General features: G+C 66.7%; 60 protein-coding genes and 1 tRNA gene (1 of these 61 only partly in view). 38 read left to right on the top strand and 23 right to left on the bottom strand.

What is annotated here, in order from left to right; all coding sequences use genetic code 11:
* The first annotated feature begins 67 nt into the window (after window positions 1–67).
* Window positions 68–844, top strand: a complete 777-nt coding sequence (locus TEP_RS02110; RefSeq protein ID WP_132824013.1) for an SDR family oxidoreductase — start codon at window positions 68–70, stop codon at window positions 842–844.
* Window positions 845–891: 47 nt separating this feature from the next.
* Here the strand turns inward: TEP_RS02110 and TEP_RS02115 are convergent, their stop codons facing one another.
* The 9 genes from TEP_RS02115 to TEP_RS02155 all read right to left on the bottom strand — a co-directional run bounded on the left by TEP_RS02115 (window position 892) and on the right by TEP_RS02155 (window position 10,653).
* Window positions 892–1,608 carry a hypothetical protein gene (locus TEP_RS02115; RefSeq protein WP_132824014.1) on the bottom strand — a complete coding sequence of 239 codons (717 nt, stop codon included), beginning with the start codon at window positions 1,606–1,608 and terminating at the stop codon, window positions 892–894.
* 267 nt (window positions 1,609–1,875) lie between these two features.
* The gene (locus TEP_RS02120; RefSeq protein ID WP_132824015.1) at window positions 1,876–2,583 is read right to left on the bottom strand and encodes a DUF4124 domain-containing protein; all 708 of its coding nucleotides are present in this window, start codon (window positions 2,581–2,583) and stop codon (window positions 1,876–1,878) included.
* 43 nt (window positions 2,584–2,626) lie between these two features.
* Window positions 2,627–3,187: a Sua5/YciO/YrdC/YwlC family protein gene (locus TEP_RS02125; protein WP_132824017.1), complete on the bottom strand. Its 561-nt coding sequence runs from the start codon at window positions 3,185–3,187 to the stop codon at window positions 2,627–2,629.
* A 121-nt stretch (window positions 3,188–3,308) separates the two neighbouring features.
* Complete coding sequence (locus TEP_RS02130; RefSeq protein WP_132824018.1) at window positions 3,309–5,777, bottom strand: DNA topoisomerase I; 2,469 nt, start codon at window positions 5,775–5,777, stop codon at window positions 3,309–3,311.
* Between the two features lie 222 nt (window positions 5,778–5,999).
* Window positions 6,000–6,929, bottom strand: coding sequence for an RDD family protein (locus tag TEP_RS02135; protein WP_132824020.1), 930 nt, complete (start codon window positions 6,927–6,929; stop codon window positions 6,000–6,002).
* Window positions 6,930–6,977: 48 nt separating this feature from the next.
* The gene (locus tag TEP_RS02140) at window positions 6,978–7,709 is read right to left on the bottom strand and encodes a GYF domain-containing protein (protein ID WP_132824021.1); all 732 of its coding nucleotides are present in this window, start codon (window positions 7,707–7,709) and stop codon (window positions 6,978–6,980) included.
* A 39-nt stretch (window positions 7,710–7,748) separates the two neighbouring features.
* Window positions 7,749–8,222 carry a DUF494 family protein gene (locus TEP_RS02145; RefSeq protein WP_025879062.1) on the bottom strand — a complete coding sequence of 158 codons (474 nt, stop codon included), beginning with the start codon at window positions 8,220–8,222 and terminating at the stop codon, window positions 7,749–7,751.
* Window positions 8,223–8,265: 43 nt separating this feature from the next.
* On the bottom strand, window positions 8,266–9,393 hold the full coding sequence (dprA, locus tag TEP_RS02150) for a DNA-processing protein DprA (RefSeq protein WP_132824023.1): 1,128 nt from the start codon (window positions 9,391–9,393) through the stop codon (window positions 8,266–8,268).
* Between the two features lie 132 nt (window positions 9,394–9,525).
* On the bottom strand, window positions 9,526–10,653 hold the full coding sequence (locus TEP_RS02155; protein ID WP_132824024.1) for a LysM peptidoglycan-binding domain-containing protein: 1,128 nt from the start codon (window positions 10,651–10,653) through the stop codon (window positions 9,526–9,528).
* A gap of 128 nt (window positions 10,654–10,781) precedes the next feature.
* On the opposite strand from TEP_RS02155, the gene def reads away from it, so the two are divergent.
* From def to TEP_RS02180, 5 genes are all read left to right on the top strand, one after another.
* Window positions 10,782–11,294, top strand: a complete 513-nt coding sequence (gene def / locus TEP_RS02160; protein WP_025879059.1) for a peptide deformylase — start codon at window positions 10,782–10,784, stop codon at window positions 11,292–11,294.
* Between the two features lie 122 nt (window positions 11,295–11,416).
* Window positions 11,417–12,340, top strand: a complete 924-nt coding sequence (gene fmt / locus TEP_RS02165; RefSeq protein WP_132824026.1) for a methionyl-tRNA formyltransferase — start codon at window positions 11,417–11,419, stop codon at window positions 12,338–12,340.
* Between the two features lie 3 nt (window positions 12,341–12,343).
* Window positions 12,344–13,675, top strand: coding sequence for a 16S rRNA (cytosine(967)-C(5))-methyltransferase RsmB (gene rsmB / locus TEP_RS02170; RefSeq protein WP_132824027.1), 1,332 nt, complete (start codon window positions 12,344–12,346; stop codon window positions 13,673–13,675).
* 22 nt (window positions 13,676–13,697) lie between these two features.
* Window positions 13,698–15,410 carry a glycosyltransferase family 39 protein gene (locus TEP_RS02175; RefSeq protein WP_132824029.1) on the top strand — a complete coding sequence of 571 codons (1,713 nt, stop codon included), beginning with the start codon at window positions 13,698–13,700 and terminating at the stop codon, window positions 15,408–15,410.
* A gap of 233 nt (window positions 15,411–15,643) precedes the next feature.
* Window positions 15,644–16,819 (top strand): O-antigen ligase, encoded by a 1,176-nt coding sequence (locus TEP_RS02180; RefSeq protein WP_240790734.1) that lies wholly within the window; start codon window positions 15,644–15,646, stop codon window positions 16,817–16,819.
* 25 nt (window positions 16,820–16,844) lie between these two features.
* Here the strand turns inward: TEP_RS02180 and TEP_RS02185 are convergent, their stop codons facing one another.
* Window positions 16,845–17,651 carry a glycosyltransferase family 2 protein gene (locus tag TEP_RS02185; RefSeq protein WP_132824030.1) on the bottom strand — a complete coding sequence of 269 codons (807 nt, stop codon included), beginning with the start codon at window positions 17,649–17,651 and terminating at the stop codon, window positions 16,845–16,847.
* On the opposite strand from TEP_RS02185, the gene TEP_RS02190 reads away from it, so the two are divergent.
* Complete coding sequence (locus TEP_RS02190; RefSeq protein WP_132826429.1) at window positions 17,650–18,708, top strand: CDP-glycerol glycerophosphotransferase family protein; 1,059 nt, start codon at window positions 17,650–17,652, stop codon at window positions 18,706–18,708. The genes TEP_RS02185 and TEP_RS02190 overlap by 2 nt on opposite strands.
* Before the next feature lie 137 nt (window positions 18,709–18,845).
* Here the strand turns inward: TEP_RS02190 and TEP_RS02195 are convergent, their stop codons facing one another.
* The 4 genes from TEP_RS02195 to TEP_RS02210 all read right to left on the bottom strand — a co-directional run bounded on the left by TEP_RS02195 (window position 18,846) and on the right by TEP_RS02210 (window position 23,107).
* Complete coding sequence (locus TEP_RS02195) at window positions 18,846–20,387, bottom strand: PH domain-containing protein (protein ID WP_132824032.1); 1,542 nt, start codon at window positions 20,385–20,387, stop codon at window positions 18,846–18,848.
* A complete protein-coding gene (locus TEP_RS02200; protein WP_132826430.1) occupies window positions 20,384–20,860 on the bottom strand; it encodes a PH domain-containing protein in 477 nt (158 codons plus the stop codon). Before TEP_RS02200 ends, TEP_RS02195 begins: the two co-directional genes overlap by 4 nt.
* 112 nt (window positions 20,861–20,972) lie before the next feature.
* Window positions 20,973–22,106, bottom strand: coding sequence for a GTP cyclohydrolase II RibA (ribA, locus tag TEP_RS02205; protein ID WP_105164716.1), 1,134 nt, complete (start codon window positions 22,104–22,106; stop codon window positions 20,973–20,975).
* 80 nt (window positions 22,107–22,186) lie between these two features.
* A complete protein-coding gene (locus TEP_RS02210) occupies window positions 22,187–23,107 on the bottom strand; it encodes a lauroyl acyltransferase (protein WP_132824033.1) in 921 nt (306 codons plus the stop codon).
* A gap of 61 nt (window positions 23,108–23,168) precedes the next feature.
* Here TEP_RS02210 and dtd point away from each other — a divergent pair, with 61 nt between their 5' ends.
* From dtd to TEP_RS02260, 9 genes are all read left to right on the top strand, one after another.
* Entirely contained in the window at window positions 23,169–23,609 is a 441-nt protein-coding gene (dtd, locus tag TEP_RS02215) for a D-aminoacyl-tRNA deacylase (protein WP_032976683.1), read from the top strand.
* Window positions 23,610–23,699: 90 nt separating this feature from the next.
* Window positions 23,700–25,550, top strand: a complete 1,851-nt coding sequence (gene rpoD, locus TEP_RS02220; RefSeq protein ID WP_032976684.1) for an RNA polymerase sigma factor RpoD — start codon at window positions 23,700–23,702, stop codon at window positions 25,548–25,550.
* Between the two features lie 294 nt (window positions 25,551–25,844).
* A complete protein-coding gene (locus tag TEP_RS02225) occupies window positions 25,845–26,156 on the top strand; it encodes a hypothetical protein (RefSeq protein ID WP_132824035.1) in 312 nt (103 codons plus the stop codon).
* A gap of 231 nt (window positions 26,157–26,387) precedes the next feature.
* A complete protein-coding gene (locus tag TEP_RS02230; RefSeq protein ID WP_132824036.1) occupies window positions 26,388–26,864 on the top strand; it encodes a hypothetical protein in 477 nt (158 codons plus the stop codon).
* Between the two features lie 337 nt (window positions 26,865–27,201).
* A complete protein-coding gene (locus tag TEP_RS02235) occupies window positions 27,202–27,381 on the top strand; it encodes a DUF2158 domain-containing protein (RefSeq protein ID WP_132824037.1) in 180 nt (59 codons plus the stop codon).
* A gap of 120 nt (window positions 27,382–27,501) precedes the next feature.
* Window positions 27,502–28,077 carry a DUF6037 family protein gene (locus tag TEP_RS02240; protein ID WP_132824038.1) on the top strand — a complete coding sequence of 192 codons (576 nt, stop codon included), beginning with the start codon at window positions 27,502–27,504 and terminating at the stop codon, window positions 28,075–28,077.
* 145 nt (window positions 28,078–28,222) lie between these two features.
* On the top strand, window positions 28,223–28,813 hold the full coding sequence (locus TEP_RS19715) for a hypothetical protein (RefSeq protein ID WP_165933883.1): 591 nt from the start codon (window positions 28,223–28,225) through the stop codon (window positions 28,811–28,813).
* Between the two features lie 290 nt (window positions 28,814–29,103).
* Window positions 29,104–29,179: transfer RNA gene (locus TEP_RS02255), tRNA-Ile, on the top strand.
* 215 nt (window positions 29,180–29,394) lie between these two features.
* Window positions 29,395–30,000: a hypothetical protein gene (locus TEP_RS02260; protein WP_132824042.1), complete on the top strand. Its 606-nt coding sequence runs from the start codon at window positions 29,395–29,397 to the stop codon at window positions 29,998–30,000.
* Window positions 30,001–30,019: 19 nt separating this feature from the next.
* Here TEP_RS02260 and TEP_RS02265 read toward each other — a convergent pair whose 3' ends face one another.
* Window positions 30,020–30,340 carry a hypothetical protein gene (locus TEP_RS02265; protein ID WP_132824043.1) on the bottom strand — a complete coding sequence of 107 codons (321 nt, stop codon included), beginning with the start codon at window positions 30,338–30,340 and terminating at the stop codon, window positions 30,020–30,022.
* Window positions 30,341–30,510: 170 nt separating this feature from the next.
* Window positions 30,511–31,152: a glutathione S-transferase family protein gene (locus TEP_RS02270; protein ID WP_132824045.1), complete on the bottom strand. Its 642-nt coding sequence runs from the start codon at window positions 31,150–31,152 to the stop codon at window positions 30,511–30,513.
* A 194-nt stretch (window positions 31,153–31,346) separates the two neighbouring features.
* On the opposite strand from TEP_RS02270, the gene TEP_RS02275 reads away from it, so the two are divergent.
* Window positions 31,347–31,667, top strand: coding sequence for a hypothetical protein (locus TEP_RS02275; protein ID WP_117311477.1), 321 nt, complete (start codon window positions 31,347–31,349; stop codon window positions 31,665–31,667).
* Window positions 31,668–31,684: 17 nt separating this feature from the next.
* Here the strand turns inward: TEP_RS02275 and TEP_RS02280 are convergent, their stop codons facing one another.
* Window positions 31,685–31,987: a hypothetical protein gene (locus TEP_RS02280; protein WP_025879036.1), complete on the bottom strand. Its 303-nt coding sequence runs from the start codon at window positions 31,985–31,987 to the stop codon at window positions 31,685–31,687.
* 101 nt (window positions 31,988–32,088) lie between these two features.
* On the opposite strand from TEP_RS02280, the gene TEP_RS19870 reads away from it, so the two are divergent.
* The 8 genes from TEP_RS19870 (at window position 32,089) to TEP_RS02320 (ending at window position 37,179) form a co-directional block, all read left to right on the top strand.
* Window positions 32,089–32,541, top strand: a complete 453-nt coding sequence (locus TEP_RS19870) for a hypothetical protein (RefSeq protein ID WP_240790615.1) — start codon at window positions 32,089–32,091, stop codon at window positions 32,539–32,541.
* A gap of 43 nt (window positions 32,542–32,584) precedes the next feature.
* On the top strand, window positions 32,585–32,800 hold the full coding sequence (locus TEP_RS02290; RefSeq protein WP_132824046.1) for a hypothetical protein: 216 nt from the start codon (window positions 32,585–32,587) through the stop codon (window positions 32,798–32,800).
* Window positions 32,788–33,087 (top strand): hypothetical protein, encoded by a 300-nt coding sequence (locus tag TEP_RS02295; protein ID WP_025879032.1) that lies wholly within the window; start codon window positions 32,788–32,790, stop codon window positions 33,085–33,087. Before TEP_RS02290 ends, TEP_RS02295 begins: the two co-directional genes overlap by 13 nt.
* A 77-nt stretch (window positions 33,088–33,164) precedes the next feature.
* Window positions 33,165–34,229 (top strand): prolyl oligopeptidase family serine peptidase, encoded by a 1,065-nt coding sequence (locus tag TEP_RS02300; RefSeq protein ID WP_132824048.1) that lies wholly within the window; start codon window positions 33,165–33,167, stop codon window positions 34,227–34,229.
* Window positions 34,230–34,484: 255 nt separating this feature from the next.
* Complete coding sequence (locus TEP_RS02305; protein ID WP_240790616.1) at window positions 34,485–34,826, top strand: MBL fold metallo-hydrolase; 342 nt, start codon at window positions 34,485–34,487, stop codon at window positions 34,824–34,826.
* Window positions 34,827–34,917: 91 nt separating this feature from the next.
* Window positions 34,918–35,871: an alpha/beta hydrolase gene (locus tag TEP_RS02310; RefSeq protein ID WP_132824049.1), complete on the top strand. Its 954-nt coding sequence runs from the start codon at window positions 34,918–34,920 to the stop codon at window positions 35,869–35,871.
* Window positions 35,872–36,334: 463 nt separating this feature from the next.
* Complete coding sequence (locus tag TEP_RS02315; RefSeq protein WP_240790617.1) at window positions 36,335–36,517, top strand: hypothetical protein; 183 nt, start codon at window positions 36,335–36,337, stop codon at window positions 36,515–36,517.
* A gap of 209 nt (window positions 36,518–36,726) precedes the next feature.
* On the top strand, window positions 36,727–37,179 hold the full coding sequence (locus TEP_RS02320) for a PA2169 family four-helix-bundle protein (RefSeq protein ID WP_032952113.1): 453 nt from the start codon (window positions 36,727–36,729) through the stop codon (window positions 37,177–37,179).
* 85 nt (window positions 37,180–37,264) lie between these two features.
* Here the strand turns inward: TEP_RS02320 and TEP_RS02325 are convergent, their stop codons facing one another.
* Complete coding sequence (locus TEP_RS02325) at window positions 37,265–37,738, bottom strand: hypothetical protein (RefSeq protein ID WP_240790618.1); 474 nt, start codon at window positions 37,736–37,738, stop codon at window positions 37,265–37,267.
* On the opposite strand from TEP_RS02325, the gene TEP_RS02330 reads away from it, so the two are divergent.
* The 4 genes from TEP_RS02330 (at window position 37,725) to TEP_RS02345 (ending at window position 39,318) form a co-directional block, all read left to right on the top strand.
* A complete protein-coding gene (locus TEP_RS02330) occupies window positions 37,725–37,919 on the top strand; it encodes a hypothetical protein (RefSeq protein ID WP_240790619.1) in 195 nt (64 codons plus the stop codon). The two genes, TEP_RS02325 and TEP_RS02330, sit on opposite strands and share 14 nt — an antisense overlap.
* A 36-nt stretch (window positions 37,920–37,955) precedes the next feature.
* Entirely contained in the window at window positions 37,956–38,579 is a 624-nt protein-coding gene (locus tag TEP_RS02335) for a Rossmann fold nucleotide-binding protein (RefSeq protein WP_240790620.1), read from the top strand.
* Window positions 38,580–38,662: 83 nt separating this feature from the next.
* Window positions 38,663–38,869, top strand: a complete 207-nt coding sequence (locus TEP_RS20045) for a hypothetical protein (protein WP_132824051.1) — start codon at window positions 38,663–38,665, stop codon at window positions 38,867–38,869.
* A 98-nt stretch (window positions 38,870–38,967) separates the two neighbouring features.
* The gene (locus tag TEP_RS02345) at window positions 38,968–39,318 is read left to right on the top strand and encodes a VOC family protein (RefSeq protein ID WP_132824053.1); all 351 of its coding nucleotides are present in this window, start codon (window positions 38,968–38,970) and stop codon (window positions 39,316–39,318) included.
* Window positions 39,319–39,414: 96 nt separating this feature from the next.
* Here the strand turns inward: TEP_RS02345 and TEP_RS02350 are convergent, their stop codons facing one another.
* Window positions 39,415–39,705, bottom strand: a complete 291-nt coding sequence (locus tag TEP_RS02350) for a KGG domain-containing protein (RefSeq protein ID WP_132824055.1) — start codon at window positions 39,703–39,705, stop codon at window positions 39,415–39,417.
* Window positions 39,706–40,034: 329 nt separating this feature from the next.
* On the opposite strand from TEP_RS02350, the gene TEP_RS02355 reads away from it, so the two are divergent.
* Both TEP_RS02355 and TEP_RS19995 read left to right on the top strand, forming a co-directional pair.
* On the top strand, window positions 40,035–40,928 hold the full coding sequence (locus TEP_RS02355) for an NAD(P)-dependent oxidoreductase (protein WP_132824057.1): 894 nt from the start codon (window positions 40,035–40,037) through the stop codon (window positions 40,926–40,928).
* Between the two features lie 221 nt (window positions 40,929–41,149).
* On the top strand, window positions 41,150–43,684 hold the full coding sequence (locus TEP_RS19995) for a methyl-accepting chemotaxis protein (RefSeq protein WP_132824059.1): 2,535 nt from the start codon (window positions 41,150–41,152) through the stop codon (window positions 43,682–43,684).
* 72 nt (window positions 43,685–43,756) lie between these two features.
* On the opposite strand, the gene TEP_RS02365 is transcribed toward TEP_RS19995, so the two are convergent.
* Complete coding sequence (locus TEP_RS02365) at window positions 43,757–44,143, bottom strand: DUF2628 domain-containing protein (RefSeq protein ID WP_025879013.1); 387 nt, start codon at window positions 44,141–44,143, stop codon at window positions 43,757–43,759.
* Window positions 44,144–44,359: 216 nt separating this feature from the next.
* Between TEP_RS02365 and TEP_RS19720 the strand changes: the two genes are divergently transcribed.
* Entirely contained in the window at window positions 44,360–44,530 is a 171-nt protein-coding gene (locus tag TEP_RS19720) for a hypothetical protein (protein WP_165933884.1), read from the top strand.
* Window positions 44,531–44,588: 58 nt separating this feature from the next.
* Here TEP_RS19720 and TEP_RS02370 read toward each other — a convergent pair whose 3' ends face one another.
* Window positions 44,589–46,625 carry a TonB-dependent receptor gene (locus tag TEP_RS02370; RefSeq protein WP_132824061.1) on the bottom strand — a complete coding sequence of 679 codons (2,037 nt, stop codon included), beginning with the start codon at window positions 46,623–46,625 and terminating at the stop codon, window positions 44,589–44,591.
* 494 nt (window positions 46,626–47,119) lie between these two features.
* On the opposite strand from TEP_RS02370, the gene mdoH reads away from it, so the two are divergent.
* The 5 genes from mdoH to hemC all read left to right on the top strand — a co-directional run bounded on the left by mdoH (window position 47,120) and on the right by hemC (window position 52,825).
* Window positions 47,120–49,045, top strand: a complete 1,926-nt coding sequence (gene mdoH, locus TEP_RS02375; protein WP_132824063.1) for a glucans biosynthesis glucosyltransferase MdoH — start codon at window positions 47,120–47,122, stop codon at window positions 49,043–49,045.
* Window positions 49,046–49,095: 50 nt separating this feature from the next.
* Window positions 49,096–49,755 (top strand): alpha/beta hydrolase, encoded by a 660-nt coding sequence (locus TEP_RS02380; RefSeq protein ID WP_132824065.1) that lies wholly within the window; start codon window positions 49,096–49,098, stop codon window positions 49,753–49,755.
* Between the two features lie 3 nt (window positions 49,756–49,758).
* Window positions 49,759–50,802 (top strand): sensor histidine kinase, encoded by a 1,044-nt coding sequence (locus tag TEP_RS02385; RefSeq protein ID WP_206140171.1) that lies wholly within the window; start codon window positions 49,759–49,761, stop codon window positions 50,800–50,802.
* A gap of 10 nt (window positions 50,803–50,812) precedes the next feature.
* The gene (locus TEP_RS02390; RefSeq protein WP_025879008.1) at window positions 50,813–51,541 is read left to right on the top strand and encodes a LytTR family DNA-binding domain-containing protein; all 729 of its coding nucleotides are present in this window, start codon (window positions 50,813–50,815) and stop codon (window positions 51,539–51,541) included.
* Between the two features lie 372 nt (window positions 51,542–51,913).
* Window positions 51,914–52,825 (top strand): hydroxymethylbilane synthase, encoded by a 912-nt coding sequence (gene hemC, locus TEP_RS02395; protein ID WP_132824067.1) that lies wholly within the window; start codon window positions 51,914–51,916, stop codon window positions 52,823–52,825.
* Window positions 52,826–52,896: 71 nt separating this feature from the next.
* Here the strand turns inward: hemC and TEP_RS02400 are convergent, their stop codons facing one another.
* A complete protein-coding gene (locus TEP_RS02400) occupies window positions 52,897–53,673 on the bottom strand; it encodes a DUF481 domain-containing protein (RefSeq protein ID WP_025877391.1) in 777 nt (258 codons plus the stop codon).
* A 107-nt stretch (window positions 53,674–53,780) separates the two neighbouring features.
* Entirely contained in the window at window positions 53,781–54,383 is a 603-nt protein-coding gene (locus TEP_RS02405) for a hypothetical protein (protein ID WP_132824069.1), read from the bottom strand.
* 81 nt (window positions 54,384–54,464) lie between these two features.
* Here TEP_RS02405 and TEP_RS02410 point away from each other — a divergent pair, with 81 nt between their 5' ends.
* On the top strand, window positions 54,465–54,690 hold the start of the coding sequence (locus TEP_RS02410) for a YafY family protein (RefSeq protein ID WP_117311452.1). The gene runs 746 nt beyond the window's last position; only the first 226 of its 972 coding nucleotides appear in the window; it begins with the start codon at window positions 54,465–54,467; its stop codon lies off the right edge, out of view.

Raw genomic sequence — 54,690 nt, forward strand, 5'->3', positions numbered from 1 at the left:
CGGCGGACGGTCGTGAGCGCGTATCCTTGCCGCATCGAAATACAGTGGGCGCGGCCCCGGAGGACATATGACCCAGCAACGGTGGCGCCTGGATGGGCAGACGGCCCTGATCACCGGTGCCAGCGCCGGTATCGGCCTGGCGATCGCGCATGAACTGGCGGGTCTCGGCGCCGATCTGATGATCGTCGGCCGCGACCTGGACATGCTGGAGAGTGCCCGCGACGAACTGCTGGATGTGTATCCGCAGCACCAGGTGCACGCCTTGGCGGCTGATGTGTCCGACGACGACGACCGCCGGCAGATCCTGGACTGGGTCGAGGACCACGCCGACGGCCTGCACATCCTGGTCAACAACGCCGGTGGCAACATCACCAAGCCCGCCACGGAATATTCCGAAGACGAGTGGCGCGGTATTTTCGAGACCAATCTGTTCTCGGCGTTCGAGCTGTCGCGCTATGCGCATCCGTTGCTCGCGCGCCACGCTTCATCGGCCATCGTCAACGTCGGCAGCGTGTCCGGCCTGACCCATGTGCGCAGCGGCGTGGTCTATGGCATGACCAAGGCGGCGATGCATCAGATGACCCGCAACCTCGCGGTGGAGTGGGCCGAGGACGGCATCCGGGTCAATGCAGTAGCGCCGTGGTACATCCGGACCCGTCGCACTTCGGGCCCGCTGTCCGATACCGACTACTACGAGGAAGTGATCGGACGCACGCCGATGCGGCGCATCGGTGAGCCGGAGGAAGTGGCCTCGGCCGTGGGCTTCCTGTGCCTGCCGGCATCGAGCTATGTCACCGGCGAATGCATCGCGGTGGATGGCGGCTTCCTGCGATACGGGTTCTGACGGGACCGCCCGCTGCGGATGGAGGCATCCGCGGCGGCGTGGATGCTTTACTTCGGTACGGGGCAGTCGCTGGCTTCCAGCACGGCCTGCAGGCGTTCGCGTTCGCCGCGCGCTGCCGGTTGGATTTCGGGCGCAGCGAAGCGCTCGCGACCGCGTGCATCGCGCAAGCGCTGCTGCCAGCTGCCGCAGCGCTGCGCTTCTGCCACTTCAGTGCAGCGGTCCCTGACTACCTCGCAGCTGGCGGCGTTCACCGGTGTCGCTCCGCCCAGGCCCTGCACGTTCAACAGTTCGCAGCGGCCTGGTGCAGCCTCGTACTCATGCAGGTAGGACCCGCCCTGCGTGTCGATGCACTGGAAGATCGCCGGCAGCGGTGGCTTTGACGGTGTGTTGCCATCCACCGCCGTGGCGTCGCTCGACCGTGGCAGCATCGCGCTGTCGAGGATGGCGTCGCCGCCTTCGTGCTCGACCATGCGTGCTTCCATGATCGTTCGGCCCTCACGTGGCTGCGTCGCGGCAGGCTCGGCGGCGGCGTCCACGGAGGGCACCGCTGCAGGCGGCGGAGCGGGGCTGTTCTGCACCGGTACGATCGGCGCCGTCGGCGAAGGCGCCGGGACCCGCTGGATTTCCTGCCGGGTGCCGGTGGGGCAGGGGGTGCGCTGCAGCGTGGGAATATCGCTGCTGCCCATGCAGCGGTAGATCACCACGTCGTCGGCCAATGCGTTGCCAGGCAACAGGGCCATGGCCAGCCAGATCAGTCTTCTCATGCGAGCAGCCTACCGCGGTGGTCCATGCCCTGGTAGTTGCCAACCTTGGTTGGCACCCGCAGTGGCCATGCCGTGGTAGTCGCCAACCTTGTTGGCACCGCTGTTTGCCAATGCCCACCAAGGTGGGCATCTACCAAAGCGGGGGACAGCCCCCAGCGCAGGGCTCAGATGCCCCGGTAGTTGCCAACCTTGGTTGGCACCGTTGTTTGCCAGCGCCCACCAAGGTGGGCATCTACCAAAGAGGGGGTACCGCCCCCAGCGTGGGGCTCAGCCGCCGCAGTCCTGCGCCAGCCGCGCGTCGATGCCACGCTGCTCCTTGCTGATCGCGGTGCGCTCGCTCTGCAGCGCGCTGTTGTAACGCCGGTCCAGTTCCCAGCGACGATCACGCAGGCGTGCGCACACTTCCTGCGGGGGCAGGGCGTGGCAGGTATCGCGCACCAGGATGTTGCCGGCAGGCACGTTGACTCCGACGCCCACTGACGGCGGGCGATACACCGGAGGCCTGCCGCCGATGGGGGTACCGATGGTGTTGCCGCTGCCGGCCGGACGCGGCCCCGGATGCGGTCCGGGGTACGCACCGCCAGCATGACCTTGCGGGTACCAGACCGTGGTCCACAGCGGCACCCAGCGCGGATTCCCTTCGTTGTTGTCGCTGGTGTAGCGGTCGCCGTCTTCACTCACGCATTCGTACATCGGCTGTGGCGGCTGGATGTAGACATGGCGCACTTCGCGCTCGCGCATCGCTGGCGTCTGCACCGGTGCGGGCGGCGCGGTGTCGGTGCTGACCACCCGTGGCGGCGGGTCGCGCGGCCGTTGCAGGTCGCGCACCTGCTGGCGGCCGGCCGTGCAGGGCGTGTCCTGCAGCGCGACGGCGCCATTGCTGCCGACGCACCGGTAGACCCGCACGTCGTCGGCGGCAAGCGCCGGCAACGACAGCAGCAGGGCCAGAGACAGGACAGGGCGCAGCAGGGTCATGGGCGCAGCGTGCGCGATCGGCAACGCCGACGCAATCGACCTGTCAGGAGCGCAGTACGTTGCCACTGAGCGCGTCGCGGATCGGCGTGGGTTGGGCCAGGCCGCCGGTCTGCCCATCGAGGATGCCGTCGAGCAGGCGCAGCAGGCGCGGGTCCAGTTCTTCGCGGCTGCGCGCGGGCGGCTCGCCGGCAAGGTTGGCGCTGGTGGAGACCAGAGGGCCGCCCCAGGCCTGGCACAGGGCCGCGACCAGCGGATGGGCGCTGATTCGCACTGCGATGCCGCTGTGTTCGCCGGTGATCCAGTCGGGCGCGCGCGCGCCGGCGGGCAGGATCCAGGTGTTGGCGCCGGGCCAACTGGCCAGCACTGCGCGCTGGCGTGCATCGGGCAGCGCCTGCAGGCGCACCCAACCCTGCAGCTGCGACAGGTCAGCGGCCACCAGGATCATGCCTTTCTCGATCGGGCGCTGCTTCAGTCGCAGCAGCGTGTGCACCGCTGCCTCGTGCGCAGGATCGCAACCCAGGCCCCAGACCGCTTCAGTCGGGTAGGCAATCACGCCGCCACTGCGGAGCGTGGCGACTGCGGTGTCCAGTGTGAGTTCTTTCATGGCGGCGACCGGGCCCGGCGTGGGCCTTCATTATCCCCCCGCTGCGTGCAGAGCGGGTGGAGCGGTGGGCGCGGACCGTGGGTCCGCTCACCTTGGCATCTCATCCACGCATGGCGTGGATCTACTTGGCAGCCTTCTTGACGGCCTTCTTTGCCGGTGCCTTCTTGGCCACGGCCTTCTTCGCAGCCGCCTTCTTGGCAGCGGCCTTCTTCGGCGCGGCTTCCTTCTTCACTGCCGCCTTCTTTGCCGGTGCCTTCTTGGCGGCGGCCTTCTTGGCGCCGAAGCCCTTGCGCACCGGCTTGCCGGTTTCTTCCATCAACTGCTGCACTTCGGCCAGGGTCAGCGATGCCGGTTCACGATCCTTGGGGATCTTGCCGTTCATCTTGCCGTCGCTGATGTACGGGCCGAAACGACCGTTCAGCACCTGGATGTCGCTGCCCTCGAACTCCTTGATGATCCGGTTGCGCGCGATTTCTTCCTTCTCTTCGATCAGGAACACGGCGCGGGCCAGGTCGATGGTGTACGGGTCGTCTTCCTTCTTCAGCGACGCGTAGGTGCTGCCGCGCTTGGCGAACGGGCCGAAGCGGCCGATGCCGACGCTGACGTCCTCGCCGTTGTCCTCACCCAGCGCGCGCGGCATCAGGAACAGCTCCAGCGCATCTTCCAGGGAAATGGTGTGCATCGACTGGCCCGGCCGCAGCGAGGCGAACTTGGGCTTGTCCTCGGCATCCTCGGCGGTGCTGCCGATGGCCGCATACGGCCCGAACCGGCCCAGGCGCACGCTGACCGGCTTGCCGGTCTTCGGGTCGGTACCCAGTTCGCGCGCACCACTGGCCTCGGCACGGTCGACCGATTCCTTCTTGTCTTCGACCAGGTCCTTGAACGGTCCCCAGAAGCGTGACATCAGCGGAATCCACTCTTCCTCGCCACGCGAGACGGCATCGAGCTCGTCCTCCAGCTTGGCGGTGAAGTCGTAGTCGACGTACTGGGTGAAGTGGCTGGACAGGAACTTGGACACCGCACGGCCAACATCGGATGGGCGGAAGCTGCGGCCTTCCATTTCCACGTACTTGCGGAACAGCAGGGTCTGGATGATCGAGGCGTAGGTCGAAGGACGGCCGATGCCATACTCTTCCAGCGCCTTCACCAGCGCCGCTTCGGTGAAGCGCGGCGGCGGCTGTGTGAAGTGCTGGTCGGCCACGATGCGCTCCAGCGGCACGCGGTCGCCCGGCTTCATCGCCGGCAGCTTGCGGCCTTCATCGTCATCCTCGGCGCTCTTGCTGTCCTTGCCTTCCTCGTACACAGCCAGGAAGCCGGGTACGACCACCGTGGTGCCGCTGGCGCGGAACACATGTTCGCTGCCGGCCGACAGGTCCACGCTGACGGTGTTGAGCGTTGCCGGGATCATCTGGCAGGCCACTGCACGCTTCCAGATCAGTTCGTACAGCTTGCGCTCGTCGTCGGTCAGGAACCGCGCGACCTGGGCCGGGGTGCGCAGTGCCGAGGTCGGGCGCACCGCTTCGTGCGCTTCCTGGGCGTTCTTGGACTTGGTCTGGTAGGTGTTGGGCTGGTCGGGCAGCGAGGCGATGCCGTAATCACGGGCAATCACGTCGCGGATTTCGGCCAGCGCATCCTGCGACAGGTTCACCGAGTCGGTACGCATGTACGAGATCAGGCCGACCGTGCCTTCGTCGCCGCCGATGTCCACGCCTTCGTACAGCTTCTGCGCGACCTGCATGGTCTTGCGCGTGGTGAAACCGAGCTTGCGCGAGGCTTCCTGCTGCAGCGTGGAGGTGGTGAACGGCGGCGCGGGGCGGCGCTTGCGCTCCTTGCTGGCCACGTCGGTGACATGCAGGGCGCCCTGTGCGGCCTGCTGGATGCGCAGGCGGGCGGCCTCAGCGGTGTCGCCGTCGGTGACGGTGAACTGCTCGAACTTCTGCCCGTCCAGCTTGACCAGCTTGGCGTTGAAGTGCTGCGAGGGGTGCGCGCACTCGGCGGCGATCGACCAGTACTCGCGGGCGATGAAGGCTTCGATCTCTTCCTCGCGCTCGACGATCATGCGCAGCGCCGGGCTCTGCACGCGGCCTGCGGACAGGCCGCGCTGGACCTTGCGCCACAGCACCGGCGACAGGTTGAAACCGACCAGGTAGTCCAGCGCGCGGCGCGCCTGCTGGGCATCGACCAGGTCGCTGGCGATCTCGCGCGGCTGGCTGATCGCTTCCTTGATCGCGCGCGGGGTGATCTCGGTGAACACCACGCGCTGCATCGGCTTGTCCTTGACCAGCCCACGCTCTTTCAGGATCTCGGCGATATGCCAGCTGATCGCTTCACCCTCGCGATCCGGGTCGGTCGCCAGCAGGATGTCGTCGGCGCCCTTTGCGGCCTTGGCGATCGCATCGACATGCTTTTCGTTCTTCTCGATCACGTCGTAATGCATGGCGAACCCGTTGTCCGGGTCAACCGCGCCTTCCTTCGGGATCAGGTCACGCACGTGCCCATACGAGGCCAGGACCGTGTAGTCCTTGCCGAGGTATTTGTTGATCGTCTTGGCTTTGGCCGGCGATTCAACGATGAGCAGGTGCTTGGGCATGGCAGCAGGGTCTGTGGGTAAGCCGCGGGGAAGGGCCGCTAGGGTGGAGCAAACGGCCGCATTAGTGAAGCGGCCACGGGCAAATCAATAAACTGAACGCCCGGGACTGTGCCGGGCGTTCAGGTTTCACCTTATTAGAGGAATCACGCCCGACCTGCCATTGTCAAGCAGGGGGGCGTGAGGATGGCCGCCTGCGACGGCGCATTGGCCCTCGATCCGCGATCACGACGCCATGTTGGCGATGACGCCGACGGCGAAGATGATCGCGGCGAAACCGGCCAGCATCAGCAGGCCGCCCAGCACCAGGATCACGATGGTCACCGTGCCCAGCTCGCGGCGCTGCAGCTGCGGCTGGTCGGTATAGGCCCAGCGGTCGACCACCACGGTGTCGCAGATCAGGTCATGCAGGCCCTGCTTGCGCTCGGTGAAGGCGGCCATCAGGTAGCCGATGCAGAGGGTCAGGCCACTGAGGATGGTGGCGAAATAGCGGCCGATGCTGCGGCCCAGGGTCAGGCGATCGCCATTGCCGCGCACGACCTTGATGCCGATGGCCATCTTGCCGAGGGTGGCACCGCCGCGGGAGGCATGGAACCAGCCGTAGTAGGCGGCGGCGATGAACAGCCCGGCCAGGCCACTGATCAGCTGGGTGACCACTTCCACCGCTGTTTCGCCGCTGCCGGCAGCGCCCATGCCCGCGCCGAGCACGAAGCCCAGCACGCCACCGACCACGCCGCTGGGAATCAGCAGGACGAAGTAGTCGATCAGGTAGGCGGCAAAGCGCTTCCAGAAGCCGGCATAGACCACCTCGCCGCCCTGCACCGGCTGCGAATGGTCACTGCCGCCTGCGCCGGGCGCGGCGTATGGCGAGCTGCTGAGGGCGCCGGTGCCCGGCAGGGGTGCGGTGCCGTTGTCGATCGCGGCGTAGTCGTTGCGCAGGTCGAATCCACCGGCGGCGGTGGACGTGCTGGCATCGGCCAGGGTCTGCAGGCCCAGCTCTTCCACCATCTGCCGCAGCGGCGCCCACTGCCCCATGCCTTCGCGCCAGACCAGGGTGTCCAGGTTCAACTGGCCACGCTGGAAGCGCTGGCGGATCTCGGTGACCTCCAGCGGTCCCTGGCGTTGCTGTCCTTCGGCGTAGTACCACTCAGTCATTGCATGTCCCCTGTTGGGTCGTCCTTGGTGGGTTGCCCGATGCGCGGCTCAGCCGCGGCATTGCGTGGGCAGATACTTGTCGTCGCTTTCGCCGCTGCATTCCCAGCGCCCGCTGTCGCGGTCGTATTCGAGCCAGAGCAGGTCGCCATCCAAGCTCTTGCCGGGAACCGCCAGCGTCGCTTCGATGCCGCAGTGGCCATTGTTGAAGCGGCCGATATGCACGGCCGACAGGCCCTGGCCTGCGAATTCGTCCGCCGCCGGGAAGCCGGCATCGTTGGCGCCCGGGCAGCGGCCCTGGTCATCGGCGAAGTGCTGGACCTTGTCCTTCAGCGGCTGCAGCACGGTGACCGCGCCGGCGACCTTGGCCTTGATCGTGTAGTCGTTGTAGGCCGGCAGGGCGATCGCGGCCAGGATCGCCAGGATCGGCACCACCACCAGCAGGGCGACGCCGCCGATGATGGCGGTCAACGCGCAGCCGGACAGGCCCTTCTTCGCGACCGGCGCAGCGTCCATCGGCGTGGTCGCGTACGGAGAGGCGGGGGGAAGGGTGGGTGGCAGAGGGGCGGCAGGCGGCGGTGCCGCCGTGGCGGCTGCATCGACGGCGGGCACGATCAGGCCCAGTTCGTCGACCACGTTGCGCAACGGCTGCCATTGCGGCATGCCGTCGCGCCATACCAGGGTGTCCAGGGTGATCTGGTTGCTGCGGAACAGCTCGATCAACTGTTCCGAGGGCAACGGGCCTTGCTGGCGGTTGCCTTCGGCATGGAACCACTCACTCACGGGGACGCTCCTGAATGCGCACGGCCCCCAAGTGTACGGTCAGTGCAGGGGTTCTGGCTCGTCCACGAACATCTGCGTTTCCATCCAGGCGTAGGCCGCCTCGGCGCCGGGCTGGTTGAACAGCACCATCAGCACCACCCATTTCAGGTCGTCCAGGTCCAGTTCGTCCTGGTCCAGGGCCATCGCCCGGTCCAGCACCAGCTCGCGCTGGCCGGCATCAAGGATGCCGTGCTGTTCCAGGTACAGCAGGAAACCACGGCACTCGACGTCAAGCTTGTCCAGCTCCGGGCCGTGATAGATGCGCACCGGGCCATCGACCCGGGCCTGGGCCGCGCTTGGGCGTTGCGCTGCCAGGGCATCGAGCCATTCGAATGCCTTGTTGATCTCAGTGGGGCTGAAACCGGCCTGGATCAGGCCATTCTGCAGTGAGTCGCGGTCACGGATCAGGTCCGCATCTTCGCTGAAATAGTGTTCAAACAGGTACAACAGTACATCCAGGATGCTCTCTTTCATTGCCCCTCGGCCTGCGTCGCGCGACGCTGTGGAGGTGAAGAAACTAGGGACGTCGACAGTAGCGGCCGTGTACGCACACCACGATTCCCGCAAGTTCCATGGCCAGCAGCATGGAGGACACCTCCGACGCCGTCAATCCACACTGCGAGATCAGTGAATCCATACTGATTGGGTCGTGCCCCAGCGCCCGCCACAAGCGCTGGTAGTCGGCGTCGTTCGCCCAGCAGGCCGGCAGGTCCGCCGGCGCTGCCTGTTCAGTGGGGGTGGCAAGCCGGGTTTGCAAGCCAGGAAGCTGGTGCCGCAGTGCCGGGGCCAGCAGTTCCAGCACTTCTTCCGGGCGTTCGACCAGGGCAACCCCTTCACGGATGAGCCGGTGGCAGCCGGCGGCGCGCGGATTGAGCACCGAACCGGGTATCGCGCAGACCTCGCGGCCGGCTTCGGCTGCCAGCCGGGCGGTGATCAGGGCACCCGAGCGTTGTGCGGCCTCGACCACCACCGTGGCCAGGGCCAGCCCGGCCACCAGCCGGTTGCGCGCGGGGAAGTGGCCCGGCCGTGCGGGCGTGCCTGGCAGGTATTCGCTGAGCACCGCGCCGTCGGTGGCGATTGTTGCCTGCAGGCGGGCATGGCTGGTGGGATAGGCGCGGTCCGGGCCAGTGCCTATCACCGCGACGGTGCAGCCGCCCGCGTCCAGTGCCGCCTGGTGGGCGGCTGCATCGATGCCTGCCGCCAATCCACTGGTCACCGCCAGCCCGGCCTCGACGAAGCAGGTGGCGAACCGGGCGGCGAGGGCACGGCCGGCGGGGGTGGGTGAACGGCTGCCGACCAGGGCCACCGCAGGGCACCAGGCGATGGCCGGATCGCCGGCAACGAACAGCGCCAGGGGTGGGTTGGGTGCTTCGAGCAGGAGGGGCGGGAAAGCCGCATGGTTGCAGGCCAGCAGATGATGATCAGGCTGCTGCAGCCAGCGCTGCGCAAGTGCGAGGGCGCGGGTATCGGGACGCTCCAGCGCAGCGCATTGTTCCGGCGTGCAGCCGTGGGCCCGCCAGCCGGCAACGCCCAGCGCCAACGCTGCATCCGCATTGCCGGTGCTCTGCAGCAGGGCGCGCCTGGGGGCCAGGGAACCGCCGGCGATCAGCAGGCGCAGCAGCGCCTCGTGTCCATGCTCAGTCATCCCCCGACTATCGGCCTCACGCAACAAAGGCGCCCTAGGGCGCCTTCGCGTATTGCTGTCAGGGTATCCCGGAGGCTGCCGGCCAATGCGGCCAGCACTCCCTGCCCAGGCCGGGCGGGGCCCGGCGTTGACTCATTTCGCGTCCGGATGCAGCGCGCTGTAGCCCACACGCACCGGCTTCACACCCTGCATCACCAACGCATAGCTGACGTTGTCGAAGGTGCGGAAGACCATGGCATGCGCGGCGTACTCATCCGGCAGGCTGACCCGGCCGGCGCCCGTGCTGACCGCGTCGTCCATGCGCGAGGACCCCGGGAACTTCATCCGGTGCGCCACGTGGCTGCCCTGGCGCCATAGCGAGAACACGGTGCCGTTGTCCACGCCCTGGGCGCGGCCAGCCGAAACCGCGATCACATCGCGCGGGCCGCCGGCGCTGAACATGTCGGTGACCGCCAGTACACGCACATCCAGGCCTTCCACGCCGGCGGCGGGCACATGCGGGAAGAACTGCAGGTCGTACGGCGTGGCTTCCACCGGTACCAGACGGTCGCCGGCACGCACTTCACGGCCGCCGCTGGCGTTGTCCAGGACCAGGGTCGACGCTTCGGACTTGCCGCCGGCCACCTTGGTGATGGTGCCGGTGCCGACCTGTGCCAGCTCGTAACCCAGGATGCCGCGGCGGTGGTTGGGCGCGCTGAAGGCCTTCCAGAGATTGCCGCTGCCGGGGGTGACATCGCCGTTGGCGGTCAGGTCCTCGGTGGGCTTGGGCTGGGCGTAGCGCACGGTCGGGCGGACCACGGCCCAGCGCTGCCCGGCCTGGGCGTCGGCCAGGCGGACATAGGCGGTCTGCCCACCGGTGGCGCGCAGGCGGTTGTCTTCCAGACCGACCACATACGGCAGCTGTTCGATGCTGTCGACCACGCTGAGCTGCTTCAGGAACGGCTCGACCTGGGCCAGCGGCACGCCGGTCACCGGGGCTTCCTGGCGCGGGCCGGGCTGGGCCGTCACCCGGTCCAGGTAGGCCAGGCTGAGGACGTCACCAGGATAGATCAGGTGCGGATTGGCGACCTGTGGATTGGCCTGCCAGATCTCCGGCCACAGCCATGGTTTCTGCAGGAAGCGTCCTGCAATGTCCCACAGGGTGTCCCCTTTGCGGACCACATAGGTGTCCGGGTGCCCGCCATTCACTTCCACGGCGGTAGCATAGGCAGCCACGGTCAGCATCGCCGCGGCGACGACCGTACGAAAACGAAGCAACATAGGTGTGAAGCCCTGATTCCCCAACAGGTTCGCGCACTATAGTCCAGAAACCGGGGCGCAAGGCAAGCGTTGGAGCTAGAATCTGCGACGTATGCCGGCGTACCCCGGCCCCAACCCCGGAAACTGCCATGGCTTTACTCCCCATCCTTGAGTTCCCCGATCCGCGCCTGCGTACCAAGGCTGCGTTGATCGATGCCGCCGAAGTGACCACGCCGGCGTTCCAGGAGCTGCTCGACAACATGTTCGAGACCATGTACGACGCCCCGGGCATCGGCCTGGCTGCCAGCCAGGTGGACGTGCACCAGCGCTTCATGGTCATCGACGTCAGCGAAGAAAAGAACGAGCCGCGCGTCTTCATCAACCCGGAAATCGTCGCCAAGGACGGGGGCCAGGTGTATCAGGAAGGCTGCCTGTCGGTGCCTGGCATCTTCGCCGACGTGACCCGTGCCGACACCATCACCGTGAAGTTCCTCGACCGCCAGGGGCAGCCGCAGGAGTTGACCACCGACGGCCTGCTGGCGGTCTGCGTGCAGCACGAGATGGACCATCTGGACGGCAAGCTGTTCATCGATTACCTGTCGCCGCTCAAGCGCGAGATGGTCCGCAAGAAGCTGGCCAAGCAGCGCAAGCACGTGGCGTGATCGCTGCTCCGGGCCACCCTTCGGGGTGGCCCGCGCCTGCGCGTGACGCGCGGGCCGCATGGCGCCGGCCGACGGCGCCGTTTTTTTTTCCTGCACGATTTCATCCTGCAAGTGGGGTTGCCATGAGGATTGTCTTTGCCGGTACGCCGGAATTCGCGGTGTCGTCGCTGCGCGCGGCCGCGCGTCATCACGAGGTGGTGGCTGTCTATACCCAGCCCGATCGCCCTGCCGGTCGCGGCCGTGGGCTGGCACCTTCGCCGGTCAAGCTGGAAGCGGTCGCCCGTGGCATCCCCGTGTACCAGCCGGAAACGCTGAAGGACGAAGCGGCCCAGCAGCAGCTGCGTGACCTGCAGCCGGACCTGATGGTGGTGGTGGCCTATGGCCTGATCCTGCCCAGGGCGGTACTGGCCATTCCGACCCACGGTTGCTGGAACGTGCATGGTTCGCTGCTGCCGCGCTGGCGCGGCGCCGCACCAATCCAGCGCGCCATCCAGGCCGGTGACAGCAGGACCGGCATCTGCCTTATGCAGATGGAAGCCGGCCTGGATACGGGCCCGGTGCTGCTGCACCAGGAGCTGCCGATCGCCGCTACCGATACTGGTGGCCAGCTGCACGACAAGCTGGCCGAGCTCGGCGCGCAGGTGCTGTCCGATGGGCTGGGCCTGCTGCGCGCCGGCATCAAGCCGATCGCACGGCCGCAGCCTGAGCAGGGCGTGACATACGCGCACAAGCTGGACAAGGCCGAGGCGAAGCTGGATTGGGCGCAGGACGCCGAAGCGCTGGCGCGCACGGTGCGTGCGTTCAACCCGTGGCCGATTGCCGAGGCACTGCTGGCCGGTGAGCGCGTGCGCATCCATGGCGCGGTGGCGCTGGATGTGGCGCATGGCCAGGCGCCGGGTACGGTGCTGGCCGCTGGCCGCGAGGGCATCGACATCGCCTGCGGGCAGGGCGCGCTGCGCCTGCGTGTACTGCAGCGGGAAGGCGGCAAGGCCATCACTGCGGCCGACTACCTCAATGCCCGCCGTGACCTGCGCGTGGGGGTCTGACGGGTGAGCAAGGCAGACGATTTCTCCATCGCCAAGGCGGCGCCGGGTGCGGCCACCCGCATGCTGGCCGCGCGCGTGCTGGCGCAGGTGTTCACCCGCGGTCGTTCGCTCAAGGCCGAGCTGGCCTGGGCGTTGCCCAAGCTGGCCGACACCCGCGACCGCGCGCTGCTTGAAGCGTTGTGCTTTGCGGTGCTGCGCCGTCGCAGCACCTATGACGCTGCCCTGCAGGCGTGGATGCAGAAGCCGCTGTCCGCGCGCGACGCCGACCTGCGCACGCTGCTGATGGTGGGCTTCGCCCAGTTGGATGTGCTGGCCCTGCCGGCCCATGCGGCGCTGTCGGCCACGGTCGATGCTGCGCGCGCACTCGGCCGTGAACGCCAGGCTGGTCTGGTCAATGCGATCCTGCGCCGCGCCCAGCGCGAAGGTTTCCCCGAACAACCTGCACGCGACGCATTTCCGGCCTGGCTGGCCGAGGCCGTCGAGCGCGACTGGCCGGCGCAGGCCGAAGCGATCTACGCCGCCAGCCTGCAGCCGGCGCCGCTGTGGCTGCGTGCCAACCGCCAGCAGGGCGGGCGCGAGAAGATGATGGCGGCCCTGGCCGAGGCCGGCATTGCCGCCGAAGCCAGCGCACTGAGCGCCGATGCGCTGCGGCTGGCCGCGCCGGTTCCGGTGAACCAGCTGCCCGGCTTCGGCGAAGGCCTGCTGTCGGTGCAGGATCTCTCGGCGCAGTGTGCTGCCGACGCGCTGGCGCCGCCGCCAGGCAGCCGCGTGCTCGACGCATGTGCCGCCCCGGGCGGCAAGTCGGCGCACCTGCTCGAGCGAGACCCCAGCCTGCGGTTGCTGGCGCTGGATATCGATGCGCGTCGTCTGGCGCGTGCCAAGGATACGTTCGCCCGCACCGGTGTGGGCGAAGGCGCGCAGGTGCAGGTGGCCGATGCCAGCGATCCGGGCGCATGGTGGGACGGCGTTCCGTTCGACGCGATCCTGCTGGACGCACCGTGCTCGGCCACCGGCGTCATCCGCCGGCAGCCGGATGTGATGTTCCATCGGCGGGCGGAAGACATCGATGCGCTGGTCGGCATCCAGGCCCGGTTGCTGGAAGCCTGCTGGTCGATGCTGCGCCCCGGTGGTGTGCTGCTGTATGCCACCTGCTCGATCCTGCGCGCGGAAAACGTCGATCAGGTGAAGGGCTTCCTGAAATGGCACGCGGATGCGGAAGCGGTCGCGCTGGATGACGCATTTGGTCTGGATTGTGACGGTATTGCTCGCCAGCGCCTGCCCGGTGAAAACGATGCTGACGGATTTTTCTACGCGCGTCTGCTAAAAAAGGGCTGACTCAACCGCTGTCCGAGCTCCCATGCTGAAAACCCGTGCGTCACGCCAGACATGGCTGTTCATTGTGATGGCCCTGTTGGTGTTGGGTGCCGGGCTGGGACTACGCGATCCCTGGCCCTCGGACGAGCCGCGCTTCGCCCTGGTCGCCAAGCAGATGGTGGACAGCGGCGACTGGCTGTTCCCGCATCGTGGGCTGGAGCTGTACTCGGACAAGCCGCCGATGTTGATGTGGTGGCAGGCCACGCTGTACAGCGTGATCGGCAACTGGCGTGTGGCGTTCCTGCTGCCTTCGCTGATCGCTGCACTGGGCACGCTGTGGTGCGTGGTCGACCTCGGCCGGCGCCTGTGGACACGCCAGGTCGGCCTGTACGCTGGCTGGGCGCTGCTGTTCGCCCTGCAGTTCACCTTCCAGTCGAAGAAAGCGCAGATCGACCCGCTGGTGGTGTTGTTCATCACCTTGGCCAACTATGGTCTGCTGCGCCACCTGCTGCTGGGGCCTGCCTGGCGCTGGTGGTGGCTGGGCTGGTTCTTTGCCGGCATCGGGGTGATCACCAAGGGCGTGGGCGTGATCGCGCTGCTGATGATCGTGCCAGCGGTGATCGGCTCGGCGCTGCACTGGCCGCGGGTGCGGCTGCATGCGCGCGACCTGCGCTTCTGGCTGGCGCCGTTGGCGTTCGTGCTGGCCATCGCGTTGTGGCTGGTGCCGATGGTGATGACCGCGCTGGCCACCCGTTCCGGCGAATACCTGGCCTACATGGACGACATCCTGTTCCGGCAGACCGCCAAGCGCTATGCGCAATCGTGGGACCACCACCAGCCCTGGTGGTACTTCCTGGGCACCATGCCGTCGATGTGGATTCCTGCCTTCCTGGCGGTGCCGTGGGCGATCCCCGCCTGGCGGCGCCGGCTGCAGCGTCGGGATGCGCGCTATCTGTTGCTGCTGGGCTGGTGGGCGCTGATCGTGCTGTTCTTCTCGATCCCCAATGGCAAGCGCGACGTCTACATCCTGCCGGCATTGCCGATGTTCTGCCTGGCGCTGGCGCCGTTGCTGCCGGGGCTGCTGCGCCGGCGCGACGCGCAATGGCTGCTGGGTGCGTTCACCCTGGTGCTGTCGCTGGGGACGTTGGCCGCCGGGCTGTCTGCCCTGCTGGGCAAGCCCGGCTTCGAAGTGCGGCTGATGCAGACGCGGGGCATCGGCAATGGCGAAATGAACGCCCTGGCCTGGGCGGCGATGGCGATGGGCGGCTGGGGTGTGGCCAGCCTGCTGCTGTTCGGGCGCGGCCGCCGCGAGCTGGCTTTGGTCTCGACCCTCACTGCCGTGTGGGTGCTGTACAGCCTGATCGGCTATCCGCTGCTGAATGATTCAAGTTCCGCCCGCGGCCTGATGCGGCACACCGGCCAGCGTATCGGCGCCGATGCGGAGCTGGGACTGGTGGCCTGGAAAGAGCAGAACCTGTTGATGGCCGACCGCCCGGCTGCCACCTTCGGTTTCAACGAACCCTGGGATGCACAGCTGGCTGCGGCGGTGGAATGGCAACAGCTGGCGCCCCGCCGCCGCTGGTTGCTGGTCCACGAAGACGCGCTGCTGCCCTGCATCGACCGCGACCGTGCCGAGCTGGCCGGGATCGCCAACCGCCGCCGTTGGTGGCTGGTGCCGGCCGCTGCGGTACAGGGCCGCTGCGTGGCCAGCGCGGAGGAACGCGAACGTGAACGGCGGCTGCAACGTGAGGAATAACCATCCTGGCCCGTGCTTGTCCAGACTGCCCAAGCGACAGCAAAGGCAGTAAAACGTCAGCCTGGGATCGGCCGTGCCGGTGATCCCGTTCATTCCGCAGGATCGCAGCGAACTTTTTCGACGTGGCAGCTTCACAGCACAACCTGGAATCCACGATCGGCGATCCGCTGGGCGTCCCCGCAGGCGGGCGCCCGCGCGCGGCGCACTGGCTGGCGCAGATCGGCCTGTTCTGCATGCCGGCCCTGGTGCTGACGATCCCGATCAACCTGTTGCCCTACGCGCTGCTGCTGCTGGTCAGCACGGCAATGGTGCCCGGCCTGCTGTGGCAGGCCCGGCGCATGGACATGCAGCCGATCAAGGTTCTCAGCTGGCTGATGCTGGCGGTGCTGGTGATGGCCATCGTGTCGGTGGTGCTGTTCGAACAGGGCCTGCGCGATGTCGACAATCGATCCCGCTTCCTGGTCATCCCGTGGATCGCGCTGTGGGTGTGTGCGCTGCGCCCGGACATGCGCTGGCTGTGGCGCGGTGCATTGGCCGGGCTGGTGGGCACCTTCGTGCTTTCGGCGCTGCAGGTGGCCAAGGGGGCACCGCGCGCCGAACTGTTCACCAATGCGATCGTGCTTGCCGATATCGTGATGATGCTGATGGTGCTGCTGGTGTTCTGCCGGCCGTCGCGGCGCTGGTCGCTGGTGATCGTCGGCATGGCCGCCGGCTGCGGAACCATCATCCTGACCGGAAGCCGGGGCGTGTTCGCGGCGCTGCTGGCGCTGCTGGTGGTGCTGGCACTGAGCCTGCGCTGGCGTACCGGCGTGGCGCGTCTTTCAGTGCTTGCCGGCATGCTGGCCATCGCCGCGACCCTGCTGCTGTCGGTGCCCGAACTGCGCCACCAGGTGCGGTTGTCCGAACTGCAAAGCGATGTGCAGCGCATGGAGCAGGGTGACAGCGACTCTTCGGCCGGGGCACGCGTCGAGCGCCTGCAGGTGGCGTGGGAGACCTTCCTCGATCATCCGTTGACCGGGGTAGGCATCGGCCATTTCGACACGGCCATGAAGCGGGTGCCGGTCTGCCGCGAGAATCCGCAGGAAATCCGCTGCCACCTGCGCCATGCGCACAACGATCTGGCCGAGTGGGGGGCTACCCAAGGCCTGCCGGGCGTGTTGCTGCTGCTGGCCGTGTATGGCGTGCCCCTGTGGGTATTCGTGCGCCTGCACCGGCGCAGCGGGCACGCCACCTTCCGTGGCCCTGCCGCCGCCGGTGTGATGGTGGTGGTCTCCTACATCCTGTGCGGCCTGACCCAGTCGATGTTCGCGCACCAGATGACCGCCAGCTTCTACGTCACCATCGTCGGCCTGCTGACCGGCCTGTCGATCGTGGAAGGTGCGCGGCACCGGGCAGGGAACGCCGGGTAGCGCCCCGCCACGCTCGACGCCGCACTCAGGGGTTGGGCGGATCGGACACGGCCTGACCGTTGCCCAGCATCCACAGCATGATGGTCTTCTGCCGCACGTAGTTGGCGCGCACGTAGGCATACACCAGGCCATGCCAGCCGTCGCGGAAGCCGCCACGGAACAGGAAGCCGCGCCAGAACCGCCAAGCCGGGGCCAGCACCAGCTTGCCAAGGGTGGCCCGCTTGCCGCGCGCGAACTCGTGCTCGGCCATCATCCGTGCGTACTTCTCGGTCTTGGCCAGCTGCTGCTGCAGCGAGCGGTAGGGGAAGTGGATGAGGTCACCACGCAGGGTGCCGACCGTGCCATCGACACTGGCCGCCTCATGGATCTCGCGCTTGCCGCGCCAGCCGCCGTGGCGGCGGTCGAACAGGCGCAGCACCCGGTCCGGATAGGCATTGCCGTGGCGCAGGAACCTGCCGAAGTACTCCGACAGGCGGGCGAAGCGGTAACCCGCATGACCTGCAAAGCCGCCATCGCGGGCCTGCTCGATGGCCGTGCGCAGTTCCGGGCTGACGCGCTCGTCGGCGTCCAGGCACAGTACCCAGTGGTGGGTGGCCTGCTCGACGCAGAATGCCTTCTGGCTGCGGAAGCCATCGAACGGACGCTGCAGCACGCGGGCGCCGGCCGCCTCGGCGATGGCCACCGTGGCGTCGGTGGACTGCGAGTCCACCACCACGATCTCATCGCAGAAGGCCAGCGAGGCCAGGCAGTCGCCGATGCGCCCAGCCTCGTTGAACGCGATAATGCAGGCCGAGATGCGAGGCCGTTCGATGGGAGCGGTCGTGGAGGACATGATGGCCGGGTACCTGTTGTTTGCGACGGAGCGCTATGCGCTGCCTATTCTCGCCCCGTTGGTGCAGGCCTTGCACGCTTCCGGCCAGGAAGTGGCGGTCTGGTTCGAAGATGGTGCGGCTGGCAGCCAGCTGCCCGGCGTGCCCAACATCGGCCTGAAGCAGGCCCTGGCGATGCGACCGCGGGCGGTGTTCAGCGCGGCCAACTGGGTGCCGACCTTCCTGTCGGGGGCCAAGGTGCAGCTGTTCCATGGCTTCAACGTGGAAAAGCGCGACAGTGCGCGTGGCCACTTCCGGGTGCGCGGCATGTTCGATCTGTACTGCACGCAGGGTCCTGCCACCACCGCGCCGTTCCGCGAGATCGCGGCAGTGCAGGGCCATTTCGCCGTGGCCGAAACCGGCTGGCCGAAGCTGGATCCGCTGTTCCGCGACGACGGTGGCGACAGTACCGCGCTGCGCAGTGCAGCCGGCGGCCGCCCGGTGATCCTGTTCGGTTCAACCTTCACCGAACGCTTGAGTGCCGCCCCGCACCTGCATGCGCAGATCGCGGCCGACATCGCCGCCGGGCAGCACTACTGGCTGCTGACCCTGCACCCGAAGTGCCCGCCGGAACTGTTCGAACGCTACCGCGCGCTGGCCGGCGCCAATGCGCGGTTCATCGAACCGGAGCAGGTGATGGCAGCCCAGCGCGCCGCCGACGTTCTGGTGTCGGACACCTCATCGATCGTTTCGGAGTTCATCGTCCAGCACAAGCCGGTGGTGACCTTCCGCAACCGCGTGCCGAAGCCGCACATGATCGATTTCGACGATCCGCAGCAGCTGCCGGCCATGCTGGCGCGCGCGCTGCATCCCGACGCGGCGTTGCAGGCGGAAATCGTGCGTTACGCCGATGCCATCCACCCCTATCGCGATGGCCTGTCCAGCGAGCGGGTGATCGCCGCCACCGAGGATTTCCTGTCCGGTGAGATGGGCGTGCTGCGTCGCAAGCCGTTTGGCAGCTGGGTGCGCGACCTGCAGATCCGCAAGGACCTGGGTTACTGGGGCCCGTCGCAGCGTTGATGTGGGGAGTGCCGGCCAGCGGCCGGCACTACCGTTGATCCACGCCATGCGTGGATGGTGCAGTAGATCCACGCCATGCGTGGATGGTGCAGTAGACCCACGCCATGGGTGGATGGGCGGTTCAATGATCGGCCGCGCTACCAGCGCAGCTTGCGCCGTGCCAGCGCCGTCGCCAGTTCTTCCATCAAGGCATGTGCACGCGCCTGCGGCAGGTAGTGCAGTGCCAGTGCCACATCGCCATGCGCACCGGCGGTGTCCAGCTGCAGGCTGGCCGTACCCAGCAGCTTGTCCAGCGGCGAGCGCTGCAGGCGCAGGCCCTGCACTTTGTCCAGCTCGGCCCAGCGCCACCAGCGCCTCCACCAGCCGCCGCGCACCGCCACGAACTGGCCATCCAGGTGCCAGCCCATCCGCGCCATCTGCCGGTGCGCGATCAACAGGCTGACCGGCAGCCAGGCCAGCAGTGCCAGGGCCGGCAGGCCCCAGCGCCAGTACAGCGCGGCGGTCAGCAACGGCACCACCAGCAAGGTGGACAGCGACAATCGCCACCATCCGCGTTGCGGAATCGGTTGCCACTGCTGCGGCGGCCATTGCAGCTGCGGCAGCAGGTGGCGCACCAGCCCGTCGCAGGCGCTTGCGCCAGCCAGCGGTGCCAGTTCGCGCAGCGCGCGGTCGTCGTCGCGCGAGGGGCCACCGGCAGCGCTGTCGATACGCAGCTGGCGCAGCCCGAACCAACGTTGCAGGGTGCTCTCGCCCAGCGTCCATGCCTGGATGCGGCGGCGCGCGACGCTGCTGCGGGTGCGGCTGAGCAGGCCGGTGGAGACGGTCAGGCGCCGTTCGCGCTCGCTGAGGGTGAAGCCGTGGTAGCGCAGCAGCGTCAACACCACCGACAACACCCGCAGCAGCAGCCAGCCCAGCAGCAACGCGGCCGCCAACAGCACCAGCCCGCCGGTCACTCCGGCATGCAGGTGGCTGGCGTAGCCGAAGGCCTCGCGCCCGCCACGCTGGATGGCATCGTCCATCACCGGGCGCGGTACGGTCTGGAACAGGACGCCGAAGGCGGCGATCGCCAGCGCCCAGCCACGGTTGGACAGCAGGCCCATGCGCAGCACGTCCCAGCTCGACAGGCGCAGCAGTACCTGCTCCTCGTCGGCTGGCACGACACCGGCAGCCGGCACTTCGCCCGGCGTCGGCTGCGGCGCCTGCCCACGCTGGCGCACCAGTTGTTCCAGGGCCAGCGCCTGGTCCAGCCGCAGCACGCGCATCTCCGCTTCCGGGCGCACCCCGCCGGCCGACTCCAGGCGCAGTTCGGCAACCCCGAACAACCGGTGCAACGGGTTCTGCCGCACTTCCACGTTGTGGATGCGGGCGAAGGGAATCTCGCGCCGGTTGCGCGCCAGCAGACCGCTGCGCACGGTGATCGCATCGTTGCCGATGCGATAGCGGTAGCTGAGGTACTGCAGCACCGACACCAGCACCAGCGCGGCGATGGCGGTCAACGGGATCAACTGTGTCCACATCGGATCGCGGTCGCCGCGTTGGCCGAACACCAGCAACGCGACCAGCGGCAGGAAATAGTGGCGCAGCTGCATCAACAGCACGAACAGCCACGACCACGGATGCAGGCGATGCTCGTCGCCACCGCCGGACAGCGAGGGCGGCAGGGGCGGAGGCAGGCTCACAGCGCGTCGGCGTCCTGGTCGAGCTGATGGGCCAGAGTGTCACGCAGGCGCTCGGCATCGACGTCGTCCAGGCCGCTGACGGTGACTGCACTCAGGCGGGTGCCGGCGGTGTGCACGATCAGCGTGGCCAGGCCTGCACGCCGCTCCAGGGGCCCGCGACGCAGGTCCAGGTGCTGCACGCGCGAAATGGGGATGCGGGTCTCCAGCTGCCACATCAGGTCGCGGCGCAGGCCAAGGCCCTGTGCGTCCAGCCGCCAGCGGGTGCGGGTCAGGCGCCGATGGCCGATCCAGGCGCCGAAGGCGAGGCCGGCCAGCAGGCCCAGCATCGCTGCCCACAGGCCACCGGGAAGATCGAAGAACCACCAGAGGGCCGCCAGCGGTGCGCCGGGGATGAACAGTCCGCCGAAGGCGCCCTCCAGCGCCGCCAACCGGGCGGCGCGCCGCGGCAGGGGTTGCCAGTGGTCGAGGGGCATTTCGGCAGCAGCAACAGGCAAGGGCAGTTCGGTCACGCGGGCGTCCGTCGGGCAGCAGGGCGGGCAGGCGCGGTGATGGCCGCACCGCGCAGACGTTAGCAGGTCGCCCGCGTTACTGGGCGGCCTGGATCAGCGCGTCGACATCCAGCAGATGGCCGGCGCGGTCGGCCTTGGTGCGCAGGTAGTGCTCGTTCTCGGCGGTGATCTCGCCGGTGACCGGAATGCAGTCCAGCACTTCGATGCCGGCATTGCGCAGGCGCTGTGCCTTGGTCGGGTTGTTGCTGAGCAGGGCAACACGGGATACGCCCAGCCCGCGCAGCATCGCCACCGCGCTGCCATAGCGGCGCTCGTCGGCACCGAAGCCCAGCTGCGCATCGGCGTCGATGGTATCCAGGCCGTCATGCTGGTAGCCGTAAGCGCGCATCTTTGCGGCGATGCCGGTACCGCGGCCTTCCTGGTCCAGGTACAGCAGCACGCCGCCGCCCAGTTCCTTCAGTTTGCGCAGGCCGCGCCGCAGCTGGTCGCCGCAATCGCACTTGAGCGAACCGAACAGGTCGCCGGTGAGGCAGGACGAATGCACGCGCACCGGCACCACGGCCGACAGGTCCGGCTCACCGACGATGATCGCAACCTGGTCGCGCTGGGCGACGCCACCGCGGAACACCGCGAAGGTGGTCATGCCGACGTCGCGCAGCGGCACCGGCGAACGCGCCACCAGTTCGTAATCATGTGCGGCGTGCGCAGCGCCTTCGGCCAGATCGCACAGGGCGACCTCGGCCGCGCCATCGAACGTGGCGTCGTCTGCATCCAGGCGCACGGCCACCATCGCCGGCAACAGCAGGCCCAGTCGGGCCAGTTCCACCGCGCCGGCATCGAACGCATCGCCTGCGCTCCAGGCCGCGGGCATCGGTCCGGGTTCGCGCAGGTAGCCCAGCGAGGGCAGGGCATCGAAGGCAACGCCGGCCAGCGGCAGGCGCGCGCCTTCGGGGGCCTCCACGCCGAGCACGCGGGCGCGGGTGGCGGTCAGGTACAGGTAATGGCGCTCGCGCGCGGCACTGGCGAAGGCGGCGAAGCTGCTGGCAGTGGCGCTGTCCAGCGCGATCACCGCCAGGCGCTGGCCCTGGCCATCGTGGAGCAGGACCGGGCGACCGGCGCGCAGTTCGGCGACCGCGCGCTCGCAGCGGATCGCTGCCGGATCACCGAACAGGGAGGAAGCAGACATGGCAGGACCGGGGGAGGCGGACATCGGTGTCTCTATGGGGGCGCCAGCGTCGTATTCAACGTGCTGCGGCGGTGTGTCGCAGGCCGGGTGCAGTGCAGCGGCTCTCAGTGCGGATGTTCGTCGGTCGCGTACGGGTCTTCCTCGCCGCTGCCCGGTGGCCGCAGCGTATAGCGCTTGTAGGTCCACTGGTACTGCGCCGGGTCGCGGCGGGCGATGCGTTCGATGCCCGCGTTGAGCGCGGTGGCCGCCACGTGCGGGTCCGGATCGGCCACGGCCGGGTCGGTCGGCTCGATGTGCAGGGCAAATTGCATGTCCGGGCCGATGCGCTCGCACCAGCCATACAGCACGGTCGCGCCGGTGCGCTCGGCCAGGCGGTTGACCAGGGTCATGGTCAGTGCCTGCACGCCGAAGAACGGCACGAACACCCCGTCGCCGGCCTTGGGCTGCTGGTCGGGCAGGATGCCGGTGGCACCGCCGTCCTTGAGCACCTTGAACAGCTGGCGCACGGCGGGGCCTTCGGCGCGCACCTGCTGCACGTTGTCGCCGCCGCGTACGATCTGCAGGAAGGCATCGCTGGCCTCGTCCTCCGGCGGCTTGTAGACGATGGCGATCTGGCCGCGCGAGGCCAGCCACTGGTTCAGCAGCTCCCAGTTGCCGTAGTGCGGGGCCGCCACGATCACGCCCTTGCCGCTGGCCAGGGCCGCGTCGTACAGCGCCTGGCCGTGGCGCTCCTTCAGGTGCAGGCGCAGGTTGTCGGCGGGCTTCCGGCTCCACAGGCGCAGGGTCTCGATGGCCTGCAGGGCAGTGGAGCGCAGCAGTTCGCGCTGCAGGCGGTCACGCGCCGGCGCGTCCAGCTCGGGGTAGGCCAGCTCCAGGTTGCGGCGGGTGACGCGGCTCTCGCGGGCATCGAGGCGCACCCACGTCCAGGCCAGGGCGCGCGCGAACCCGCGCAGCAATGGCCAGGGCAGGCGGGCGAACAGGGTGGTGGCGCGGTAGACCAGCCGGGCTTTGCGGTGTGGATTCATCGGCCCCAGTTTAGCCAAGGGCGCTGCTATCGTGGCCGGCCCCTTGCCTGGAAGCCCGCCGATGCTCGTCCTGATTCAACGTGTCAGCCAGGCTGCCGTGCATGTGGAAGGTGAGGCGGTGGGGCAGATCGGCCCCGGCCTGCTGGCCCTGGTCGGCATGGAGCCGGGCGATACCGAGGCCCAGTTGCAGCGGATGGCCGAACGCCTGCTCGGCTACCGTGTGTTTGCAGATGAGGCCGGAAAAATGAACCGCTCGCTGCGTGATACCGGCGGCGGCCTGTTGCTGGTCAGCCAGTTCACCCTGGCCGCGGATACCCGTTCCGGCATGCGGCCGAGCTTCACCAGCGCGGCACCGCCGCAGGAGGCTGAACGCGGGTTCAATCGATTTGTCGACATCTGTCGTGAAAATCACGCGCCCGGGGTGGAAACGGGCCGCTTCGGTGCCCATATGGTCGTCAGCCTGGTCAACGACGGTCCCGTGACCTTCCTCCTCAGGCCCTAGGCCGCCGGGACCACCGCCCGGCAGGCCGGGCCCCGGGCTGGTATAATGCTACGTTCCCTATTTCCCCCCAGCCGGTGGCGCGAGCACTACATGGCCAACGAACGTCCTGCCCAATCCGAAATCAAGCAACTGATCAGCAAGGGCCTGGAACAGGGCTACCTGACCTATGCCGAAGTCAATGACCACCTGCCCGACGACATGGTCGATCCGGAACAGATCGAAGACATCATCGGCATGATCAACGGCATGGGCATTGATGTCCATGAAGTTGCTCCGGATGTGGAAACCCTGCTTCTCAACGACGGCAACACGGGCAACCGTGAGGTCGACGACACCGCAGCCGAAGAAGCTGCCGCCGCGCTGAGCGCGCTCGACACCGAAGGTGGCCGTACCACTGACCCGGTGCGCATGTACATGCGCGAAATGGGTACCGTCGAGCTGCTGACCCGCGAAGGCGAAATCGCCATTGCCAAGCGCATCGAAGAAGGCCTGTCCCAGGTCCAGGCCGCACTCGGCCAGTTCCCGGTGTCGGTCGAATCGCTGCTGACCGATTACGAAGCGCACAAGGAAGGCCGCAAGCGCCTTGCCGAAGTGATCGTCGGCTTCAACGACCTGACCGACGACGTGCCGGCCCCGGCCGCTGTGGTGGCCGATGACGCGGACGACGCCGATGCCGACGCCGACGAGGAAGAAGACGACGTCGACGGCGGCGATGAAGAAGCTGCACCGACCGGTCCGGATCCGGAGGAAGTGGCTGCGCGCATGCAGGCGCTGGGCGATGCCCTCAACGCCTTCAAGAAGGCTGCCGCCAAGGGCGACAAGAAGAACCTGCTGAAGCTCCGCGAGGAGATGTCGGCGGTGTTCGTCACCCTGAAGCTGCCGCTGCCGCTGACCGACGTGCTGACCAAGCAGCTGCGCGACACCATGGGCAGCATCAAGGCCCACGAGCGCCGCGTGCTGAACCTGGCCACCGTCACTGCCCGCATGCCGCGCAAGGACTTCATCCGTTCCTGGGAAGGCAACCAGACCAACCTGGAATGGGTGGAAGACGCACTGAAGCGCAAGCAGAAGTGGTCTTCGGCGCTGCGTGAAGTGAAGGACCAGATCGTGTCCGAGCAGCAGGCCACCATCGACATCGAGAAGGTCACCCTGCTGGACCTGGACGAGCTGAAGGAACTCAGCCGTGCCATGGCTTACGGCGAAGCCAAGGCGCGCAAGGCCAAGAAGGAAATGGTCGAGGCCAACCTGCGCCTGGTGATCTCCATCGCCAAGAAGTACACCAACCGCGGCCTGCAGTTCCTCGACCTGATCCAGGAAGGCAACATCGGCCTGATGAAGGCCGTGGACAAGTTCGAGTACCGCCGCGGCTACAAGTTCTCCACGTATGCGACCTGGTGGATCCGTCAGGCCATCACCCGTTCGATCGCCGACCAGGCGCGCACCATCCGTATTCCGGTGCACATGATCGAAACGATCAACAAGTTGAACCGCATTTCCCGCCAGATGCTCCAGCAGTACGGCCGCGAGGCTACGCCGGAGGAGCTGGCCAAGGAAATGGACATGCCGGAAGACAAGATCCGCAAGGTGATGAAGATCGCCAAGGAGCCGATCTCGATGGAAACCCCGATCGGCGACGACGAGGATTCCCATCTGGGCGACTTCATCGAGGACACCAACGTGGAGTCCCCGATCGAGAACACCACCAACATCAACCTGTCTGAAACCGTGCGCGACGTGCTGGCCGGCCTCACCCCGAGGGAAGCCAAGGTGCTGCGCATGCGCTTCGGCATCGACATGAACACCGACCACACCCTCGAGGAAGTCGGCAAGCAGTTCGACGTGACCCGCGAGCGCATCCGCCAGATTGAAGCGAAGGCCCTGCGCAAGCTGCGTCACCCGAGCCGTTCGGAGCAGCTGCGCAGCTTCCTGGATATCGATTGATCTCCAGGTAGTGCCGAGCCATGCTCGGCAACTGCTTCTGTCTGGAAAAACCCCGCTTCGGCGGGGTTTTTCTTTGGGGGATCCGGTGTGGAGTTGCGGCCATGCTCGGCCGCGGTTGGTGATGACGCATCCGCCCTTTGACGTGCAGGGATGCCAGACGCACGCTTGCGATGCAGGTGCTCAACACACCTCGTGGGCGGGCCGGATCACCGGCACCGAGGCGGACGCGCTGCGGGGACACGTGCAATTCGTGTATCTGCGGCATCACCCCTGTTGAGCATCTGGAGCTTGGCCATGAAGGCTGTTGAACACGATGTGCCTGTTGTTGCTGCCCTGGATTTCCCACCGTTGATGACGTGGGAGGACGTCATGCAGGACGAGCTGGAGGATCGGCTGGGCTTCGCCCGACGGGCCACGCTAGCGCTGCTGACGCAATCGGGAGAACAGTTGGTTGCGGGGTTTGCCGGTGGCAACCGGAGGGGGCTGGAGGGTGCAATGAAGGCGGTGGCGCTGTTCCAGGCGCATCTGCAGGAGATGGAGCGGTTGGCGGGGATGGCGGAGAAGCGGTTGCAGCATGTTGCTGAGGCACTCGCGAATGCCGACTGAGTAGCCGATTCCGGTCGTGCTCCACTACACTGTGACGCTGCGCAGGGCCTATAGCTCAACGGTTAGAGTAGGAGGCTTATAATCCATGTTCAGCGCTTGGCGAACCGTTTCGGATGCTTGTAAATCACATTGAATTTAGCTGTTTCCGCCGATTTTTCGGGAATATGTCTTTCAAGCTATTGCAGAAAATTTCCTTGTTTTTCCTCCACGATTACACAGGAATGACATTCGATGATCGACGCGCAGGACAGTTCACCCAGTCGTGAGTGGGCGGTTCAAATAGGGCGGTTCTCGATGGGGGTTGGCGGCGTGGAGTGGGCCACCGATATGCTGCTCGAGCGCTCCCAAGGAGACGCCAGTGGTAGCTTCTATGACAGGTTGACCGCCCTCAAAGCCTCATTGGTCAACCTCCAAGCCGGGCTCCAAGCTGAACTTGTGAATCTAATCGAAGAGGCGCATGTGCTTCGAGAGCTGCGAAACACAGCGCTGCACTCAGCGTTAGCTGTCGATTTCTATGTTCGCGCGGTAGGCTCCGCAAGCGACGGCATCGAGGTGGATACGGGCAGGATCTTTACCACGACCCAACTGAAAGACAGAAAAGGCAAGAACAAGGACATCGATCTTTCGGCGATGACAGATCTGGCCGCTCAGGCGGAGGCGCTAAGCGGCCGATTCTGGGCACTGCTCATCAAGCAGTCGATGCCTTAGCTCAACCCTACGTTGAATTGAGTGCAGCGCGCAGTGCGCTGCTGTTGGTGGTCGGCGCTGTCTTGCTGCCGGACGTATCGATCCGGTCCAACCGATCCACTACCCGAGCGAGCAGGGCGTTGCTCTGCTGGACCGCCGCCGTGGTCGCGGCCTAGCCGTTCTTCTCCACCACCAGGTCGAACACAGCACGCACGAGGTTGTCCGGCAGTGCCTAGATGGTGCCAGTCAATCAGCAATGGCCCGGTGCGCTTCTGCGTCGACCCGGTATGCACTAGTTGAATTCTTCCTAAACCCGTGCTTACTTGGCAATACGAGTATCGCCAATAGAAGGGTGCGTATGGAATTCAAGCTTGGTGACAAAGTAAAGCTGAAGAGTGGCGGGCCAGTGATGACTGTGAGTTCCGTCAGCGATAAGGGCGTTGAATGCCAGTGGTTCGATCCGAAGGGCAAGCTGCACAAAGAGAGCTTCGCGGCCGTAGTTCTAACGCCATACAAAGTGGGCGTTTATGTCGTCTGACTAGGTAATCAACTGAGCCAGTGATCGATATACCCAGCTGGCCATGCCGGTCAGAAGGGGGGCGCGTTTGCTACAAAGCGATTTGCTGGGGACACGGCAAGAAAGTGAGGAGAAGGGATCATGCGCATGGACGGTTTGGAGCGGCTGCACGCTAGCATGCAAGCCATTGGCCTTGATCGGGCCAAGTTTCGGATACAGCACAATCACCTGGTCTTTTCAGGACTGTTCCTGGCCGACGTGGTGCCATACGAGCTGGCGCTGGCCTGCTTGGGGCACGATCTCGTCCTAATCTTCGACGTATCCCGCGATTACGAGGTTAGCGCGTACCTGGGCGACCAGTACGGGGCGCTAGCCGCAGCCCTGCGAAACGGGGCTGGTGGTGGTAATCCCCTTCAGCCCAGTGTCTTCCTGCGCGAGATCGACGCTGCCCTGCCGCACACTGTTGTCCTAGGAGATCGGCCCACACGCGCCGACGTGGTGCAGGTCTATCGCGACGTGGAGGAGGCTAACAAGGTGTATCTGTGTGGCTGGCGCGACAACGACATTCGTGGAGAGCGTGTGTCCGCAGCCAACCTTGCCAAGACCCGGCGACTGCTCGGCCAGGCCACCTACGACTGGTGCAAGCGCCGAAATATCAGTACGTGCTGGGCGGATGAGCCAAGTCGTGAAATTTCTGCTGGCTTACCTGATCTGTAGCGTCGGGAGTCGTTATCACTGCTGTTCCTCTGCATAGATGCCGCCAGTGATCACCGCCGAGCCGACGACATGCCCTTGGTGTCGTGGCCGCCGTAGGCCACTGGCACAATGATTGCCCTGCGCCTGCGTGTTCACATCATCGTTCATGCTGCAGTTCGGGGTGCTCTCGGCGCTATCCTTCGCGCCCATACCTTTTGGCTGCGGCGACAGCATCTGCGCGACACCACCAATCGCCAGACTTCAACCGGTCGCGCCCTGGGCGCCCCACAGCTCCGCAGCTGCGGCGCCAGCACTTGACCGGCCGCAGATCGACGCGACGACGATCAGCGCCACACCGACGATCGTCTGCAACGTAGTGGCCAGGCTGACCGATGAAGACTGGCTTCCCTATGTGTCGAAGCGGAAAGGCGAGGGCGCGAGCCTGGGTACGATCAACCGTGAGCGATCCGCACTGCTGCACATGCTCAACATCATGCGGTGCCGGAAGATCCTCAACGCTGCGCCGCTGCTGGCCCGCCAGCGCGGCCCGCAGGGAAAGCTGGACCCGACGCCGGAAGAGTCACAAAGGCTGCTGCTGGCCGCTCAGGAGGACGTGTCGCCATTGGCACATCGGTTTGTGATGGTGACGCTCTACACCGGACTGCGGCACAGTGCGGCGCTCAACCTGCGCGCGGGCGACGTAGACGTGCAGCGCAGGATTCTGTGGATCGGCAAGGACAAGGCGGGCCGGCGCTAGCAGCCTATGCCGCAGGTACTTGCGCAGTACCTCGGTAAAGTCATCAAAGGCATGGAAACTGAGGCTTACCTCTTCCCGTCACACGGCTTCGACCAACGCTGCGCACGCCGGTCTCGATGCGGCAACCATCTAGGCAATGGGCGGCTGGAAGACAAGAGCCATGGCCGAACGGTACACTCACGCAGCTTCGATGCAGGACGCTATGGCGGCCCTACAGAAGCAGCTTTCCGGCGACGCGATTACACCGAAGTTACAACGGCGACCGCGTAAAACCGCCTGAAACCCTTAAAGGGCCTATAGCTCAACGGTTAGAGCAGGGGACTCATAATCCCTTGGTTCCAGGTTCGAATCCTGGTGGGCCCACCACGGTCGGCGTAAATGGAGGCATCCGACTGACGCCCGATAGCCTCTGCGCACAGAGAGCCCGCTCTCCCTCGGCCCCGCACCTGCGCCGTCCCGACTGAAACGCCCCCCCCCGTGATCCCGGCTTCACGCCCCGCACGCTATCCACGGCGGTCATGGACCTCATACGACTGCTGCGATCGCTGGAAGAATTCCTCTACGAGCTGGTCGGCTGGCTGGTGTTCTATCCGCGGATGTTCTGGCGGGTATTGATTCACCCCGGCGAGGTTGCGCTCTACACCCGCCGCGAGCTCGGCAAGGATCTGGAGCACAGGTTCTCCGATGCGATCAGCCCGGTGCTGATGTTGATCCTGTCGGTGGCCATCGCCCATGCGCTTGAGATGGCGCTGCGCATGTCTTCGCCCAGGCTCAGTACGCCGGTGGGGCAGCTGCTTTTCAGCAGCGAGCAGGGGTTGCTGCTCACCCGCTCTGCCGTGTTCTGCGTGTACGCACTTGGCGCGGCACTGGGCACGCTTCGGCGCCAGCGGCTGCCCGTGAACCGCGAGACGCTGCGCGAGCCTTTCTCCATCCAGGCGTTCATCGCATGCCCCTTCGTGGTGGCACTCGCACTGGCGCAGGCGGCAGCCGCTTCGCCGATGCAGGCCGGCCCGTTCACCGCGCCCGCCATCGGCGTTCTGGCGGTGGCGTGGTACCTGTGGGCCCGCATGCGGGCCTTCGTGGCCTTGAACGGGGGATCGGCGCTGCGTGCGCTTGGTTCGGTTGTGGTCTCGTTCCTGCTGACGACGATAGGGCTGGTCGGCCTGTTTGCCGCCGTCATCCTCTGATCGTTCAACAGGGCGGCGATCACTCGAGAACGTGATCGGCCTTGCCCGGTGGCACGGCAGTGGCCTCACCGCGCTGCAGCAGGTCGAAGAAATCCACTGCCTCCGCAGCCAGCGCATCGTGGGCGTCGAAATCCCAGTTCTGCTTGTACTCGCGGGCGAGCAGATCACAGACGGCCTTGGCCTGCTGGTAGGTCTGCGACTTTTCCCCACGATCGGCCAGCTGGTCGCGGTGGATCTGGCACAGCATGAGCTGGTGGGCATCTTCGGCCCGCTCGCGCTCCCAGCCGATGTCGGGCAGGGCGGACAGTGCTGAGGCAAGCGCGAAGGCAATCAAGGGCATGATCCGGTTCCGGGCGGGGGGCGGAACCCGAGCGTAGGTGATGGTGCAGCGCACGTGTGAGCACGCGCGACGTCTGTTTTACGGGGTGTTCACCATCCGCCGGGGAATGGTTGCAGTGGGCAGATGGTGTTCTCCACGCATGGCGTGGAGCTACGGGGAGCGGCGTGGAGCTACGGGTTCTGGAACACCGCCAGCTGCGCGGCCAAGGCGCGCTGGTAGGCGGGCCGTTGCGTCGCACGCGCGAGGTACGCAGTCAGCATCGGATACTCATCGACGATGCCGCTGCTGTGCAGCCGCAGTAGCACCGACACCATCAACAGGTCGCCGGCGCTGAAGTCTCCGTCCAGCCACGGTGCATCGCCCAGTCGCGCGGACAGCTCACCCAGGCGCCTGCGCACGCGCTCGTCCAGCATCACCAGCCGCTGCGCATACCAGGGCTGCTCGCGTTCCAGCACCCACGCCATGGAGCGTTCGACGATCGGCGGCTCGACGGTGTTCAGTGCGGCGAACATCCAGGTGATCGCACGCATGCGCGCGATCGCATCGGCGGGCAGCAACCCGGGGTGCTGTTCGGCCAGGTGCAGGACGATCGCGCCTGATTCAAACAGCACTACGTTGCCATCCTCATAGGTGGGGATCTGACCGAACGGATGCCGCGCCAGGTGCGCCGGCTGCTTCATCTCCTCGAAGGAGAGCAGATGGACGTCGTAGGCCACTCCCAGCTCTTCCAGCGCCCAGCGCACGCGCATGTCGCGGGCCAGCCCCTGGCCACGGTCCGGGGAATGCTTGAATGCGGTCAGGATCGGGGTCATCGGGATGTCCATCTGCGTTGGCGGCCACGTCGGCTGGCCATTCATCTCTCGACGCCCGGACGGGTCGGCAATCGACACGCCTCCGCTGACCGGGGGCCCGGCATCGCCGGCCCGGATGAACGGTTCACGTCGGACGCTTCGCCCGGGAGGGCGGTGACGCGATACTGGCGTTCTGCACACTCCGGGGGAAGCACGTGAGCACGTCCAGACTGCCGCGCATCGTTGGGTTCGACGTGCCACGGCTTCACCAGCAGGTCGATGCGACTGCCGATGAAGCCATCACCGCGCTGCTCGATCAGGCACCCGACGAACAGTGGACCGGCCGCTTCCTGCAGCACTGCGCGACGCTGGCGTCGCAGCTGTCATTGGCAGAAGTGAAGGTGGAGGGTACCCGCATTGCCTTCCACGGCTCCATCGCCGATGCACGTGCCTTGGCTGATGCGGTCATCGCCCTGGTGAACCGGTTGAATGATCAGCTGATGCAGGAAGGCAACCAGCTCGCGGGCGAGGAGTGATCTGCCCGCAGCCGGTGTCACCCCGCTTGCGGGGCCAATGCCGGCCCGGACAGGCGCGCCCAGCAGCCCATCGCCATCTCAGCCGACCCCGGGTGGCCACGCAGGCTGGTGCGCAGCGCAAGCCGTGATTGCAGATCGGTAAGCCACGCCGTGCGCGTGCCATGTGGGTTGCGGACATAGATGTCGCACGCCAGGCGGATGACCGGTGCGACCTCGTGGCGGAAGTTGATGGCGGGCAGGTCGCCCGTCTGGAACGCGGCCTGCCAATGCTGCAGCTCGCGTTCGACGTCAACGAAGTCCTTGTTGGTGATGCGTTCCATGAGACTTCTCCTGTTGGAACGCCAACGTACACCTGAGCATGTCAGGAGCCTGTGTGCGCGCAGCGCTGTTCATGGCGCCCGTTCATTAATCTTCGGCTTTCATGCAGTTGCGTAACCGGCCCACGCCCACAGTGGCGCCGCAGCAGATCGCTGCGGTGGAGCGCGGCCATGAACAACAATCCGCCGCAAGGCCGGACCGATCGCACCAATGCCTCGGCCGGAACCGGGCCGGCAGCCCAGCATGGCAACGCTCGGGGAGCGTGCTGATGTCGTCCCATGCCCGTGCGGTAAGCCTGATGACGAAGATCATGTACCAGTGCCGTCCGGCAGGAATGACGACGATGGCGCGCTGCCGCGCCTGCCAGGCCCCCAGTCCGGGTGGCATGGAGTGCGCGCGTTGCCTTACCGAAGAACTCGGGGGCGTGATCGGCAACCGCGGTGCTGCGGCACGCTGGCTGGATTCGTTCCTGAAGGTGCAGCAGGACGAGGCGTTCGTTTTCGTGTGCGCCAAGCGGGTCGAGGAAATCGCGTCGGCGGGTCGCAGTCTGGAGTGACATCGCGCAGGCGTATGCTCGAACTCCAATGGGAGCGAGCGTCATGTCTTTTCAGATCAACCTCTATGACAGGGACGGACGCGGGCTTCGCCTTCCCGATGGAGGGTGGATCGACCTGCACACCGATCCCCCCGCGCTGGTCAACGGCGCTGTCCGCATCGATCTGCCGGCGTCCGCGTGCAACGAGCATCCTGATCTGCAACCGGACGTCCTGAACCATCTCCGCCGCCGTATTGAAGGTGCGCAATGGCTAACCTGACCTACCATCCGCCGCTGGGCGTGCGCTGGCTGACGTTCCGCCTGCGCAACGGTCAATCCATCGGCCCGGAGAAGCTGCGGGCCGTGTGGTCCGACGCCGCAGAAACCAACAACTGTTCGGTGCGCCGCGAGCACGTGGAAGGCGCCGGCTTCGTCTATGCGCTGTACGCACCGAGCGGGCTGTGTGTTCCGCGGCGCGCGGAACTGCGCATGCGGCTGTTGCTGGAAGAAGCGGGCTACGCGTTTTCGATGGGCGTGCTTACCGGCAGCCATCCTGCCTACGGTTGAGCGCAGGGTGATCTGATCGGCCCGGAGGTTGCTAGACTGCGCGCCCCGCACGTTGCCGCAATCACGGAAGATTCCCCATGCCGAAGCTGTCTGCTCTTGCTGTCTTCCTGGCGCTCGCTGTCTGCGCGCCAACCGCACAGGCCGAGGAACAGGACAGCGCTTCGACCATCGCGTTCAAGTCGATCAGCCCGGTGCTGAATGCCCTGATCAATGCCGACGATGCGCAGGACCTGATGGAGCGGGCCGAGGAACACGACGCCACGCTGCTGCAGTCGCTGGCGCTCTATCTGGCCGCAACCCGCGAAGACCCCACGTTGGCGCAGGCGCCGTACCACGCAGCGGCATTGTTCGCACGCCGCGGTGACGATGCGCTGGCCGAGCGCTATCTGCGCCAAGCCGATGAGCGTGGCATGTGGTTCGCGCCCGCGCTGGCCGACAACGATGACTTCGAGCACCTGCGCGGAACGCCGTTCTTCAAGCAGGTGCTGGCCAATACACAGGCACGCTACGCGAAGGTATCGGTCGGCAAGGTGGGCGCCATCTCGGTGCTGGCCCCTTCGAAGGGGGTTGCGATGCCGGCCTGTGCGCCGGTGCTGGTGTGGCTGCACGGCTACGGCATCAATGGCCACCTGGACAGCAGCGAGCAGCCGCTGGCCGATGCTGGTGTGGTGTTGCTGGGCATCAACGGTACGGAGATGCGCGAGTCGTTCGACAGCTTCAGCTGGACCGGCCCGTATGAGGGCACGCACAAGGTGGTGCAGGCGGGGCTGGAGCAACTGGCCGCGCGCCAGTGCATCGACCGCAAGCAGGTGTACCTGATGGGTTTCTCGCAGGGCTCGCAGCATGCCGGCGCGCTGCTGGCGCAGCATCCGGATGACTATGCCGGTGCATTGCTGGTGTCGCCGGGTGGCTGGCGACAGCCGGTGCCCACGCAGAGCAGCGCGCACGGCAAGCGGGTGTTCGTCATCAACGGCGAGCAGGAAGGGCCGGCGAACCAGAAGATGAGCGCGGATTTCCGCGCCCTTTTCAGCGATGGCAACGAGCTCCGGTCGCGTACCCATGAGGGTGGCCATTTCTATCCGGACGACTGGAAGACCTCGTTTCCGCAGGCCATCCGCTGGCTGATGGGCAAGGGCGGCTGAGCGCAGCCCACCGGGTGGCAGGCGGTGGGCGGGAACCACGTCGCCCACTGCTTCCCAAAAGGCAACGCCGCGAGCCCGCCTGCGGGTCTACTGCGCACTGCCTGCGTTGCCTACGCTGATCCCACACGGCCCTTGCCGTGCTACAGGTCCACGACAGCTTGTGGCGCCGACTTCACCCGCACCAACATGCCGCACGGGTTCCCGGACGCGCTTCGCGCAACGGACACGCATTTCTGGGCCGAGTACTGCAGTTTCTTGCACACCTTCGAGGATGAGCATGCGAACGCACCGGGTGTAGCCGCGCGCCGCACCGGCGGCCACACGCCGGGCCACTGTGTGGTGCGCGTTGCCTCTGGGGGCCAGGCACTGACGTTCGCTGGCGATGCCGTGTTCGCCGTCGGTTTCGACCGACCGAACTGGCACAACGGCTTCGAGCATGACCCGGAGGAATCGGCGCGGGTGCGCATCGAACTGCTCAATGCGCTGGCCGGCACCGGCGAGATGCTGGTGGCCACGCATCTGCCGTTCCCGTTAGTGGGCCGGGTGTCCCGCGAGGGCGAGGCGTTCCGCTGGGCGCCGGTATTATGGGATTTCTGATCAAGTTTTCTGGACTTCACGTCACCAATGGTCCCGGACAGGGGTGCAAAGTAGCCCCTGTCGAAACCCACCCATCCGCTGGAGGTCCACCATGAACACCGTTACCCGCACCCTCGCTGCAACTGCCCTGGCCCTGTCGATGCAGGCGGGCCTGTCCGCCCAGGCCGCCGCGCCGGCACACCCGTCCGCGCCCAGCGCTGTCACGCGCACCGCCAGCACCATCACCACCGCCGATGGCGTGCAGCTGTACTACAAGGACTGGGGCCCGAAGAATGGGCCGGTGGTGACCTTCAGCCATGGCTGGCCACTGGATTCGGACAGCTGGGAATCGCAGATGATGTTCCTGGCGGACCACGGCTACCGGGTGGTCGCACACGACCGCCGTGGCCACGGTCGTTCCAGCCAGCCCTGGGACGGCAACGACATGGATCACTATGCCGATGATCTGGCCACGGTGATCAATACGCTGGACCTGAAGGACGTCACGCTGGTGGGCTTCTCCACCGGCGGCGGCGAAGTGGCGCGGTACATCGGCCGCCACGGCACGGGACGGGTGAAGAAGGCCGTGCTGATCAGTTCGGTGCCGCCGTTCATGCTGAAAACCGCAGACAACCCCGGTGGCGTTCCGATCGAAGTGTTCGACGGCATCCGCAAGGCGCAGCTGGAGAACCGCTCGCAGCTGTACAAGGACATTCCGTCCGGGCCGTTCTATGGATTCAACCGACCGGGCGCGAAGGTCAACCAGGCGATGGTCGATGCATGGTGGGCGCAGGGCATGCTGGGTGGGCAGAAGAACACCTACGACTCGATCGCCGCGTTCTCGGCGACCGACTTCCGCGCCGACCTGCAGAAGTTTGATGTGCCGACCCTGGTGATCCACGGCGACGACGATCAGATCGTGCCCATCGACCTGGCGGGACGGATGTCGGCCAAGCTGATCAGGGGCGCCAAGCTGATCGTCTACCCGGGTGCGCCGCATGGTCTGACCGAAACCCACAAGGACAAGGTCAACCAGGACCTGCTGGCCTTCCTGCAGCAGAAGTAGCCGAATCAGTAGAGCCACGCCATGCGTGGCTTTACTGTGCATCAGGCCAACCGCATCCACGCATGGCGTGGATCTACTGGATTGACGCAGGGTGGAAAGCCCGCCAGTAGAGCCACGCCATGCGTGGCTTTGCTGTGCATCAGGCCAACCGCATCCACGCATGGCGTGGATCTACTGGATCGACGCAGGGTGGAAAGCCCGCTGGCAGAGCCGAGCCATGCGTGGCTTTACTGTGCATCAGGCCAACCGCATCCACGCATGGCGTGGATCTACTGGATTGACGCAGGGTGGAAAGCCCGCCGATAGAGCCACGCCATGCGTGGCTTTGCTGTGCATCAGGCCAACCGCATCCACGCATGGCGTGAATCTACTGGATTGACGCAGGGTGGAAAGCCCGCCGGTAGAGCCACGCCATGCGTGGCTTTGCTGTGCATGAAGGCAACCACACCCGAGCGACGTAGCGGTGACGTTCGCGCGCGATCCCGTGGACGGCCTGTACCTGCTGTCGGCCGAGATCGTGGTGTGCCTGCCTGGCATGGACCCGATACGTGCAGCCGAACTGGTGCGCAACACCGAGCGGGTCTGTCCGTACGCGAAGATGTTCCATCGGGGCATCGGCCATGTAGTGCGGGTAGCGGTGGACTAGACATGCGGTGCGGATGACCGTGGAGGTCATTGCCAGGATTCAGATGAGGTGAAGACACCGCGTCGCCCGCGTGAGTGGGTGGGGCGCCGTTGGGCAGCATGATCACCGCATCAATCGATGCTCACCCGTGAACCACACCCGGTCGGCCAGTCTGGGCTCGCAGGCAACGGATTCCACTGTTGCCCTTTTTCCCCCAGAGGAGACTACACATGAGCACCCAGTCCACCATCGAGCATCGCCTCAACGACCTGATCGAGATCGCACGTGATGGCAAGTCTTTCTACGAGGAAGCCGCAACCAAGGTGAAGGATGCCGAGCTGTCGGCATTGTTCGTCCGCATCGCCGGCGTGAAGGGCCGCATCGTGTCCTCGCTGAGCAGCTCGGTGGCCGCTACCGGCGGCAAGCCGGCCGAGCACGGCACCATGGTCGGTTCCATGCAGCAGTTCTACGGCAAGGTGCGCGCGGCCTTCGGTGACACCAACTACGGTTACGTGGCCGAACTTGAAGAGTCCGAGGATCGCCTGCTGGGCGCGTTCAAGGACGTGCTGAAGGACAACGACCTGCCGCCGGCGGTGCGCCAGGAAGTGACCCAGTGGCTGCCGGAAGTGCAGGAGTGCCACTCGGTGATGCGCGACCGCAAGCATGCGATGAAGGCTGCCTGATCGCATCCGGCGATCGTCCCCCCACATCGCCGCGACCAGGGCAGCCCAGTGCTGCCCTGGTCGTTTCTGCGTCTGCCATCTGCGATCAGGCGCGTGGCCTGAGCAGGGCAACGGCCAGGCTGGCAAGCGTCGCTGCTGCGGCGGCAGTCCACAGGGACGCGGCAAAGCCCTGGCTGTAGATCGCCCGCGCCAGATCAACCTGGGCTCCTCGGGTCAGTGCACCGGTGGCGATGGTGTCGGCCAGACGCATGACTTCATCTGCAGGAACGCGTGCTGAGAGTCCGGCGCGGATGCCGATGGTCAGGGCGCTGGAGAGGACCGTGAAGCCGAGCAGGATGCCGACGAAGCGCGTCGTCGCACTGATGCCCGAGGCCATGCCTGCGCGGTCGCGGGGCGCAGAGCCGATGATCGCCTTGGATGTTTCGCCGTTGAGGATGCCACCGCCTGCGCCGATGATGACCATCGCCAGCAGCGCCACCGTCGGCTGGTTGCGCCATGCACCGACACCGGCCAGCGCATTGCCGGCGGCAGTGATGGACAGGCCAATGGCCAGCACCATCTTTGCCGATGCCTCCGGCACGGCAGTGGCGCTGTACTACGCCGTGCAGGGCGTGATCGTGGCAACGCTTGGCACGCTCGCGACGCTGCTGCTGCCGGGCGATACGGTCTGGCCGCTGGTGGCCTTTGGGCTGCTGCTGCCGTCGTTGAGCCTGGGTGGCCTGGTGATGCTGAGGCGGTGAACTGTGCAATCAGCATCAGAAAGACAAACTGCTGGCGTGATACGTTCCCGCGTCGGGCAATTGAACAGTGGCTGCCCGGATCGGTTCCGTCTCCATGCTGTCCTTCCGTTCGGTCACCCAGGTCGCTCCATGACACCAACCTCCCGCAAGTCCTTCCGCAAGCCCCAGATCGCCATCCTGGGGAGTGCCGATCCTGGCTCACCGGCGTTCGACCTCGCTGCACAGGCGGGCAGGTTCCTCGCCGAAAATGGAATCACCCTGGTCAGCGGCTGTGGCAGCCCAGCCACGCGGGTGGCAGCCGAGCATGCAGTCGCAGCCGGTGGCACGGTGCTGAGTGTGATTCCGGAAGGCAGCATGCCCGCAGCAGACTGGCCGGCAACGGTGGTGGTGCCATGCGGCATGGGCGATGCCCGCAACCTGATCATGGCCTTGGCCGGCGATGCCTGCATCGTCATCGGCGGGCGCGCGGGCACGATTTCCGAAGTGTGTCTGGCCTGGCTGCACAAGCGGCCTTTGCTGCCGCTTGTGGGCGCCGGTGGCTGGTCGGAGGGTCTTCCCGGCAACCCTCCTGATGAGCGCGGGAACTCGCCGATACTGCCGTGGCACGACATTGCCGAGCTGCGCGCGCAGCTGCGTGATCTGCAATTGCTGGCAGGCTGAGCCGGCGCCTTCACCTTTTCACCCGCGCGCACGGCTACGGTGATGCAGCCTGGAATTACCAGGCCTATCAGGGAGTGATATCGATGCGAGCCATCAGGAAAGTAATCGTTGCTGCAGTGTTTGCACTTGCGTGTACCGGTTCGGTGGCGGTGGCGGTGGCCGGTCCAGTCCAGCCGTGCGACTTCCCGTGCTGGAAGGCCTACCAGGCCTGCGTTGCCGGCGGCGGTGATGCCATGGAGTGCCAGTTCGAATACGATCGCTGTGTCATGGACAGGTGCGGCGCGGTCTGAGGCCTGCCTACCGTTCGCAATGGGGGGCCCGATCCAGGGCCCCTTTTCATCTGGCCGCAGGCACTAAGTCCGCGGTCCTGATCGCCTGGAGCCGCAACATGGCCGTCAAACGTGTCGTCGCCAACATCGCCAGCGCCGATCCTGCGCAGGCGGCCGCGTTCTACGGCGACATCCTCGGCATGGACATCGTGATGGACCACGGCTGGATCGTCACCTACGGTGGGCAGGGCGCTGCGCTGGCGCAGCTCAGCGTCGCCAGCGAAGGCGGATCGGGTACGCCGGTGCCGGATATTTCGATCGAAGTGGATGATCTGGACGAGGTGCTCGAACGCCTGCGACACGCGGACATTGCGCTTGAATATGGTCCGGTCGAAGAGCCCTGGGGTGTACGTCGCTTCTACGTGCGCGACCCGTTCGGGCGCCTGTTGAACATTCTCGCCCACACCTAGCCGGCGCGCGCCGGCTCAGCGGCGCTTTGCACTGTGCTGGCAGTGCTGATCGACGTCGGCCGCACCGCCAGTACGCGGCGCAGTGATCGCAACACGTCAGCGTTGTTGACCGCTGTCAGCTTTGTCGGGCGCGGCCTGCTGTTGCTGGCGGCTGCTGGCGTGCCGCGCATGGCCGCCTTCACGGCCGATCGCGGCCATGTGTTGACGGTCCTGGCTGACCGCTTCACCGCCCTTCCGGCCCGCCACCCGCGCCTCGGCCGGGCTGAACTGGTGCGCATTGCCGGAGGCGTGGGCAGCACGTCCCCCTTTGGCTGCGATCGCGCGCTGTTTGTCTTCGTCCATCGAGGCAAAGCCCCGATTGCTGTTGCCATTGCGTGAGTTGGTCATTACCGGTCTCCGGTGTGAACATGGGGCGCTGTCAGCAGTGACGGTCCCATGTTGCACAGTGCAGGCTAAAGACGGGTCGAAGTGGGCTGTACGAGGCTCACATGGCCTGCGCAGGCGTTTGACGACCGGTTACCGCGCCGGAAGCGCCGGGACCTGCAATCGGTCGTCAAGGCAGTCACCCGTGGCGCCCTGGCAAGGGAGAGTCCGGGCGGTTGGCCAGATGTGGATGGCATGCAGAATGTCATCGTCTGCTATCGCCGACGCCATCTTGCATGCCTAGAATCAAGCCATCCCGGTAGGTCCCGGGCGCTGTCGAGTGAATGGATTCAATGAAGATTCTGTTGACCGGAAGTTCCGGGCGGATAGGGCGGGCGATCTTCGGTGCGCTGGCCGCTGCCAATGAGGTGGTGGGGCTGGATCGCAGTCCGTTCGCCACCACGCGCGTCATTGCCGATGTCACCGATCGCCGGGCGCTGGAACGTGCCCTGCAGGGGGTCGACGCGGTGATCCATACCGCGGCCCTGCACGCCCCGCACGTGGGCTTGGTACCTGACGCGGTATTCCAGCAGATCAACGTGGAGGCCACCGCGAACCTGCTGCAGCTGGCGCGCGAGGCCGGCGTGCAGCGCTTCGTGCTGACCAGTACCACGGCGCTGTACGGCCATGCCGTGGTGTCCGGCGGCTGCCGTTGGATCGACGAGGACACCGAGCCGCTGCCGCGCACGATCTACCACCGCACCAAGCTGCAGGCCGAGGCCGCTGCCGAAGCGGCGGCCAGCGCAACGTTCACCGTGCGCGTGCTGCGGATGGCACGCTGCTTCCCCGAGCCGCCTGACCGCATGGCGATGTTCCGCCTGCACCGTGGTATCGACGCGCGTGATGTGGCCAGCGCGCATGCCGCGCTGCTGCACGATGAAGGCGCGCCCTTCCAGCGCTACCTTGCCTGTGCCCCGACGCCCTTCCGGCGCGAGGACTGCCTGCAGCTGGCCGCCGATCCGCGCCAGGTGCTGGCGCGCCGCGCACCGCAGCTGCTGGCCGAGTTCGAGCGCCGTGGCTGGCCACTGCCGCTCAGCATCGATCGGGTCTATGACAGCAGCCGGATGCGTGCAGCGCTGGGCTGGCAGCCCCGTTTCGGTCCCGAGGACGTGCTGCAGCAGTACGCCGCGGGCAGCATCGAGGTCCTGCCCCGTGCGGAGTGGATCCGCGACCGCGTCGCCGAATAGCGCAGGCGAGCAGCACAGGCCTGCGTCGACGACCGCAGCTGAGCGGGTTCAGGTTCTGTGCGTGCGGCGAGCCTCAACCTCGCCCGGCCGTGGCCGATAACCCGGTGCGCGCCTTCCCGCGCCGGTTCCGATCCGGCCGGCCGGCGGCCCGCGCGACGGATCGCGCATCTGCGCGGTGCCCTGGTGGCGCCGGTCGACCTGAACTGCCTGCGGATCCTCCCATGTCTTCTTCCCGTTCCGTCGCTGCCCGTCGCCCCGGCAGCATCGCCCACAAGCTGATGCTGGGCACCGCGGTGATCGCGTTGCTGTGCTTCGGCGCGACCGCGTTCCTGATCTATCACCAGGCCAGTTCGGCGCTGGTGTCGTCCTCGCGGCAGACCATGGCCAGCGAAGCCCGTGCCGAGGCGCGGCAGGTGGCTGCCGACCTGGGCACGGCCTTTGCCAGCAACGATGCGATGGTGGAAACCGTGCTGGCCCAGCGTGCGCGCGGTGATGCCCCTGATCGCGCCAGCCTGGCCAATGTCATCGGCGAGCAGTTGCACGCGCACCCGGAATGGCTGGGCAAGAGCACCATGTGGGAGGCCAATGCCTTCGACGGCAAGGACGCCGAGTTCGTCAACAGCGAGGCACACGACGCCACCGGCCGCTACATGAGCTACTGGGCCTGGCAGGACGGCAAGCCGCAGCAGTCGACGATGACCGACTACACCGATACGCCCAGCGGCTCGGGCAACTGGTACATGGTGCCCAGCCGCGACAAGCTGCCGCTGGTCAGCGAACCGTATGCCTACGACATCGGCGGCAAGCAGGTGCTGATGAGCACGCTGAGCACGCCGATCGTCGAGAACGGAACCTTCCTTGGTGTCTTCACCGTCGACTTCTCGCTGGAGGCGCTGCAGAAGCACCTGGCCACGCTGACGCCGATGGGCGCCGGCCGCGTCGAACTGCTGTCGCCGAAGGGCGTGGTGCTGGCTTCGGCCGATGCTGCCGAGATCGGCAAGCCGCGTACCGATGCCGCCACCCTCGGCATGCTGGCGCAGATCGCCGCCGACAAGACATACGAAGCGTTCGAGCCCGACGCTGCCGGCAACGTCCGCCTGTACGTGCCGCTGCAGGTGGGTGACGCGCCGCAGCGTTTCGCGTTGGGCGTGGTGGTGCCGCATGCGGTGATCATCGCGCAGGCCCGCGAGCTGCTGTGGATCATCCTGCTGGTGGGTGTGGTGGCTGCGCTGGTGCTCAGCGGTGGTGTCTACCTGCTGCTGCAGCGCCTGGCCGTGCGGCCGCTGGCGCAGGCGGTGCGTATCGCCGGCGACGTGGCTGCGGGCAAGCTGGATACCGCCATGCCGGCGCTGGGCAACGATGAAGTGGGCCGCCTGCTGGACGCCATGCAGGGCATGCGGGGCCAGCTGCAGGCGGTGATGGCCGCACAGGCGGAGATGGCGCGCCGCCATGATGCCGGTGAAATCGGCTACCGCATGGATGCCTCGGTGTTCCCGGGCGAGTACGGCCGCATGGTGGCCGACAGCAACCAGCTGGTGGCCGACAGCAATGCGGTCACCCAACGCCTGGTCGAGGTGATGCAGCGCTACGCGGTGGGTGACCTGAGCGTGGACATGGAAGCACTGCCGGGCGAAAAGGCGGTATTCACCGCTGCCATGGCCACCACCAAGACCAACCTGGCGGCGATCAACGAACAGATCCAGCAGCTGGCCGCTGCGGCGGCGGCAGGCGATTTCGCCGTGCGTGGCGATGCCCAGCGCTTCGAGCATGACTTCCGCCGCATGGTGGAAACGCTCAACACCATGATGCAGGTCAGCGACCAGAACCTGGCTGCGCTGTCGACGCTGCTGCGCGCCATCGCCGCCGGTGACCTGAGTACACGGATGGAGGGTGACTTCCACGGCGTGTTCGCGGTGATGCGCGACGATGCCAACAGCACCGTGCAGCAGTTGACCCAGATCGTCGGCCAGATCCAGCAGTCTGCATCCAGCATCCGCCTGGCCGCAGGCGAGATCGCGTCGGGCAACAGCGACCTGTCACGCCGTACCGAGCAGCAGGCGGCCAACCTGGAAGAGACCGCCGCGTCGATGGAGGAACTGACCTCCACCGTGCGCCAGAACGCCGATCATGCCCTGCAGGCCAACAAGCTGGCGGCCTCGGCCGCAGGCGTTGCCAGCGAAGGCGGGCAGGTGGTCAGCCAGGTGGTGCAGACCATGGAGCAGATCGAGACCTCTTCGCAGCGCATCGCAGAGATCATCTCGGTGATCGATGGCATCGCTTTCCAGACCAACATCCTGGCATTGAACGCGGCGGTGGAAGCGGCGCGCGCCGGTGAACAGGGCCGTGGCTTTGCGGTGGTCGCCAGCGAAGTGCGCGCGCTGGCACAGCGCTCGGCGGGCGCGGCCAAGGAGATCAAGGAGCTGATCGACGCTTCGGTCGGCCATGTCGGCGCCGGCGCGCAGCTGGTGCACGGTGCGGGCCGCACGATGCAGGAGATCGTCGGCCAGGTCGGCCGGGTCAACGAGATCATGGCCGAGATTTCGGCCGCCTCGCGCGAGCAGTCGGCCGGTATCGAGCAGGTCAACCAGACCGTGGTGCAGATGGACGAGACCACCCAGCAGAATGCTGCGCTGGTGGAAGAAGCCACCGCTGCGGCGCGGGCGATGGAAGAACAGGCCGAGCAGCTGGCGGTGGCGGTGTCACGCTTCCGCCTGCAGGCCGACACCCGACCGGCTGCCGCGTTGCGCGCCGCCTGAGCCGGGGCATGAACGACGACGCCCGGCCAAGGCCGGGCGTCGATGTGCCACTGCGTACGTAGTGCGCTGGGCTTAGAACATGCCTTCGAAGGGGTTCCAGCTGGTGTTGCCCTTCACCTGTTCCAGGTAGTAGCTGTAGTTGGTGCTCGAGGCGACCAGGAAGTTCATTGCGATGAACAGTGCGCGGGCCACGATGTCCGGCAGCACCAGGCTGACCGCGATCAGCACGATGTTGATGCCGATCACCACCAGCGCCTTGCGCCACATGCCGAGGATGAACAGATAGATCGCGCCGAAGAAGAAGGCGAAGAAGTTCAGGTTGATCTTCAGGCGGTCGCCGAAGGACAGCGCCTTCCAGGCCTGCTTGAAGCCGGGCTCCTTGGGAGCGCCGTGCTGCTGGAAGAAGTTGAAGCGGAACTGCCACTTCGGGCTGAAGCGGGTCAGGTCAACGGTGTTCATTTATAGGGACTTCCCTGTTAGGAAAACGTTTTCATGATAAGTGAGTCACATTCAGCAAACCAGCTTGGAGCGTCAAAAATGTGACGTTCCTACGGCAAAGGGCTTGCGTCCCGGTGCCGCACCGTCACCCATCCGCCTTGTTTTTAGGATAGGGTGCGCAGTTCCGCTGCCACCCCGGTTGTTCACGGGTAGCAGCGGTATGTCCATGGAGGTTGCATGACCACACCAGCTACACCGGAAAACGCACCCGGACCGGTGCTCCTGCCGACACCCGAAGTGGTGCAGGCACAACAACTGCTCGCCCGCCAGCAACTGGCGGTGGCGATGGACCGTGCACGCATCGCGGCCAGCCGCGACGCTGCAACGGCTGTACTGGAAAACGACTGAGCCTGGAAAAAGCCGCCACGATCGCGCTGGCCTGCTGCCAGCGCGATCGCAGTGCGCATCAGAAGCGCGCGGTCATGCTGAGGAAGTAGCTGCGGCCCGCCACGAAGTAGTCGGTGGCGCCATCGGCGTACAGCTTCTTGTCGGCCAGGTTGCTGACGCCGCCACGCAGGGTCAGCACCTCGTTGACGTTCCAGGCAGCGGTCAGGTCATACAGCGTGTAGGCCTTCAGGAAGGTATTGACCACGCCGGTCTGCTTGCCGGTGTACTGCGCCGACAGGCTGCTGGAGAACGTGGTGTTCGGGGTCCAGTCCAGCGACGAATAGCCTGAGAACTCCGGGGTGTCGATCAGGTTGCGGCCGGTGGTCAGGTTCTTGGCTTCCTTCATCCAGGTCGCCGACGTGCGCCAGCGCCAGTGATCGCCGAAGCGGAAGTTGAGGTTGCCTTCCATGCCGCTGGTGCGCGCGCGCTGCACGTTGCTCATGCGCGTCCACCAGTAGCCGTTGAAGAAGCCCAGCGCTTCATACTCGATCTTGTTCCTGAAGTCGGTATGGAAGTAGGTCAGGCCGGCGTCGACCAGATCGTTGTCGAAGCTGACGCCGATCTCGCGGTTGGTGCTGGTTTCCGGGTCCAGGTCCGGATTACCGGCCATGTAGCAGCCGCCACGCACGTAGCCGAGCGGATACAGCGAGGTGCAGCCGCGGCCGCCGGACTGGGTCGCCGCGCTGGGCGAATTCTCGGTCAGGCTCGGCGCGCGGAAGCCCTTGGACACGCCGCCACGGATCGTCCACTGCTCGCTCGGGTGCCAGACCAGGTAGGCACGCGGACTGACGTGGCTACCGAACTGTTCATGGTGATCCAGGCGCGCGCCCAGAGTCAGTGCCAGGGTGCGGTGCAGCTTCAGCTCGTCTTCGACGAACAGCGCCCAGGTGTCCACTTCCAGGCTGGAGCCGACCACCGGGTTGCCGGCGTAGTCAATTGGTGCCTGGCCGATGGTGTCGGTGTTGGTCAGCTCCTGCCGCTTCCATTGGCCGCCCACCGCGAACTGGTGGTCCACGCCCAGGGTGAAGGGCGTGCTCAGGCTGCCTTCGATGATCGTATCGGTTGCCTCGGAGCGACCGGTGGCGCCGATGTCGTTCTTGTACTCGGTCCAGTACGCACTGAGCTTGGAGGTGCCGAACTCCCACTTGCCGTCGTGGTTCAGCGCCAGCGAACTGCGCTTGAGCTCACTGGCACCCCATGCGCCCTCGTCCTGCTTTTCCAGCGCCTGGGCGATGAAGGCCTGCTGCACACCGTGGCCAGCTTCCAGCGACACCTCCTGTGCCTCGCTCAGTTTCCACTGCAGCAGCGCGTCGACATTGCGGTCCTTCTCACCGGCGTAGGCGTTGCCGTACACGCCGCCGTTGGAGCGGTCCGAGTCGCGGCGCATGCTGTTGGCACCGATGCGCAGGCCGAAGCGATCGCCCAGCGGGCCGGAGAAGGTCGCGCCGATCTGCTGGGTATCGCCACGGTCGCCATCCTGCGGCCGGGTGTAGCTGTGGGTCGCGCTGCCGTTCCAGCTGTCTCCGATGCGCTTGGTGATGATGTTGATCACCCCGCCCATCGCGTCAGAGCCATACAGCGACGACATCGGGCCGCGCACCACCTCGATGCGTTCGATCTGGTCGGGAGAGATCCAGTTCAGGTCCTGGCGGCCCAGGTCGGGACGATAGTTGGTCGAGGCCGAGCTGCCCATGCGCTTGCCGTCCACCAGTACCAGCGTGTAGTTGGACGGCATGCCTCGCAGCTTGATCTTGGACTGCTCGCCAATGGCGCTGAGCCCACCGGTCACGCCCGGAATACGGCTGAGCAGGGTGGCCAAGTCGTGCACCGGCTGGCGTTCGATGTCTTCGCGGCTGATCACGCTGATGCTGGCCGGGGCATCCTTGATCCACTGCTGGTTGCCCGAGGCGGTGACCACCACGGTATCCAGGTCCTTGGTCGAGGCATCGGCGCTGGCTTCAGCGGCGGCAAGGGCAGGCAGGGTCAGCAGGCAGGCGACGGCCAGGGCGCTGGCCAAGCGGGTGCGCGACGGGCGCGCGGAACGAAGAGGGGACATGACGGCTTCCAAGGGAGAGGAGAGACCCGGTGGAAGCAGCAGGCGCACGCAGACAGCAGGCAGCCACCCCTTCCCTGGGTCGTCGAGCGCGCGGTAGGTCCGGCGCAGCTGGGTGGGTCCGGTGCGCGGAGCACGGCGACCTGCCTGGTTAACGTAATGATAACCGTTCTCGTTTGTTACGATCCAGTACTTCCCGGGATGAATCGACATTCCCCGGCCGCGCGCGACGGTTCGCCTGCTGATTGCTGAATGGGGAGATTTCCCGGCGTAGACCTTCGCACCCGGCTTACATTCGGGGCCATAGACTGGGCCGCATTTTTCGATTCCGCCCCGTTGGAGATCGTGTGGGTTCTGGTAGTGACAGACAGCGACTGCGCGGCATGACGCCGTGGCAGACAGGACAAGTGCGGACGCCGGGAATGCGGGCCAGGAACCTTGGTGCATGCAGCCTGGCCGGGACGGCTGGTCCTGCGGCCTGCAGGGAGTAGGCGGCCATGGGGAGTGAAACCATCGACACGGAACCGGTCACGGCCGGTCCCGACGCGGGCTGGGCCCTGCTGCCGGCCGAAGCACCGCTGGTGATGCCCGAACAGACGCTGCGGCAAGGCTCGCTGAAGGTCCGGCGCCATCGCACCTCGCCACGCATGATCGGCCTGCGTCGCCTGTACATCCTCGGCGGCACGGTGGCAATGACCGCCGTGGCCACCCGGATGATGTGGCGGGTGCTGTCCGGCAACGGCATCAGCGTGCTGGAGGCCTGCCTGCTGGTGCTGTTCGTCGGCCTGTTCGCCTGGATCGCGCTGTCCTTTGCCAGTGCCGTGGCCGGCTTCCTGACGGCCGTGTTCGACCGGGGCTACCGCCTGGGCATCGATCCGGACAAGCCGCTGCCGACCGTGCACAGCCGCACCGCGCTGCTGATGCCCACCTACAACGAAGACCCGCGCCGGTTGCTGGCCGGCCTGCGCGCGATCTACGAATCGGTGGCGGCCACTGGCCAGTTGCAGCGTTTCGATTTCTTCGTGCTCAGCGATACCCGCCGCGAGGACATCGCGAGGGCCGAAGAAGAGGTGTTCGCCGAACTGCGCGAACTGGTGCCCGATGGACAGGCGCGACTATTCTATCGCCGCCGTGGCGACAACAGCGCGCGCAAGGCCGGCAACATCGCCGACTGGGTACGCCGTTTCGGCGGTGCCTACCCGCAGATGCTGATCCTGGATGCCGACAGCCTGATGACCGGTGACAGCATCGTGCGCCTGGTCGCCGGCATGGAGCACAACGCCGACGTCGGCCTGATCCAGACCCTGCCATCGGTCATCGGCGGCCGCACCCTGTTCTCGCGCATGCAGCAGTTCGGCGGGCGAGTGTACGGGCCGGTGATCGCCCGTGGCGTGGCCTGGTGGCACGGTGCCGAAAGCAATTACTGGGGGCACAACGCGATCATCCGCACCCGTGCTTTCGCCGACCACGCCGGCCTGCCGGAGCTGCCGGGACGCAAGCCGTTCGGCGGCCACGTGCTCAGCCATGATTTCGTGGAAGCGGCGCTGATGCGCCGTGGTGGCTGGGCCGCGCACATGGTGCCCTACCTGGGCGGCAGCTACGAGGAAGGCCCGCCGACGCTGACCGACCTGCTGGTGCGCGACCGCCGCTGGTGCCAGGGCAACCTGCAGCACGGCAAGGTGGTGGGCAGCCGTGGCCTGCACTGGATCAGCCGCGTGCACATGCTGATCGGCATCGGCCATTATTTCACCGCACCGATGTGGGCGATGCTGATGCTGATCGGCATTGCCATCCCGCTGTTCCAGGAAGGCATCGATTTCAACGCCCTGCTGCACCTGTCGCCCAGCGTGTACTGGCGTGCGCAGGATGAAGAACAGGTGGTGCGCCTGTTCGCCGCCACCATGGCGGTGCTGCTGATGCCCAAGGTGCTGGGTTACTTTGCGATGCTGCTCGATCCGGTTGAACGCCGTGGCTGTGGTGGCGCGATCCGGGCGTTCCTGTCGATGCTGGTGGAAACCGTGCTGGCCGCGCTGATGGCGCCGGTGGTGATGTACGTGCAGTCGCGCGGGGTGGCCGAAGTGCTGTCCGGGCGTGACTCGGGCTGGGATGCACAGCAGCGCGATGACGGTGGCATCTCGTGGATTTCGCTGGTGCGCGGCTACGGCGGCCTGGGCGTGTTTGGCGCCTTCATGGGCGTGCTGGCGTGGGCGGTGTCGCCGTCGCTGGCGGCCTGGATGGCGCCGGTGGTGATCGGCATGGTGCTGGCGGTGCCGGTGGTGGCACTGACCTCGCTGCGCGGACCGGGCGCCTTCCTGCATCGCCTGGGCCTGCTCGACATTCCCGAAGAGAACATCCCGCCGCCGGTGCTGGTGCGCGCCGCACAGCTGCGCCGGGAAGCGGCCGAGCAACCGCCGCTGTACTGATCGCACCGTGCCAGCGGCATAATGCGGCTCGAACGTACAGGAGCCGCAACATGCTGCAAACGGTGGAACAGGAAACCGGCGCCTCGCCGCAGTGGTCGGTGATCTGGCTGCACGGCCTTGGTGCCGACGGCCATGATTTCGCGCCGATCGTGCCCGAACTGGTGCGTCCGCACTGGCCGGCGCTGCGCTTCGTGTTCCCGCACGCACCGGTGCGGCCGATCACGATCAACAACGGCGTGCCGATGCGCGGCTGGTACGACATCGTCGGCATGGACTTCCGTTCGCGCGCCGACATGACCGGCGTGCAGGAGTCGGTGGTGCAGCTGGATGCGCTGATCGCCCGTGAGATCGAACGCGGTGTCGCCGCTGATCACATCTTCCTGGCCGGCTTCTCGCAGGGCGGGGCAGTGATCCTCAGCGCCGCGCTGGCACGCACTGCCCCCTTGGCCGGCCTGATCGCACTGTCGACCTACCTGCCGGAGGCCGAAGGCGCGTCGCGCGTTGATGGTGCGGTGGATGTGCCGGTGTTCATGGCCCACGGCAGCAGCGATCCGGTGATCCCGCAGGCGGTGGCCGCGCACAGCGCCGAGACGTTGCGCACGCTTGGGCTGGACGTGCAGTGGCACAGCTACCCGATGGCCCACCAGGTCTGCGCCGAGGAAATCGACGCGTTGGGCGACTGGCTGCAGGCACGCCTGGGCGTCGCCTGACCCATGGCCGCGAGCGCTGCCATCCCGTGGATGCCGGAACTGTGCCGCTTGCCGCGGTTGGCAGCGATGCTCGGCCTGGCCGAACTGGTGGTGGTAGTGCTGGCGCTGGCGCCCGATGGCAGCCGCCACTGGACGATGGGGGAACTGGCCTCGGCCAGCGGTTTCGCGCTGTGGCTGGCGCTGGCGGTCACCGCCAGCCTGTGCCTGCTGCGGCAGGCGCTGTCGAAGCTGCCGGAACTGCTGGGCGCCGTCGCCGCCGTCGGCCTGGCCGCGCTGATCGCCATCCTGTGCGCGGGCATCATCCATGCCCTGTATGGCGTGCTGGGCGACAACTTCGCGCGCGGCATCGGCTTCTGGCGCTTCACCCTGGGCAGCGCGGCCACCACGGCGCTGATCACCGCGTTGGCGCTGCGCTACTTCTATGTCAGCGACCGCTGGGCGGCGCAGGTACAGGCCAATGCCCGCGCGCAGGCCGACGCCCTGCAGGCGCGTATCCGCCCGCACTTCCTGTTCAACAGCATGAACCTGATCGCCAGCCTGCTGCATCGCGACCCAGCGGTGGCCGAGCGTGCCGTGCTCGACCTGTCCGACCTGTTCCGTGCCGCGCTGGGTGCAGGCGAGGGCGATTCGACCCTGCGCGACGAATGTGAGTTGGCCGAGCGCTATCTGTCGATTGAATCACTGCGCCTGGGCGACCGCCTGCGGGTGCATTGGCAGCGCGATGAACCACTGCCCTGGGATCTGCCGATGCCGCGGCTGGTGCTGCAGCCCCTGGTGGAAAACGCGGTGCTGCACGGCATCTCGCGCCTGCCCGAAGGTGGCACCATCGAACTGCATCTGGCCTGTGTGGGCAGCGAGCTGCAGATCCGCGTACGCAATCCTGCACCGGATCCGCAGGTGCCCGGGCTGGCCCTGGCGCAGGGAGCAGGCCACGCCCAGCACAGCATCGGCCATCGCCTGACCTGGCGCTTTGGCCGCGCCGCGCGGATGACGGCTGGCTGGAGCGAGGGCTACTATGCCTGTCAGGTGACGGTGCCGATCCAGTGAGGGGACGATCGTGAGGGTAGTCATCGCCGATGACGAACCGCTGGCGCGCGAGCGCCTGCGCAGCCTGTTGGCCGCGCAGGAAGGGGTGGACGTAGTGGCCGAGGCCGGCAACGGCGAGCAGGCCCTGCACGCGTGCGCCGAACTGCAGCCGGACCTGGTCCTGCTGGACATCGCCATGCCCGGCCTGGACGGGCTGGAAGCGGCCCGCCACCTGGCCAGTTTCGAGCCCAGGCCGGCGGTGGTGTTCTGCACCGCCTACGATGCGCACGCGCTGTCGGCGTTCGAGGCAGCGGCCATCGATTACCTGATGAAGCCGGTGCGCGCCGAGCGGCTGGCGGCGGCGATCGCGCGCGCCCGCACCTTCCTCGCCGGCCGTGATGGGCAACCCCAGCACACCGGCGGCCAGGCCCGCAGCATGCTGTGTGCCCGCCTGCGGGGCAGCCTGCGATTGATTCCGCTGGACGATATCCACTATCTGCAGGCCGAAGAAAAGTACGTGGTGGTGCATCACGCGCGTGGCGAGGACCTGATCGAGGAATCGTTGAAGTCGCTGGAGGAAGAGTTCGCCAGCCGCTTTGTGCGCATCCATCGCAACTGCCTGGTGGCGCGCCACGAGCTGGTGGAGCTGCGGCGTGGCAGCGGAGGCCAGGTGCAGGCGGTGCTGCGGCATGGCAAGCAGCCGCTGGAAGTGAGCCGGCGCTGCGTGGCGACGCTGAAGCAGGAATTGCGGCATCTGTGAGGTTCCGCGCGGCCTGCGGCCGCGACTGCTTCGAAGTCAACAGCAACAGCAACAGCAACAGCGGGTTGTCGGCTCTGTGTTGTTGCGTGTTGGGTGAGGCGGGATGACCCCGGACGCCGCCGGCTGTTGCTTTTGCTTCTGCTCTTTTCTTTTGATCTTCCGTGGCTGGCGCGCACGGAAACTGTCAGAGGCCGGGCGGGGGTGGGCTGCGCAGGGGCGTGAGCCGCATGGATGCGGCGACCGAGCTTACATGGACGTACTTGCAGCGACCCCTGCGCAGTCCACCCTGCCCGGCCAAGCACAGCTGTTGCTTCCAGCCACGAGGGGCTCCGCCGTTGGCCGTATCCCGCCGATAGGCGCGATAATGACCGGATGGAAACCGTCCGCATCGCCACCCGCAAGAGCCCGCTCGCCCTCTGGCAGAGCGAACACGTCGCCGACCGCCTGCGCCAGGCACATCCCGATCTGCACGTGGAACTGGTGCCGATGAGCACCCGCGGCGATGAAGTGCTTGACCGCTCGCTGGCGGCCATCGGCGGCAAGGGCCTGTTCCTCAAGGAACTGGAACTGGCCATGCTGCGTGGCGAGGCCGACTGCGCGGTGCACTCGTTGAAGGATGTGCCGATGGAACTGGATGCGCCGTTCGCGCTGCCGGCAATGCTGACCCGCCACGATCCGGCTGATGGCTTCGTCTCCAACCTGTATGCCTCGCTGGAGGCACTGCCGATCGGTGCGCGCGTCGGTACGTCGTCACTGCGCCGCCAGGCCCAGCTGCGTGCGCTGCGCCCGGACCTGGAACTGCTGGACCTGCGCGGCAACGTCAATACCCGTCTGGCCAAGCTCGACAACGGTGGCTACGACGCGATCGTGCTGGCCGTGGCCGGGCTGGAACGGCTGGGCCTGGGCAAACGCATCGTCGCCCGCCTGCAGCCGCCGCAGTGGCTGCCGGCGCCGGCGCAGGGCGCGGTGGCGGTGGAGTGCGATGGCGGCAACGCCGCGCTGATGGCGCTGTTTGCAGGCCTGGATGACGCCGCCACGCGCGCCTGCGTGGAAGCGGAGCGGGCGATGAACCGCGCGCTGCATGGCAGCTGCCATGTGCCGGTGGCGGCGATCGCGCAGTGGCAGGGCCAGGACCTGCACCTGCAGGGGCTGGTCGGCAGCGCCAGTGACGGCCGCGCGGTACGTGCCGACGCCGTGGGCCCGGCCAGCGACCCGGAAGCGCTGGGCCAGCGCGTGGCGAAGATGCTGCTGGATGCGGGTGCTGGCGAGCTGTTGAACGTCTGAGTTCGCTGGATCGTGCCCACCAAGGTGGGCACCTACCGGAAAAGGAAACGGGCGCCAGGCGCCCGTTTCGCTTATTTGAACTTGTAGACCACGTTCATCGTGGTCAGCGTATCGGTCTTGCGCTTGTCCTCGGCGACGTCGCTGTTGTATCGCGCCTGCCAGCCGGCCTTCAGCGCCAGGTGCTCGTTCATGCTCACCGAGACACCGAAATCGTTCTGGCCGAAGGTGTTGTACGAACCCGATTCGACCAGCAGCGTGTTGATCAGGTCGGTGTTGTCGGTCAGCGAGTACTTCAGGTCGAACAGGCCGCGACCGATCAGGCCGGTGCGGGTGCGGTCGTCCTCGGTGCTGTGGGTGCGGCGCACACCGGGGCCGATCTGCGCGTCGAACGAGAAACGCTCGGTGTTCCACAGCCGCGTGCCGTAACCCAGACCGAACGAGCTCTGCCGGTCGTAGGTGGCAAAGTCATCACGCTCGGTACGTACCGTGGCGGTCAGCTGGCGATGTTCGCCCAGCTGCAGCGCGCTGCCTGCACTGCCGGTGTAGCGGTTGGCGGTGGTGTTGTTGCGGCGCGTGGTGGTGCCGTCGTCGCTGGTTTCGGTCACCTTGGAGCTGGAGCGCAGGCCGAACAGATCCATGCTGTGCACCCAGTCGCCATCGGTGTAGCGCAGGCGCAGGCGGCCGTTGAAGCTCTCGGTGCTGCTGTTGCCACGTGCCGACGCGAAGCCGAGTTCGCCACCACTGCCGCTCCATGGCGAGGACATCGCCGCCAGTTCGGAGGCATCCTGCGCATACGCCAGCGGGGCGCAGAGCAGCAAGGGGACCAGCAGGGACACGCGCAGGGACATCGAGGCTTCTCCGAAGCGGTTGGCAGCCGGTGATGATACTGGAAGCGTGATGACCGTCCGAATCGCCCATCCCGCCTGCTTCAGCAGGCGTTGTCGGCCAGGCTCATTCAGGGCAGGTCGACCTGCAGGGCCGGATCGTTAAAGCGCGAGTACCGCAGCCGCAGCTGGAAGGGCTTGCCGTTGTTGTGGCCGCTGCGCACGATCTGCCGCGGCAGGCCCTGCGCATCCACCCAGTACTCCAGGCGCTCACCGGCCGTGGCGCCACGCAGGCGGTAGTGGCGGGTGCTGACGCCGTCCAGCGTCTGGTTGCCCAGGTCTTCGGCCTGCAGGGCCTGTGCAGGCATATCGGCAGGCAGCGGGCTGCGCCACTGCCCCAGCAACCCCGGCGGGGTCGGCACCTGGCGGATCGCATCGTCCGCCTGCAGGAACATGGTGTCGCCGATGATCACCTGGGGTCCGGCAGGGGTCTGCACCCGGAAGCGGTCCGGGGCGACGAAGTCCATCGCAGTACGCACCGGCTGCGGCGCGCCCAGCACCTCCAGCTCGGCATGGAAGCTGCGCAGGGCGGCAAAGCGCTGGCTGGCAGACAGCACCGCCTGCGCCGGATCGGCAGCGGGGACGGGCGTCGCAGCGTCGGTGGGCGCCGGTGCGCGGTCGCAGGCGGCCAGCAGCAGGCAGGCCAGCAGGGGCAGGACGGACAACCGGCGCATCGGGCGCTCCACGGGGCAGGGGGCGCCCACGATAGCCCAATCGTCCGCCACAACGCCCGAGACTCGGACATAATCGGGGGCATGGACCGATACGAACGCATCACCGCCCTGCATCGTCTGCTCAAGTCCGCACGCTATCCGGTGACGGTGGCGACCCTGCAGGACAAGCTCGGTTGCTCCCGGGCCACCGTCTACCGCGACCTGGCGTTCCTGCGCGATGCGCTGATGGCGCCGATCGAAGGCGATGGCGAGGCCGGCTTCCGCTACCTGGCCGACGAGAGTGACCGCTTCGAGCTGCCCGGCCTGT

This window comes from Stenotrophomonas sp. TEPEL, assembly GCF_004348785.1.
In the GTDB taxonomy this organism is placed as follows: Bacteria; Pseudomonadota; Gammaproteobacteria; order Xanthomonadales; family Xanthomonadaceae; genus Stenotrophomonas; species Stenotrophomonas indicatrix.

Excerpts from the sequence above, each read along its gene's own strand:
- TEP_RS02230 (WP_132824036.1), top strand. The coding sequence starts at position 26,388 with ATGATCGACGCGCAGGACAGTTCACCCAGTCGTGAGTGGGCGGTTCAA.
- TEP_RS02370 (WP_132824061.1), bottom strand. The coding sequence starts at position 46,625 with ATGTCCCCTCTTCGTTCCGCGCGCCCGTCGCGCACCCGCTTGGCCAGC.
- fmt (WP_132824026.1), top strand. The coding sequence starts at position 11,417 with ATGAGGATTGTCTTTGCCGGTACGCCGGAATTCGCGGTGTCGTCGCTG.
- TEP_RS02405 (WP_132824069.1), bottom strand. The coding sequence starts at position 54,383 with ATGCGCCGGTTGTCCGTCCTGCCCCTGCTGGCCTGCCTGCTGCTGGCC.
- TEP_RS02380 (WP_132824065.1), top strand. The coding sequence starts at position 49,096 with ATGCTGCAAACGGTGGAACAGGAAACCGGCGCCTCGCCGCAGTGGTCG.
- TEP_RS02130 (WP_132824018.1), bottom strand. The coding sequence starts at position 5,777 with ATGCCCAAGCACCTGCTCATCGTTGAATCGCCGGCCAAAGCCAAGACG.
- TEP_RS19720 (WP_165933884.1), top strand. The coding sequence starts at position 44,360 with ATGACCACACCAGCTACACCGGAAAACGCACCCGGACCGGTGCTCCTG.
- TEP_RS02120 (WP_132824015.1), bottom strand. The coding sequence starts at position 2,583 with ATGACCCTGCTGCGCCCTGTCCTGTCTCTGGCCCTGCTGCTGTCGTTG.
- TEP_RS02110 (WP_132824013.1), top strand. The coding sequence starts at position 68 with ATGACCCAGCAACGGTGGCGCCTGGATGGGCAGACGGCCCTGATCACC.
- TEP_RS02265 (WP_132824043.1), bottom strand. The coding sequence starts at position 30,340 with ATGCCCTTGATTGCCTTCGCGCTTGCCTCAGCACTGTCCGCCCTGCCC.
- TEP_RS02240 (WP_132824038.1), top strand. The coding sequence starts at position 27,502 with ATGCGCATGGACGGTTTGGAGCGGCTGCACGCTAGCATGCAAGCCATT.
- TEP_RS19715 (WP_165933883.1), top strand. The coding sequence starts at position 28,223 with ATGCTGCAGTTCGGGGTGCTCTCGGCGCTATCCTTCGCGCCCATACCT.
- TEP_RS20045 (WP_132824051.1), top strand. The coding sequence starts at position 38,663 with ATGCGAGCCATCAGGAAAGTAATCGTTGCTGCAGTGTTTGCACTTGCG.
- TEP_RS02365 (WP_025879013.1), bottom strand. The coding sequence starts at position 44,143 with ATGAACACCGTTGACCTGACCCGCTTCAGCCCGAAGTGGCAGTTCCGC.
- TEP_RS02155 (WP_132824024.1), bottom strand. The coding sequence starts at position 10,653 with ATGTTGCTTCGTTTTCGTACGGTCGTCGCCGCGGCGATGCTGACCGTG.
- TEP_RS02210 (WP_132824033.1), bottom strand. The coding sequence starts at position 23,107 with ATGAATCCACACCGCAAAGCCCGGCTGGTCTACCGCGCCACCACCCTG.
- TEP_RS02270 (WP_132824045.1), bottom strand. The coding sequence starts at position 31,152 with ATGACCCCGATCCTGACCGCATTCAAGCATTCCCCGGACCGTGGCCAG.
- TEP_RS02330 (WP_240790619.1), top strand. The coding sequence starts at position 37,725 with ATGGCCAGCACCATCTTTGCCGATGCCTCCGGCACGGCAGTGGCGCTG.
- rpoD (WP_032976684.1), top strand. The coding sequence starts at position 23,700 with ATGGCCAACGAACGTCCTGCCCAATCCGAAATCAAGCAACTGATCAGC.
- hemC (WP_132824067.1), top strand. The coding sequence starts at position 51,914 with ATGGAAACCGTCCGCATCGCCACCCGCAAGAGCCCGCTCGCCCTCTGG.
- TEP_RS02320 (WP_032952113.1), top strand. The coding sequence starts at position 36,727 with ATGAGCACCCAGTCCACCATCGAGCATCGCCTCAACGACCTGATCGAG.
- TEP_RS02115 (WP_132824014.1), bottom strand. The coding sequence starts at position 1,608 with ATGAGAAGACTGATCTGGCTGGCCATGGCCCTGTTGCCTGGCAACGCA.
- dprA (WP_132824023.1), bottom strand. The coding sequence starts at position 9,393 with ATGACTGAGCATGGACACGAGGCGCTGCTGCGCCTGCTGATCGCCGGC.
- TEP_RS02175 (WP_132824029.1), top strand. The coding sequence starts at position 13,698 with ATGCTGAAAACCCGTGCGTCACGCCAGACATGGCTGTTCATTGTGATG.
- mdoH (WP_132824063.1), top strand. The coding sequence starts at position 47,120 with ATGGGGAGTGAAACCATCGACACGGAACCGGTCACGGCCGGTCCCGAC.
- TEP_RS02325 (WP_240790618.1), bottom strand. The coding sequence starts at position 37,738 with ATGGTGCTGGCCATTGGCCTGTCCATCACTGCCGCCGGCAATGCGCTG.
- def (WP_025879059.1), top strand. The coding sequence starts at position 10,782 with ATGGCTTTACTCCCCATCCTTGAGTTCCCCGATCCGCGCCTGCGTACC.
- TEP_RS02235 (WP_132824037.1), top strand. The coding sequence starts at position 27,202 with ATGGAATTCAAGCTTGGTGACAAAGTAAAGCTGAAGAGTGGCGGGCCA.
- TEP_RS02345 (WP_132824053.1), top strand. The coding sequence starts at position 38,968 with ATGGCCGTCAAACGTGTCGTCGCCAACATCGCCAGCGCCGATCCTGCG.
- TEP_RS02180 (WP_240790734.1), top strand. The coding sequence starts at position 15,644 with ATGCCGGCCCTGGTGCTGACGATCCCGATCAACCTGTTGCCCTACGCG.
- TEP_RS02400 (WP_025877391.1), bottom strand. The coding sequence starts at position 53,673 with ATGTCCCTGCGCGTGTCCCTGCTGGTCCCCTTGCTGCTCTGCGCCCCG.
- TEP_RS02200 (WP_132826430.1), bottom strand. The coding sequence starts at position 20,860 with ATGCCCCTCGACCACTGGCAACCCCTGCCGCGGCGCGCCGCCCGGTTG.
- TEP_RS02300 (WP_132824048.1), top strand. The coding sequence starts at position 33,165 with ATGCCGAAGCTGTCTGCTCTTGCTGTCTTCCTGGCGCTCGCTGTCTGC.
- TEP_RS02190 (WP_132826429.1), top strand. The coding sequence starts at position 17,650 with ATGATGGCCGGGTACCTGTTGTTTGCGACGGAGCGCTATGCGCTGCCT.
- TEP_RS02145 (WP_025879062.1), bottom strand. The coding sequence starts at position 8,222 with ATGAAAGAGAGCATCCTGGATGTACTGTTGTACCTGTTTGAACACTAT.
- TEP_RS02310 (WP_132824049.1), top strand. The coding sequence starts at position 34,918 with ATGAACACCGTTACCCGCACCCTCGCTGCAACTGCCCTGGCCCTGTCG.
- TEP_RS02125 (WP_132824017.1), bottom strand. The coding sequence starts at position 3,187 with ATGAAAGAACTCACACTGGACACCGCAGTCGCCACGCTCCGCAGTGGC.
- TEP_RS19995 (WP_132824059.1), top strand. The coding sequence starts at position 41,150 with ATGTCTTCTTCCCGTTCCGTCGCTGCCCGTCGCCCCGGCAGCATCGCC.
- TEP_RS02135 (WP_132824020.1), bottom strand. The coding sequence starts at position 6,929 with ATGACTGAGTGGTACTACGCCGAAGGACAGCAACGCCAGGGACCGCTG.
- TEP_RS02350 (WP_132824055.1), bottom strand. The coding sequence starts at position 39,705 with ATGACCAACTCACGCAATGGCAACAGCAATCGGGGCTTTGCCTCGATG.
- TEP_RS02225 (WP_132824035.1), top strand. The coding sequence starts at position 25,845 with ATGAAGGCTGTTGAACACGATGTGCCTGTTGTTGCTGCCCTGGATTTC.
- TEP_RS02295 (WP_025879032.1), top strand. The coding sequence starts at position 32,788 with ATGGCTAACCTGACCTACCATCCGCCGCTGGGCGTGCGCTGGCTGACG.
- TEP_RS19870 (WP_240790615.1), top strand. The coding sequence starts at position 32,089 with ATGCAGTTGCGTAACCGGCCCACGCCCACAGTGGCGCCGCAGCAGATC.
- TEP_RS02385 (WP_206140171.1), top strand. The coding sequence starts at position 49,759 with ATGGCCGCGAGCGCTGCCATCCCGTGGATGCCGGAACTGTGCCGCTTG.
- TEP_RS02185 (WP_132824030.1), bottom strand. The coding sequence starts at position 17,651 with ATGTCCTCCACGACCGCTCCCATCGAACGGCCTCGCATCTCGGCCTGC.
- TEP_RS02290 (WP_132824046.1), top strand. The coding sequence starts at position 32,585 with ATGTCTTTTCAGATCAACCTCTATGACAGGGACGGACGCGGGCTTCGC.
- TEP_RS02280 (WP_025879036.1), bottom strand. The coding sequence starts at position 31,987 with ATGGAACGCATCACCAACAAGGACTTCGTTGACGTCGAACGCGAGCTG.
- dtd (WP_032976683.1), top strand. The coding sequence starts at position 23,169 with ATGCTCGTCCTGATTCAACGTGTCAGCCAGGCTGCCGTGCATGTGGAA.
- ribA (WP_105164716.1), bottom strand. The coding sequence starts at position 22,106 with ATGTCCGCCTCCCCCGGTCCTGCCATGTCTGCTTCCTCCCTGTTCGGT.
- TEP_RS02355 (WP_132824057.1), top strand. The coding sequence starts at position 40,035 with ATGAAGATTCTGTTGACCGGAAGTTCCGGGCGGATAGGGCGGGCGATC.